Origin of the sequence: Pseudoxanthomonas japonensis, from assembly GCF_010093445.1 — a bacterium.
GTDB lineage: Bacteria > Pseudomonadota > Gammaproteobacteria > Xanthomonadales > Xanthomonadaceae > Pseudoxanthomonas_A > Pseudoxanthomonas_A japonensis.
Genome location: NZ_PDWW01000001.1, coordinates 285,621 through 341,501 on the forward strand (window position 1 = coordinate 285,621; position 55,881 = coordinate 341,501).

General features: G+C 68.9%; 52 protein-coding genes (2 of these 52 running past the window's edge). 25 read left to right on the forward strand and 27 right to left on the reverse strand.

What is annotated here, in order from left to right:
- Positions 1–770, forward strand: partial view of an amidohydrolase gene (locus tag CSC78_RS01245; RefSeq protein ID WP_162336086.1) — the 3' portion only. 538 nt of this gene lie to the left of the window's left edge; 770 of the gene's 1,308 nt are visible here — the last part of the coding sequence; the start codon falls outside the window, past its left edge; the stop codon is at positions 768–770.
- A 154-nt stretch (positions 771–924) separates the two neighbouring features.
- Here the strand turns inward: CSC78_RS01245 and CSC78_RS01250 are convergent, their stop codons facing one another.
- Positions 925–1,710 carry a TSUP family transporter gene (locus CSC78_RS01250; protein WP_162336087.1) on the reverse strand — a complete coding sequence of 262 codons (786 nt, stop codon included), beginning with the start codon at positions 1,708–1,710 and terminating at the stop codon, positions 925–927.
- Between the two features lie 338 nt (positions 1,711–2,048).
- Between CSC78_RS01250 and CSC78_RS01255 the strand changes: the two genes are divergently transcribed.
- Together CSC78_RS01255 and CSC78_RS01260 are read left to right on the forward strand one after the other, a co-directional pair.
- The gene (locus CSC78_RS01255; RefSeq protein WP_162336088.1) at positions 2,049–3,377 is read left to right on the forward strand and encodes a M20 family metallopeptidase; all 1,329 of its coding nucleotides are present in this window, start codon (positions 2,049–2,051) and stop codon (positions 3,375–3,377) included.
- A 138-nt stretch (positions 3,378–3,515) separates the two neighbouring features.
- The gene (locus tag CSC78_RS01260) at positions 3,516–6,398 is read left to right on the forward strand and encodes a serine/threonine-protein kinase (RefSeq protein WP_162336089.1); all 2,883 of its coding nucleotides are present in this window, start codon (positions 3,516–3,518) and stop codon (positions 6,396–6,398) included.
- Positions 6,399–6,409: 11 nt separating this feature from the next.
- Here CSC78_RS01260 and CSC78_RS01265 read toward each other — a convergent pair whose 3' ends face one another.
- Both CSC78_RS01265 and folE read right to left on the reverse strand, forming a co-directional pair.
- The gene (locus tag CSC78_RS01265) at positions 6,410–6,793 is read right to left on the reverse strand and encodes a YchJ family protein (RefSeq protein WP_162336090.1); all 384 of its coding nucleotides are present in this window, start codon (positions 6,791–6,793) and stop codon (positions 6,410–6,412) included.
- A gap of 103 nt (positions 6,794–6,896) precedes the next feature.
- On the reverse strand, positions 6,897–7,502 hold the full coding sequence (folE, locus tag CSC78_RS01270; RefSeq protein ID WP_162336091.1) for a GTP cyclohydrolase I FolE: 606 nt from the start codon (positions 7,500–7,502) through the stop codon (positions 6,897–6,899).
- A gap of 222 nt (positions 7,503–7,724) precedes the next feature.
- Between folE and dcp the strand changes: the two genes are divergently transcribed.
- From dcp to CSC78_RS01285, 3 genes are read left to right on the forward strand one after another with little or no spacing between them, the layout of a single operon-like run.
- Positions 7,725–9,872, forward strand: coding sequence for a peptidyl-dipeptidase Dcp (gene dcp, locus CSC78_RS01275; protein ID WP_162336092.1), 2,148 nt, complete (start codon positions 7,725–7,727; stop codon positions 9,870–9,872).
- Positions 9,873–9,892: 20 nt separating this feature from the next.
- The gene (locus CSC78_RS01280; protein WP_162336093.1) at positions 9,893–10,444 is read left to right on the forward strand and encodes a hypothetical protein; all 552 of its coding nucleotides are present in this window, start codon (positions 9,893–9,895) and stop codon (positions 10,442–10,444) included.
- 60 nt (positions 10,445–10,504) lie between these two features.
- Entirely contained in the window at positions 10,505–11,704 is a 1,200-nt protein-coding gene (locus CSC78_RS01285; protein ID WP_162336094.1) for a glycosyltransferase, read from the forward strand.
- A 15-nt stretch (positions 11,705–11,719) separates the two neighbouring features.
- Here CSC78_RS01285 and CSC78_RS01290 read toward each other — a convergent pair whose 3' ends face one another.
- The gene (locus CSC78_RS01290) at positions 11,720–12,262 is read right to left on the reverse strand and encodes a YdeI/OmpD-associated family protein (protein ID WP_238391124.1); all 543 of its coding nucleotides are present in this window, start codon (positions 12,260–12,262) and stop codon (positions 11,720–11,722) included.
- A gap of 138 nt (positions 12,263–12,400) precedes the next feature.
- Here CSC78_RS01290 and CSC78_RS01295 point away from each other — a divergent pair, with 138 nt between their 5' ends.
- Positions 12,401–12,829, forward strand: coding sequence for a hypothetical protein (locus CSC78_RS01295; RefSeq protein ID WP_162336096.1), 429 nt, complete (start codon positions 12,401–12,403; stop codon positions 12,827–12,829).
- A gap of 4 nt (positions 12,830–12,833) precedes the next feature.
- Here the strand turns inward: CSC78_RS01295 and CSC78_RS01300 are convergent, their stop codons facing one another.
- Positions 12,834–13,175 (reverse strand): cupin domain-containing protein, encoded by a 342-nt coding sequence (locus CSC78_RS01300; RefSeq protein ID WP_162336097.1) that lies wholly within the window; start codon positions 13,173–13,175, stop codon positions 12,834–12,836.
- Between the two features lie 169 nt (positions 13,176–13,344).
- Positions 13,345–13,851, reverse strand: a complete 507-nt coding sequence (locus tag CSC78_RS01305) for a M48 metallopeptidase family protein (RefSeq protein WP_162336098.1) — start codon at positions 13,849–13,851, stop codon at positions 13,345–13,347.
- Between the two features lie 67 nt (positions 13,852–13,918).
- On the opposite strand from CSC78_RS01305, the gene CSC78_RS01310 reads away from it, so the two are divergent.
- The 3 genes from CSC78_RS01310 to CSC78_RS01320 all read left to right on the forward strand — a co-directional run bounded on the left by CSC78_RS01310 (position 13,919) and on the right by CSC78_RS01320 (position 16,376).
- Entirely contained in the window at positions 13,919–14,467 is a 549-nt protein-coding gene (locus tag CSC78_RS01310; RefSeq protein ID WP_162336099.1) for a DUF2058 domain-containing protein, read from the forward strand.
- A 68-nt stretch (positions 14,468–14,535) separates the two neighbouring features.
- On the forward strand, positions 14,536–15,234 hold the full coding sequence (locus CSC78_RS01315) for a class I SAM-dependent methyltransferase (RefSeq protein ID WP_162336100.1): 699 nt from the start codon (positions 14,536–14,538) through the stop codon (positions 15,232–15,234).
- A 38-nt stretch (positions 15,235–15,272) separates the two neighbouring features.
- On the forward strand, positions 15,273–16,376 hold the full coding sequence (locus CSC78_RS01320) for an alpha/beta fold hydrolase (protein WP_162336101.1): 1,104 nt from the start codon (positions 15,273–15,275) through the stop codon (positions 16,374–16,376).
- 67 nt (positions 16,377–16,443) lie between these two features.
- Here the strand turns inward: CSC78_RS01320 and CSC78_RS01325 are convergent, their stop codons facing one another.
- From CSC78_RS01325 to recC, 9 genes are all read right to left on the reverse strand, one after another.
- On the reverse strand, positions 16,444–17,229 hold the full coding sequence (locus CSC78_RS01325) for an alpha/beta fold hydrolase (RefSeq protein ID WP_162336102.1): 786 nt from the start codon (positions 17,227–17,229) through the stop codon (positions 16,444–16,446).
- A 363-nt stretch (positions 17,230–17,592) separates the two neighbouring features.
- Positions 17,593–17,961 carry a GFA family protein gene (locus CSC78_RS01330; protein ID WP_162336103.1) on the reverse strand — a complete coding sequence of 123 codons (369 nt, stop codon included), beginning with the start codon at positions 17,959–17,961 and terminating at the stop codon, positions 17,593–17,595.
- A gap of 61 nt (positions 17,962–18,022) precedes the next feature.
- Entirely contained in the window at positions 18,023–18,226 is a 204-nt protein-coding gene (locus CSC78_RS01335) for a polyprenyl synthetase (protein WP_238391125.1), read from the reverse strand.
- Positions 18,227–18,374: 148 nt separating this feature from the next.
- Positions 18,375–19,619: an EAL domain-containing protein gene (locus tag CSC78_RS01340; protein ID WP_202924089.1), complete on the reverse strand. Its 1,245-nt coding sequence runs from the start codon at positions 19,617–19,619 to the stop codon at positions 18,375–18,377.
- A gap of 962 nt (positions 19,620–20,581) precedes the next feature.
- Positions 20,582–20,926 (reverse strand): hypothetical protein, encoded by a 345-nt coding sequence (locus CSC78_RS01345; protein ID WP_162336105.1) that lies wholly within the window; start codon positions 20,924–20,926, stop codon positions 20,582–20,584.
- An 8-nt stretch (positions 20,927–20,934) separates the two neighbouring features.
- On the reverse strand, positions 20,935–21,210 hold the full coding sequence (locus tag CSC78_RS01350; protein WP_162336106.1) for a hypothetical protein: 276 nt from the start codon (positions 21,208–21,210) through the stop codon (positions 20,935–20,937).
- Between the two features lie 163 nt (positions 21,211–21,373).
- Complete coding sequence (recD, locus tag CSC78_RS01355; RefSeq protein ID WP_162336107.1) at positions 21,374–23,257, reverse strand: exodeoxyribonuclease V subunit alpha; 1,884 nt, start codon at positions 23,255–23,257, stop codon at positions 21,374–21,376.
- Positions 23,254–26,889 (reverse strand): UvrD-helicase domain-containing protein, encoded by a 3,636-nt coding sequence (locus CSC78_RS01360; RefSeq protein WP_162336108.1) that lies wholly within the window; start codon positions 26,887–26,889, stop codon positions 23,254–23,256. The genes recD and CSC78_RS01360 overlap by 4 nt, the downstream gene beginning before the upstream one ends.
- Complete coding sequence (gene recC / locus CSC78_RS01365) at positions 26,886–30,470, reverse strand: exodeoxyribonuclease V subunit gamma (protein WP_162336109.1); 3,585 nt, start codon at positions 30,468–30,470, stop codon at positions 26,886–26,888. The genes CSC78_RS01360 and recC overlap by 4 nt, the downstream gene beginning before the upstream one ends.
- Positions 30,471–30,758: 288 nt before the next feature.
- Between recC and CSC78_RS01370 the strand changes: the two genes are divergently transcribed.
- The 6 genes from CSC78_RS01370 to CSC78_RS01395 all read left to right on the forward strand — a co-directional run bounded on the left by CSC78_RS01370 (position 30,759) and on the right by CSC78_RS01395 (position 35,008).
- Positions 30,759–31,547 (forward strand): ATP-binding cassette domain-containing protein, encoded by a 789-nt coding sequence (locus CSC78_RS01370; RefSeq protein WP_162336110.1) that lies wholly within the window; start codon positions 30,759–30,761, stop codon positions 31,545–31,547.
- 169 nt (positions 31,548–31,716) lie between these two features.
- Positions 31,717–32,469, forward strand: coding sequence for an MlaE family lipid ABC transporter permease subunit (locus CSC78_RS01375; protein ID WP_162336111.1), 753 nt, complete (start codon positions 31,717–31,719; stop codon positions 32,467–32,469).
- Between the two features lie 4 nt (positions 32,470–32,473).
- Positions 32,474–33,016 carry an outer membrane lipid asymmetry maintenance protein MlaD gene (gene mlaD / locus CSC78_RS01380; protein WP_162336112.1) on the forward strand — a complete coding sequence of 181 codons (543 nt, stop codon included), beginning with the start codon at positions 32,474–32,476 and terminating at the stop codon, positions 33,014–33,016.
- On the forward strand, positions 33,013–33,684 hold the full coding sequence (locus CSC78_RS01385; RefSeq protein WP_162336113.1) for an MlaC/ttg2D family ABC transporter substrate-binding protein: 672 nt from the start codon (positions 33,013–33,015) through the stop codon (positions 33,682–33,684). Before mlaD ends, CSC78_RS01385 begins: the two co-directional genes overlap by 4 nt.
- Positions 33,668–33,970: an STAS domain-containing protein gene (locus CSC78_RS01390; RefSeq protein ID WP_162336114.1), complete on the forward strand. Its 303-nt coding sequence runs from the start codon at positions 33,668–33,670 to the stop codon at positions 33,968–33,970. The genes CSC78_RS01385 and CSC78_RS01390 overlap by 17 nt, the downstream gene beginning before the upstream one ends.
- 30 nt (positions 33,971–34,000) lie before the next feature.
- Positions 34,001–35,008, forward strand: a complete 1,008-nt coding sequence (locus tag CSC78_RS01395; RefSeq protein ID WP_162336115.1) for an MlaA family lipoprotein — start codon at positions 34,001–34,003, stop codon at positions 35,006–35,008.
- A gap of 106 nt (positions 35,009–35,114) precedes the next feature.
- On the opposite strand, the gene CSC78_RS01400 is transcribed toward CSC78_RS01395, so the two are convergent.
- On the reverse strand, positions 35,115–35,477 hold the full coding sequence (locus tag CSC78_RS01400) for a hypothetical protein (protein WP_162336116.1): 363 nt from the start codon (positions 35,475–35,477) through the stop codon (positions 35,115–35,117).
- 140 nt (positions 35,478–35,617) lie between these two features.
- Positions 35,618–37,177 (reverse strand): DNA recombination protein RmuC, encoded by a 1,560-nt coding sequence (gene rmuC / locus CSC78_RS01405; RefSeq protein WP_162336117.1) that lies wholly within the window; start codon positions 37,175–37,177, stop codon positions 35,618–35,620.
- Between the two features lie 262 nt (positions 37,178–37,439).
- Here rmuC and CSC78_RS01410 point away from each other — a divergent pair, with 262 nt between their 5' ends.
- Positions 37,440–38,876 (forward strand): amino acid permease, encoded by a 1,437-nt coding sequence (locus tag CSC78_RS01410; RefSeq protein ID WP_162336118.1) that lies wholly within the window; start codon positions 37,440–37,442, stop codon positions 38,874–38,876.
- Between the two features lie 171 nt (positions 38,877–39,047).
- Positions 39,048–40,265: an enoyl-ACP reductase FabV gene (fabV, locus tag CSC78_RS01415; protein WP_162336119.1), complete on the forward strand. Its 1,218-nt coding sequence runs from the start codon at positions 39,048–39,050 to the stop codon at positions 40,263–40,265.
- A gap of 137 nt (positions 40,266–40,402) precedes the next feature.
- Here the strand turns inward: fabV and CSC78_RS01420 are convergent, their stop codons facing one another.
- Together CSC78_RS01420 and CSC78_RS01425 are read right to left on the reverse strand one after the other, a co-directional pair.
- Positions 40,403–41,071: a 3-keto-disaccharide hydrolase gene (locus CSC78_RS01420; RefSeq protein ID WP_162336120.1), complete on the reverse strand. Its 669-nt coding sequence runs from the start codon at positions 41,069–41,071 to the stop codon at positions 40,403–40,405.
- A 2-nt stretch (positions 41,072–41,073) separates the two neighbouring features.
- Positions 41,074–42,243 carry a class I SAM-dependent rRNA methyltransferase gene (locus CSC78_RS01425; protein ID WP_162336121.1) on the reverse strand — a complete coding sequence of 390 codons (1,170 nt, stop codon included), beginning with the start codon at positions 42,241–42,243 and terminating at the stop codon, positions 41,074–41,076.
- Positions 42,244–42,486: 243 nt separating this feature from the next.
- Here CSC78_RS01425 and CSC78_RS01430 point away from each other — a divergent pair, with 243 nt between their 5' ends.
- The 3 genes from CSC78_RS01430 (at position 42,487) to CSC78_RS01440 (ending at position 45,503) form a co-directional block, all read left to right on the forward strand.
- Complete coding sequence (locus CSC78_RS01430; RefSeq protein WP_162336122.1) at positions 42,487–43,446, forward strand: TerC family protein; 960 nt, start codon at positions 42,487–42,489, stop codon at positions 43,444–43,446.
- A gap of 90 nt (positions 43,447–43,536) precedes the next feature.
- Positions 43,537–44,340 (forward strand): rhomboid family intramembrane serine protease, encoded by an 804-nt coding sequence (locus CSC78_RS01435; protein WP_162336123.1) that lies wholly within the window; start codon positions 43,537–43,539, stop codon positions 44,338–44,340.
- A gap of 47 nt (positions 44,341–44,387) precedes the next feature.
- Entirely contained in the window at positions 44,388–45,503 is a 1,116-nt protein-coding gene (locus CSC78_RS01440; RefSeq protein ID WP_162336124.1) for a glycoside hydrolase family 18 protein, read from the forward strand.
- 118 nt (positions 45,504–45,621) lie between these two features.
- Here CSC78_RS01440 and CSC78_RS01445 read toward each other — a convergent pair whose 3' ends face one another.
- The 5 genes from CSC78_RS01445 to bufA2 form a co-directional block, all read right to left on the reverse strand.
- Positions 45,622–47,928, reverse strand: coding sequence for a TonB-dependent receptor (locus CSC78_RS01445; protein WP_162336125.1), 2,307 nt, complete (start codon positions 47,926–47,928; stop codon positions 45,622–45,624).
- 218 nt (positions 47,929–48,146) lie between these two features.
- Entirely contained in the window at positions 48,147–48,608 is a 462-nt protein-coding gene (locus CSC78_RS01450) for a DoxX family protein (RefSeq protein WP_162336126.1), read from the reverse strand.
- A 17-nt stretch (positions 48,609–48,625) separates the two neighbouring features.
- Positions 48,626–49,396 carry an HvfC/BufC family peptide modification chaperone gene (locus CSC78_RS01455; protein ID WP_162336127.1) on the reverse strand — a complete coding sequence of 257 codons (771 nt, stop codon included), beginning with the start codon at positions 49,394–49,396 and terminating at the stop codon, positions 48,626–48,628.
- A complete protein-coding gene (gene bufB / locus CSC78_RS01460) occupies positions 49,393–50,244 on the reverse strand; it encodes an MNIO family bufferin maturase (RefSeq protein WP_162336128.1) in 852 nt (283 codons plus the stop codon). Before bufB ends, CSC78_RS01455 begins: the two co-directional genes overlap by 4 nt.
- A gap of 22 nt (positions 50,245–50,266) precedes the next feature.
- Positions 50,267–50,569 (reverse strand): BufA2 family periplasmic bufferin-type metallophore, encoded by a 303-nt coding sequence (gene bufA2 / locus CSC78_RS01465; protein WP_162336129.1) that lies wholly within the window; start codon positions 50,567–50,569, stop codon positions 50,267–50,269.
- Between the two features lie 171 nt (positions 50,570–50,740).
- Here bufA2 and CSC78_RS01470 point away from each other — a divergent pair, with 171 nt between their 5' ends.
- Both CSC78_RS01470 and CSC78_RS01475 read left to right on the forward strand, forming a co-directional pair.
- Complete coding sequence (locus CSC78_RS01470) at positions 50,741–51,697, forward strand: AraC family transcriptional regulator (RefSeq protein WP_162336130.1); 957 nt, start codon at positions 50,741–50,743, stop codon at positions 51,695–51,697.
- Positions 51,698–51,768: 71 nt separating this feature from the next.
- Entirely contained in the window at positions 51,769–52,803 is a 1,035-nt protein-coding gene (locus CSC78_RS01475) for a patatin-like phospholipase family protein (RefSeq protein ID WP_162336131.1), read from the forward strand.
- A 75-nt stretch (positions 52,804–52,878) separates the two neighbouring features.
- Here the strand turns inward: CSC78_RS01475 and CSC78_RS01480 are convergent, their stop codons facing one another.
- From CSC78_RS01480 to CSC78_RS01490, 3 genes are all read right to left on the reverse strand, one after another.
- The gene (locus tag CSC78_RS01480) at positions 52,879–53,490 is read right to left on the reverse strand and encodes an HD domain-containing protein (RefSeq protein WP_162336132.1); all 612 of its coding nucleotides are present in this window, start codon (positions 53,488–53,490) and stop codon (positions 52,879–52,881) included.
- Positions 53,491–53,609: 119 nt separating this feature from the next.
- Positions 53,610–53,912 (reverse strand): putative quinol monooxygenase, encoded by a 303-nt coding sequence (locus CSC78_RS01485; protein ID WP_162336133.1) that lies wholly within the window; start codon positions 53,910–53,912, stop codon positions 53,610–53,612.
- Between the two features lie 62 nt (positions 53,913–53,974).
- Positions 53,975–54,454, reverse strand: a complete 480-nt coding sequence (locus tag CSC78_RS01490; RefSeq protein WP_162336134.1) for an Lrp/AsnC family transcriptional regulator — start codon at positions 54,452–54,454, stop codon at positions 53,975–53,977.
- A gap of 128 nt (positions 54,455–54,582) precedes the next feature.
- On the opposite strand from CSC78_RS01490, the gene phhA reads away from it, so the two are divergent.
- Together phhA and azu are read left to right on the forward strand one after the other, a co-directional pair.
- On the forward strand, positions 54,583–55,467 hold the full coding sequence (gene phhA / locus CSC78_RS01495) for a phenylalanine 4-monooxygenase (RefSeq protein ID WP_162336135.1): 885 nt from the start codon (positions 54,583–54,585) through the stop codon (positions 55,465–55,467).
- 155 nt (positions 55,468–55,622) lie between these two features.
- A protein-coding gene (azu, locus tag CSC78_RS01500) for an azurin (protein WP_162336136.1) crosses the window boundary here: on the forward strand, positions 55,623–55,881 show its 5' portion. It continues 194 nt past the right edge of the window; the window shows 259 of its 453 coding nt (coding positions 1–259); it begins with the start codon at positions 55,623–55,625; the stop codon falls past the right edge of the window.

The window sequence follows — 55,881 nt, forward strand, 5'->3', positions numbered from 1 at the left end:
TCGGCGCGGCGTTGATGCTGAAGGACGGCATCTTCAAGGACTTCACGCCCGACGCCGTGTTCGGCCTGCACGTGTGGGCCGGCCTGCCGGTCGGCAGCGTCGGCTATCGCAGCGGTCCGCTGATGGCGGCGGCGGACGAGTGGTCGCTGGTGGTGAAAGGCAAGCAGACGCACGGCTCGCGGCCGTGGGACGGCGTGGACCCGATCACCCTGGGCGCGCAGATCCTGCTGGGTACGCAGAGCATGATCGCGCGCCAAGTCAACATCGCCACCAGTCCGGTGGTGCTGACGGCCGGCCAGTTCCAGGCCGGCGTGCGCTTCAACATCATTCCGGACGAAGCGACGTTGGTCGGCACGCTGCGCACCTTCGACCCGACCGTGCGCGAAGACGTGATCGCGCGTTTCCGCCGCATCGCCGACGACTACGCGCACGCCAGCGGCGGCAGCGCCGAGTTGAAGGTCGCCAACAACGCACCGGCCACCATCAACCAGCCTGCGCTCACCCAGCGCGTGCGGCCATCACTGGAGAGGGCCGTCGGCGCGGCGAACGTGGTGGAGATGCCGCTGGTGACGGTGGCGGAGGATTTCTCGCAGTTCGCCAACACCGTGCCGGGGTTCTACTTCTTCGTCGGCTCGACGTCGAAGGGCATCGACCCGGCCACCGCGCCGATCAACCACTCGCCGCAATTCCTGCTCGACGAACAGGCGCTGCAGACCGGCAGCCGGGCGATGCTGCAGGTGGCGTGGGATTATCTGTCCGCGACGCCTTGATGTTCCCCTCTCCCCGCCTGCGGGGAGAGGGTGCCGAAGGCGGGTGAGGGGCGACGAAGCCGTGAAGCAAAACGCGCGCACGTTGTCGCCGAAGATCGCGCTTGCCCCTCATCCGGCCTCCGGCCACCTTCTCCCCGCCTCGCGGGGAGAAGGATTAGAACCCCAGCCAGAGCCGCAACGGATGCTGCGGATCCGCCAGCAACCGGATCGCCAGCGCGATCGACACCGTCACCAGCAGCGGCTTGATGATGCGGGCGCCCTGCTTCATCGCGAAGCGCGAGCCGAGCTGCGCGCCGAGGAACTGGCCGGCGCCCATCAGCAGGCCGACCTTCCACAGCACCGCACCGTGCGCGAGGAACACCGCGAACGCGCCGAGGTTGGAGCCGAAGTTGAGGAACTTGGTGTGCGCGGTCGCCTTGAGGATGCCGAAGCCCGCCAGCGCCACGAAGCCCAGCATCAGGAACGAACCTGTGCCCGGGCCGAACACGCCGTCGTAGAAGCCGATCGCCGGCACGAAGGTCAGTGCGAACACCTGCGGGCGCATGCGCTGGTGGCGGTCGACGTGGCCGATGTCCGGCTTCAGGCCGAAGTACACCGCGATGCCGACCAGCAGGAACGGCAGCGCCCACTTCAACCACGCCACCGGAATCACCGTCGCCAGCAGTGCGCCACCGACCGCGCCCAGTGCGGCGGTCAGCACCATCGGCAACTGGCCCTTGAGATCCACGTGTCCGTGCCGCGCATACGCCCAGCTCGCCGACCCGGAACCGAACAGCGACTGCAGCTTGTTGGTGCCCAGCACATGCAGCGGCGGAATGCCCGCCAGCAGCATCGCCGGAATGGTGACCATGCCGCCGCCGCCCGCGATGGCATCGATGAAACCCGCCAGCATGGCGGCGAGGAACAACAGCAGGAGCACCTGCAGGGCGAGGTCGGGCATGGGGGTCCAGGGTGGTGGTGATGCATGTCCGTCAGTCGAGCGACGGGCGCGACGCGCGGTCATTCTAGGCGAGGCCGGATCCCGGAACGTCGTTCGTGGTGAGCCCGTCGAACCACACTGTTTGCGATGGCAACGACGCAACCGAACGGCATGCTTTTCCGCGAAAGGCGTGGTTCGACGGGCTCACCACGAACGGTATCTCCGACTGCTTTTCCCGGCCGCGTTGTCGCCCCGTGCTCTGTCACGAGAGGAGGACAGGCACGCGGAGGCTCAGCCTGGCGACGCGGTCGCGTGACATTGCGGTTAGCATCGCCCTATCCCGTCCGGAGTCCGACTCGATGCGCCACGCACGCCTGTTCGCCGTTTCCCTGCTGGCCACCGCACTGGCGGCCGCGCTGCCCGCCGCTGCCCAGGACGCCGCCACGCAACGCCCCGAGGTCGCCGCTGCCGGCCAGGCCGTGCAGCAGCAGGTGATCGACTGGCGCCGGCATTTCCACCAGTACCCGGAACTGTCCAACCGCGAGGCGGAGACATCGAAGCGCGTGGCCGAAGAACTGCGCAAGCTGGGCCTGCAACCGCGCACCGGCATCGCGCACCACGGCGTCACCGCGGTGATCAAGGGCGGCAAGCCCGGCCCGCGCATCGCGCTGCGCGCCGATATGGACGCGTTGCCGGTGACCGAACGCAACCGCCTGCCGTTCGCGTCGAAGGCGACGTCGACCTACCGCGGCGAAACCGTCGGCGTCATGCACGCCTGCGGCCATGACGCGCATACCGGCATCCTGCTGGGCGTGGCGAAGTCGCTGGTGGCGATGAAGGACCAGCTGCCCGGCGAAGTGCTGCTGGTGTTCCAGCCCGCCGAGGAAGGCGCGCCGGCCGGCGAGGAAGGGGGCGCGGAGCTCATGCTGAAGGAGGGCGTCTTCAAGGACTTCAAGCCGGAGGCGGTGTTCGGCCTTCATGTGTTCTCGTCGATCCCGGTCGGCCAGATCGGCGTGCGCCAGGGACCGCTGATGGCGGCGTCGGACAGCTTCACGCTGAAGGTCGTCGGTCGGCAGACGCACGGCTCGCGGCCGTGGGGCGGCATCGATCCCATCGTGGCGATGGCCGACATCATCGGCACCACCCAGACCATCGTCAGCCGCCGCACCGACATCTCGAAACTGCCGGCGGTGGTCAGCTTCGGCGCGATCAAGGGCGGCATCCGCTACAACATCATTCCCGACGACGTGGAAGTGGTCGGCACCATCCGCACCTTCGACGACGGCATGCGGCAGAAGATCTTCGCCGACCTGAAGAACGTCGCCACGCACGTGGCCGCCGCGCATGGCGCGAAGGTCGAGGCCAGCGTGCCCGACAACGACGGCAACCCGGTCACCGTCAACAATCCTGAGTTGACCGCGCGCATGCTGCCCAGCCTGCAGGCGGTGGTCGGCGCGGACAACGTCATCACGCCGCCACTGCAGATGGGCGCGGAGGACTTCTCGTTCTACGCGCGCGAGGTACCGTCGATGTTCTTCTTCGTCGGTAGCACGGCCAAGGGCATCGATCCGGTCACCGCGCCCAGCAACCACTCGCCGGAGTTCATGCTGGACGAAGCGTCGCTCGATGTCGGCCTGCGTGCGCTGCTGCAGGTGACGCTGGATTACCTGCACGCGCCCCGGGACTGAGCGCGCCGACATTGCCGGCCGCCGGGCGCGGGGCCACAATCCGTCGCGCATGCCTTGCCCCGACCGCCCGCCGTCCGCCGCCGAGTACGCCACCGTCGCGTGCGCGGCGGACGCGCATGCAGGTGATGGACGCACGCCATGAGCCAGCGCTTCGCCCGCGCGCTGGCGCTGTTCGACGATTGCGTGGCGCTGCCTGCGGCGGCGCGTTCCGCCTTCCTCGCCGACTTGGCCGACCGGGATCCGGAAACCCATCGCGCCCTGACGACCTTGCTCGATTCGGACGGCACGCTGCAGGACGCCGGCGAGCACGACCCGCTGCCGTTCGCCTCGCTCGACGCCCTGCATCGGGACACCCTCACGGCCGGCGGGCAGGAAGCCGCGCCCCACGGGTCGGCCGAAGCCGACGCCCGGGTCGGCAGCCGGTTGGGGCCATGGCGGATCGAGCGCGCGCTGGAATCCGGCGGCATGGGCACGGTGTACGAAGCCTGGCGCGACGACGGGCAGTACCAGCAGCGCGTCGCACTGAAGTGCATGCGCGGCGAACTGACCTCGCCACGCCTGATCGAGAGTTTCCGCCGCGAGCGGGAAGCGCTGGCGGCCCTGGACCATCCGGGGATCGCCACGCTGTTCGATGGCGGCATCGAAGCCGGCGGGTATCCGTGGTTCGCGATGCGCTACGTGCAGGGCGCGCAGATGGACGCCTGGTGCGACGCGCGCACCGCCAGCCTGCGCACGCGTGTCGCGTTGCTCGTGCAGGTGTGCGACGCGCTGGTCTACGCCCACCAGCGGCAGGTACTGCACCAGGACATCAAGCCGTCCAACCTGATGGTGACCGACGAGGGCCAGGTGCAGGTGCTCGATTTCGGCCTGACCGCCTCGCTGGCCGCCTCCGACGCCGTGCCGCGCCTGGCGGCTTCGGATGGCTACACCGCGCCCGAGGCGCTGTCGGGCGCGCTTCCGGCCGTGACCATGGATGTCTGGTCGATGGGCGTGCTGATGTACCGGCTGCTGGCCGGGGCGCTGCCGCACGCGTCGACGCGCCTGCTCTCGACCGTCCTGTCGCAGGACAAGGACCAGGCGCCCCGGATGTCGCAGCTGGCGGAACAGGGCGCAGCGGCGCAGGCGCAGTGCCGCGGATTCGGCACGCCCCGCGCGCTCGCCCGGGCGCTGTCGGGCGACCTGGACGCCATCGCGGCGCGCTGCATCGCACGCACGCCGGGACAGCGCTATGCCTCGATCGACGCGCTGCGCGACGACCTGCAGGCGTGGCTGGAGCGGCGCCCGGTCGAGGCCCGTGGCGGTGGCGCGGCCTACCGGGGCCTGCGCCTGCTGGCCCGGCATCGGCTGGCCGCTCTGCTGACGGCGCTGACGCTGTGCGTCGCGGCCGTCAGCCTGGGCATGCTGGTCCGGCAGGAGCGCAGTGCGGCCCACGAGACCGCGTCCAATCTCGCGCTGTCGCAGGTATTCGAACGGATGCTGGGCAACGCCACCCTGTCCGGACTGGGCGACACCCCGATGTCGTCGGGCGCCCTGCTCGAGGACACGGAACGCCAGGTCCGCGCGCTTCCGCTGCAGGACCACCCGGTGGTCCTCGCGCGCGGCCTGTCGATGCTGGCCCGCAACTACAGCGTGGTGGGCGACTACGACCGCGCCACGCGACTGGCCGCAGAAGCCGCCCGCCTGCAGGGCGACGATCCGTCCGGCCTCGCCACCGCGCAGGCGACCCTCGCCGCCCTGCTCAACCTGCGGGGCAGACCGCGCGACGCACAGGCCGCCGCGCAGGAGGGACTGCGCGAAATGGCCGGTGCGGACATCCTGCCGCCACGCCTGCAACTGCTGACCGAACTGGCGCGCAGCCGCTGGGACCTGGGCGAACACGATCTCGCACGGCACACGCTGGACCAGGCACTGGCGCTCGCCGGGGATGGCCATCTGCCGTCCGCGCAGGCGGAACTGCTGACGCTGCGCGGCTACTGGAACACCCGCCTGGTCCGCTTCGCGCAGGCGGACGACGACCTGCGCCGCGCCATTGCACTCGCCGCCCCGGCCTACCCCCTGGTCGCCAACGAGGCCCGCCGTCTCCTGGCGCAGAACCTGCTGGTGCAGGAGCGCATCGACGAAGGCCGCCGGATCGCGGAAGCACTGCTGGCCGACTATCGGCTGCGATTGGGGGATTCGCATCCGCTGGTGGGCCGCGCATGGCGCGTATTGGCCAACCTGCAGTGCACGGGCGGGCAGCTGGAGGCCTGTGCGGTGTCCATCGACCAGGCCGAACGGATCGTCCGGCTGCATTTCGGCGAACAACACCCGGAGTTCGCCGATGTCCTGCGCGTGCGATCGCTGCTGGGCGTATTCGGACAGTCCGGTCAGGCTGGCGTCATCCCGGCTCTGCGGCGTGCGGAAGCGCTGCTGCTCGCGGCCTACCCGCCGCAACACGAGACGATAGTGCGCATCCGCCTGATGCTGGCCCGGCGCCTGCTGTCTGCCAATCCAAAGGAAAGAAACGAATCCATCGCCCTGATGCGGACGGTGATGGCCGACCACGCGAAAGGTCGGCTGAGTCCCCAGCCGATCCACCGGATCACGCTGGCGGAGGGACTGCTGAAGCGCGCCGGCGCCGGCGACCTGCAGGAGGCACGTGCGCTCGTCGAACAGAACGAGGCCGCCCTGCGCGCCTACCCGCCTGCCTACAGCATGGTGTTCTACAACCGCTACCTGCTCGCCTACCTGACCGACCGGGGCGGCGATCCGGCACTGGCCGATACGCTGCTCGCGCGCCTGGCGACCGATATCGGAGAGAACCCGGCGACGACCAACAACCGTTTCGTCCTGCGCGACACCCTGATGTTGCGGGCGATGATCGCGCTGCGTCGCGGCGACGCGCCTGCGGCGCGAACCCTGCTGGCCGACGCCGTGACGCGCGCGGAGGCCATGTTCGGACCGGACCACCAGGCCTCACGCAGGGCGCGCGCGCAACTCGATGCGCTGGACAACACGGGAACCTTCGAGTTGCTGCGCTGACACGCTCCGCGTCAGCGATGGTCGCCGTCGAGGTAGTACCAGCGCCCGTCCAGGCGCAGGAACCGGCTCCGTTCCTGCATGCGCACCGCCCGGCCGCCACCGACGCGGTAGCGCGCGACGAACTCGACCTCGGCGGTATCCGGCCCGATGACGTGGTGCGCCTTCACCGTCAGGCCCAGCCAGGTGGTTTTCGGTTCGCCCGGCGCGTCGAGGCCGAGTTCGCCCGGCCGCGTGTCCGCATGCCAGGTGGCGCGCAGGTAGCCCGCATCGCCGAGCACGTAGGCGCTGTAGCGCGAGCGCATCAGGGTTTCGGCGTCCGGCGCGGGTTCACCACCGTGGTAGCGGCTGCAGCAGGCGGCGTAGTCGCGGCCGGTGCCGCAGGGGCACAGGGTCATGCTTGGGCACCTCCTGTGGGAGCGACGCAAGTCGCGATCGGCCTCCGCGGTGGTTCATCGCGACTCACGTCGCTCCCACACCGGTCAGCAGGCAGTCCCGCACTCAACGCCTGCCGTGACCCGTCTCGATGAAGCGCAGGAACTCGGCGCGCGTGCGCGCGTCCTCGCGGAAGGTGCCCAGCATCTTGCTGGTCACCATGCTGACGCCGCGCTTGTGCACGCCGCGCGTGGTCATGCATTCGTGCGCGCCGTCGACGACGACGGCCACACCGCGCGGCTGCAGCACGTCCTGGATGCACTGCGCGATCTGCGCGGTCATCTTCTCCTGCACCTGGAAGCGGCGGGCGTACACGTCGACCACGCGCGCCAGCTTGCTGATGCCCACCACCTTGCCGTCGGGCAGGTAGCCCACGTGCGCGCGGCCGATGATCGGTGCCATGTGGTGCTCGCAGTGGCTTTCGAACTCGATGTCGCGCAGCACGATCATCTCGTCGTAGCCGGCGACTTCCTCGAACGTGCGCGCCAGGTACTCGCGCGGATCCATCTGGTAGCCGCTGAACCAATCGCGGTAGGCCTTGGCAACGCGCTTCGGCGTATCCAGCAGGCCTTCGCGCGAGGGATCCTCGCCCGCCCATTCGAGCAGCACGCGCACGGCGTCCTCGGCCTGCGCCTGGCTGACCTTGCCGGATTTGTCGTCGGACTGGCTCATCGCGTGGATTCCTGCGGGGGGCGTGGAGGATAACGCATCTGTCTTGCCGACCCTCTACGGAGCTGGCGACCCGGCGGATGCGGATCGGCCACCTTGCCCGATGCGGCGTCCCGCCGTCCGGCACTCGCCAAGCCGCGCGCACGGGCGCACCCTATGCGCCGGTCCACCACCGTGACGGGCGATCCCGTCATCTCCCCGTAGTACCTGTCCCGGAGTTCCTCCATGCTGCGTACGCTGTTGCTCTCCTCCGCCATCGCCGTCGCCCTGTCCGCCTGCGGCGACCGCCCTGCTGCCGAATCCGCCATGCCCGCCACCGCCGCCACGCCCGCCGAAAGCGCGAATCCCCTGCTCACCGCCAGCGCGCTGCCGTTCCAGGCGCCGCCGTTCGACAGGATCAAGGATGCCGACTACCAGCCGGCCATCGAGGAAGGCATGCGCCAGCACCTCGCCGAGGTGCGCACCATCGCCGACAACGCCGAGCCGGCCACGTTCGCCAACACGTTCGAAGCGCTGGAGCGCAGCGGCACGTTGCTGACCCGCGCGACCACGGTGTTCTTCGCCATGACCGGCGCCAACACCAATCCCGCGCTGCAGGCCGCCGAAGAAGCGCTGGCGCCGAAGCTGGCCGAGCACAGCGACAGCATCCACCTGGATCCGAAACTGTTCGCCCGCGTGAAGGCGGTCTACGACCAGCGCGACACGCTCGGCCTGACGCCCGAGCAGAAGACCGTGGTCGAACACACCTACGACGGCTTCGTGCGCGCAGGCGCGCAGCTCTCCGACACCGACAAGGCCGAGCTCCGCACGCTCAACAGCGAGGAGTCCTCGCTGACCACCGCGTTCGGCAACAAGCTGCTCGCCGCCGGCAATGCCGGTGGCGTGTTCGTCACCGACAAGGCGAAGCTCGACGGCATGGACGAGGGCGCGATCGCCGCTGCGGCCGATGCCGCCAAGGCCGCGGGCAAGGACGGCCAGTGGCTGCTGAGCCTGCAGAACACCACCCAGCAGCCGCCGCTCGGCTCGCTGAAGGATCGCGCGCTGCGCGAGCAGCTGATGGCCGCGTCGCTGGGACGCGCCGAGAAGGGCGACGCCAACGACACCCGCGCGACCATCCAGCGCCTGGCCGAACTGCGCGCGCGCAAGGCGCAGCTGCTGGGCTTCCCGAACTATGCCGCCTACAGCATCGCCGACCAGATGGCCGGCACGCCCGAGGTCGCACTGAAGCTGCTCACCGACACCGTGCCCGCCGCCACCGCGCGTGCACGCGCCGAGCTGGCGAAGATCCAGGGCGTGGTCGATGCGCAGAAGGGCGGCTTCACCGCCGGCGCGGCCGACTGGGACTTCTACGCCGAACAGGTGCGCAAGGCCGAGTTCGATCTGGACGAGTCGCAGATCAAGCCCTACTTCGAACTGGACCGCGTGCTGAAGGACGGCGTGTTCTTCGCCGCGCACGAGCTGTACGGCATCACCGCCAAGGAGCGCAAGGACATCCCGGTCTACCACCCGGACGTGCGCGTGTTCGACATCATGGACGCCGACGGCAAGCAGCTGGCGCTGTTCTACCTGGATCCGTTCAAGCGCGAGAGCAAGCAGGGCGGCGCGTGGATGGGCAACTTCGTCGAGCAGAACGGCCTGACCGGCGACATCCCGGTGGTCTACAACGTGGAGAACTTCACCAAGCCCGCCGCCGGCCAGCCCGCGCTGCTGAGCTTCGACGACGTCACCACGCTGTTCCACGAGTTCGGTCATGCGCTGCACGGCTTCTTCTCGAAGACGCAGTACCCCAGCGTGGCCGGCACCAACACGCCGCGCGACTTCGTCGAGTTCCCGTCGCAGTTCAACGAGCACTGGGCGCTGGACCCGAAGGTGTTCGCCAACTACGCCAAGCACCACCAGACCGGCGAGGCCATGCCGCAGGCGCTGGTCGACAAGATCGTCAAGGCGCGCACCTTCAACCAGGGCTATGCGACCACCGAGTACCTGTCGGCCGCCCTGCTGGACCTGGCATGGCACACCCTGCCGGCCGGCAGCGGCAAGCAGGACGTGGACGCCTTCGAGAAGCAGGCGCTGGCCAAGTACAAGGTCGACCTGGCGGCCGTGCCGCCGCGCTACCGCACCAGCTACTTCAGCCACATCTGGGGCGGTGGCTACGCGGCGGGTTACTACGCCTACTTCGGCGCGGAAGTGCTGGACCATGACGCGTTCCAGTGGTTCCGCGAGCACGGCGGCCTGACCCGCGAGAACGGCCAGATTTTCCGCGACAAAGTGCTGTCGATCGGCCACTCGCGCGACCTCGCCACCGCCTACCGCGAATTCCGCGGCAAGGATCCCAGCGTCGAGCCGCTGCTGGAGCATCGCGGCCTGAAGTAAGCACGCGCTGCTTCGGCGACATGAAGAAGGCCCGCTTGCGCGGGCCTTCTTCTTGCCTGCATGCCTGTGCGCGGATGAAGCCCGACGATTTGTCCTACATGGGTGTACGCACTAGAGTCGGCGGCATGCATCGACACCACGATCATCCGGGAGCACAGGCGATGACGGACACCTCCGTCGGCAGGCAGGATACCGAGCGCCGTCGCATTCGGCTGCACCTGCTGGGCTTCCTGCTGTTCGCCCCCCTTCTGGCCTGTGCAGGCCCCGAGCTGACACCGGGCTATTCGCGGGACGCGGTGCAGCCTGTTGTCGTGCAGGCGGGCACTGCCGGCGAAGCGCGGATCCGCTTCGTATCGCCACCGGAAACCCTCTACTACGCGGCCGGCGTGTCCTACCGTGTGACGAGTGATGCGCTGCAGGTCGTCATCGACCGCTGCCCCATCCACGGCGACTGCACAACGATGGCGAAAGGAACGCTGCTCGACGACGGGCGCACGACGGAGGTCAGCGTGCCGATCGATGGCAGGCGTCTTGTCATGCTGCATACCGACGGCGAGCAACCACTCCCGTAACCTCGTCTTGCCCTCCCTCGTGGCAGCATCGTGCACGTCGCAGGCACGCAGGCTCCCCGCATGAAGTTGCTGATCATCACCTGCGGCACCGAGGGCGATACGCGTCCGCTGGCCGCACTCGGCCATGCGCTGATGCAGTCCGGACATGAGGTCGAACTGCTCGGCGACGCGAACACGCTTGGCATCGCGCAGGTGCTCGGCGTACCGGCACGCGCACTGGCTGGCGACATCCGCGCGACGATCGCCGTCGAAGGCGCCATGCGCGAGATCACCCGCAATCTCGCGCGCCTCGCCATCGCCCATAGCAGCGATTGGCTGCAGCAGGCCATCGACGCCGGCCGCGGGTGCGACGCGATCATCGTCTCGGGACTGGCGGTCTTCGCCGGGCTGTCGGCGGCCGAGGCACTGCGCGTGCCGGCGATCGGCGCGATGCTGATTCCGATATCGCCCACGTCCGCGTTCGCCTCGCCGTTCCTGCCGTTCACGCCGCCGCGCCTGTTCAATCGCGCCAGCCACACGCTGTTCGGGCAGCTCAGCTGGCGGCTGTTCCGCAACGCGACGAACCGGGCACGCGCGCAGGCAGGATTGCCGCCACGGCGTGCGCTGTGGGCCGATCATCCGATGCTCTACGGCGTGTCGCCCACCCTGGTGCCGCGTCCCGACGATTGGCCGGACAACGCGCATGTCTGCGGCCAATGGGTACCGCCGCTGGCGGCCACGTTCACGCCGCCGGACGATCTGCTCGCGTTTCTCGATGCCGGCGAGCCGCCGGTCTATGTCGGCTTCGGCAGCATGGCCGGCTTCGACAATGCACGCCTCGTGGACGCCGTGGCCGGTGCGCTCGGCACGCGGCGCGCGTTGTTCAATGCAGGCTGGACCGGCATCGACACGACCATGTTGCCTGGGAATTTCCATGCGATCGGCCACGTGCCGCACGACTGGCTGCTGCCGCGCTGCGCACTGGCGATCCACCATGGAGGCTCCGGTACCACGCACTCCGCCTGCCGTGCCGGCATCCCCTCGGTCATCGTGCCGTTCGCAGGCGACCAGTTCTTCTGGAACGCGCGGCTGCGCGATGCCGGGGTGATGGCGCATGCGCTGAAGGGCGCGTCGATCACGGCCAGCAACCTCCGCGAAGCGGTCACCTTCGCCGGCAGCCAGGGCGCGCGCTGCCGGGCCGCGGACTTGGGTCACCGTATGCAGCGTGAAGACGGCTGCGCTGCAGCCGTCGCCCAGGTGGAGCGCTACGCCCGCCGATGACGGTGGCGTGCCGCCTCAGTCCGCCGCGACCGGCGCACCCATGTTGCCCTTGCTGTACATGCCCGAGCGGTCGAAGCAGCAGGCGCGGCGCTTGCCGGACGCCAGCATGTCGCAGGCGGTGGCGATGCGCTTCACGCGCGTCTCGGCTTTCTTGCCGGACGTCATCCAGTGGATCCAGTCGCGGCGCGCGACCGGCGTCAGCGTCGTCCACACCGCTTTCGCCTCCGGGGCCGCGGCGAGCGCCTTGCGGATATCGGGCGGCACCGCAGGTTCGGGTTCTTCCTCCACCGGTGCAACGACCAGTTCAACGGTGTCGCCCGTGGCAACGCCGGCCGCCTCGCGCAGCGTCTTCTCGACCTTCAGCCAGTGGCTGCCTTCGCCATCGGGTTCCAGCGTGGCCTGGAACGGTTGGCCCGCGAACGTGCCCTCGACCGTCGTCATGCTGCGCGCCGGCAGCTTCGCGCTGGCCGCTTTCGGCAACACCAGGAACGTCCACGTCGCGCCTTTCGGCTCGGCGGGACGTTTCAGTGGGGCGGTAAAGCAGATGGATGCGCTCATGCGCCGATGGTAGCGCGGGCACGGTCCACAGGGTGTTGCCGGTTCCGGCTTGTGAACACGGTGCATCCACGCCCGTCACGCGATGTTTCCCCTGGCCTGCCTAGAACGGACATGTCCCCGCGAGCCGAGGAGCCGGCCATGTCCCACATCCAGCACAATGACGAGGTGCTGCCCCAGGCGGTCGACGCGGTCGCGGTCGACCCCGCGCTGCTGAATTTCGGCATCGATGTTTTCCAGGCGGTGATGAACGGCGCGATGCCGATCGCCGAATACGACGGCGACAATCTCGCCTGCACCGGCATGAACGCGATCGCGCGACAGATCGGCGGGCATGGCCTGACGCTGGAGGAAGAAGCGTCGCTCGTGCTGCGCGTCGTCGCGTTCGGCGACCTGGTCAGCCAGGCCGAGGGCGACAGCCGCACTGCCGCCCATGTCGGCGTCTCCACCGACGGCTACCGGATAACGCCCGCCTTCCTGCACGCAGCCGCCAGCGCCGACATCGTGCGTCGCGTCGACGGCAGTTTCGGCTACGACCTCGACAGCGTGGCGGGGCGCCTGGTGCACTGAGGCATCAGGGTCTGCCCGCGGGGCGCTCGTCGCCATCGGCGGTGTAGGCCGGCGGCGCGTAGAAGTTCACCGTCTTCAACGGCGTTCGACCGGTAGCGCGGATCTCGTGACGCTCGCCGCGCTCGATCAGCAGCAGGCTGCCGGCGCGCAACGCACGGCGCGTGCCCTCGACGATGGCCACACCGGTGCCCTCGGCCACGTACAGCCACTGGTCTGCCCCGCGATGGCGGTTGTCCGGTCCGCCTTCCTTGCCACCTGGCGCGATGACCATCTGCGCCGCCTGCACGCCATTGGCTTCGAAGAGAGGCAGGAAGCCGATACCCATGCGGAGATGTCGGGATTTCATAGCGCCGTCGATCGGCCAGGGAGGCTTGCAGCATCGACGGCGGCGCGTGCACGGGCCGTCAATGCATCGATCACCCACGCCCGGCCACGGTGGCCCGAGTCGCCCAGGGAATCCGGGGTGGTCTGCCATGGACGGTGTCCGAGCCCCGGGTGCGCTTCGCTTGCCCGGGCTACGACGGGTGTCGCGGCTCCATCTCCACCTGCGTCAGATACAACCGCAGGTCGAACTCCAGCTGGTGGTAGTCCGGTTCCATGTGCGTGCACAGCTGGTAGAAGGCCTTGTTGTGGTCGGCTTCCTTCAGGTGCGCGAGTTCGTGCACGGCGATCATCCTGAGGAAGTCGGCCGGCGCGTCGCGGAACACGGTGGCGATGCGGATTTCGCGGCTGGCCTTGAGCCGGCCGCCATGCGCGCGGGAGATCGCCGTGTGCGTGCCCAGCGCGTGCTTCATCACCTGCAGCGTGCTGTCGTAGACCACCTTGCCCAGCGGCACCGAGCGACGCAGGTACCGCTCCTTCAGCCCCTGCACGTAGTCGTACAGTTGGCCGTCGCTGCGTACCGCGTGCGGCTCGGCGTACTTCTTCGCCAGCATCGGCCGCAGCCCGTCCTGCGCGATCAGCGCGCGCACCTGCGCCTGCAGGTGGTCGGGATAACCGGCGAGGTACTTCAGCGGCTCCATCCGGGTGGGCGATGACCGTGGGGCGGGCGGGTATGATGCCGCGAAATCACCACGAAGCACGTACGCCATGGCGAAGGGAAATCCACTGCAGGAGCAGCTGCTGAAGGCCGGTCTGGTCAAGAAGTCGAAACTGGCCGAAGTCGCGCGCGAACAGAACAAGGCCCGCCACGGCAAGGGCCCGGCCGCACCGAACGACATCCAGCGCGACGCCGAACGCGCCCGCACCGAGAAGGCCGAGCGCGACCGCGCCCTGGAAGCCGAGCGCAAGGCGCAGGCCCGCAGCGCGGAACTGCGCGCGCAGGCGCTCCAGATCGTCGCCGACCGCAAGATCCCGCGCAGTGGCGAGCTGGAGTACCGCTTCACCGCCGACGGCGCCATTCGCACCGTGCTGGTCAACGACGACCTGAAGAAGAAGCTGGCTGCGGGCGCGCTGGTCATCGCCCGCATCGACGACCGTTACGAGCTTTTGCCACGCGTGGCGGCCGACAAGGTGCGTGAACGCGACCCCGGCATGATCGTGCTCGATCACGGCCAGCCGGCGGACGCGGCGGCCTCCACCTCGGAGGACGACGACTACTACGCGCAGTTCAAGGTCCCCGACGACCTGATGTGGTGATGGCGGGCCTGCAAGGCCGGGCTTGACGGCTCCTGTAGGGTGGAAGGAAAGCCCCTGCGGAGACCGCCATGCAGCAGCACGAACTCGACGCCCTCTTCGACCAGCAGGCCGCCGGCTACGATGCCCGCTGGGTGCGCATGGCGCCGATCCGCGAAAGCCTGCTGTTCCTGATGGAGACCGTGTTCGCGGCGCTTCCGGAGGACGCGCACCTGCTATGCGTCGGCGCCGGCACAGGTGCGGAGATCGGACACCTGGCGCGACGCTTCCCGCGTTGGACCTTCCTTGCGCTGGACCCCTCCACGCAGATGATCGCCGCCTGCCGCGAACGCGCCGAGCGCGAAGGCTTTGCCGACCGCTGCGACTTCCATGCCGACGTGGTCGACACCCTGCCGGATGAAGCCGCATTCGACGGCGCCACCTGCCTGCTGGTCTCGCAGTTCCTGCTCGATCCCGCCATGCGCACCGCGTTCTTCGCATCGATCGCACGCCGCCTGCACCCCGGCGGCACGCTCGCGTGGGCCGACCTCGCCTGGGACACCGACGCCGCCGACTATCCGGCGATGCTGAAGCTGTGGATGGAAACCATGTCCGGCGCCGGCCTCGACGAGGCGGCACTCGAACAGATCCGCGCCAACTACGCGCGGGACGTCGCCATCCTGCCTCCGGACCGCGTCGCCGCGCTGGCGGAAGCCGGCGGCTTCCTGCCGCCACTGCGCTTTCACCAGGCCGGCATGATCCATGGGTGGTGCGCACGCACATCGCGGTAGTCTTGTCCGACCGCTGCCGCACCGCTTATGGAGATCCCATGCGCCTGACCTGCCTGTCGCTCGCGTTGTCGCTGCTGGTGTCGCCCGTCTTCGCGCAGGATGCGTCGACTGCGGTGTCGCCGCCGGTGGAAGACACCGGCACGCTGGCCGGCGCGCCCTATCGCATCGACATCCCGGCCGACTGGAACGGCGAACTCGTCGTGCTGGCGCACGGCTTCGAACCGCTCGGCGTACCCCGCGAAACACCGTGGCCGGCCGATCCCGCCACGTCGATGTTCACCTCCGGTGGCTACGCGGTGGCGCAGAGCGGCTACGCGACGCAGGGCTGGGCGGTGCGCGACGCCATCGCCGACAGCGAACGCCTGCGCGCGCATTTCGTGCAGCGGCATGGACAGCCGAAGAAGACGTGGATGGTCGGCATGTCGATGGGCGGCGGCATCGCCATCGCCAGCCTCGAACAGCAGGCCACGCACTACGACGGCGCGCTGTCGCTGTGCGGCGCCAACCTGCCGGGCGAGGTATTGGCCAACGAACTGTTTACCTCCCTGGTGGCGTTCGATGCGCTGTTCCCAGCGCGCGACGGCGAGGCTTTGCCCCGTCTCTCCGATCCCGTGGCGCCGGTCCTCGACCAGGGCGCGGTGATGGACCGCATCGACGCCGCCCTGCCGCGCGATCCTGCGGCGGCGCAGCGGCTCGCCGCCAAGCTGGAAGTGCCGGTCGACGCGCTTGCGGGCACGATCAGCCTGCACTACCTGGTCATCCGCGACCTGATGGCACGCGGCGGCGGCATGCCGGTGGACAACCGGCTGGTGCGCTACACCGGGTTCGGCGACGACGAAGCGTTCAACCGTCGCGTGCCGCGCTATGTCGGCGATGTGGCGGCGATGGACTATGTGGCCGCGGCGCCGGCGCTTTCAGGTCGGCCGCAGAAGCCGCTGGTGCTGCAGTACAACGCCGACGACCCAACCATCAATCCGCGCTTCCGCCCGCTGTATGCGCAGAAGGCACAGGGTGCCGACGTCCGCCCATTGACGCTGCCGGACGTGCCCGGCGGCCATTGCCGGTTCTCGGAAGCGCAGGTTCGCGAGGCGTTCCGTGTGCTGACTCAGTGGGTGGAGACGGGGACGCGACCGGGCGGCTGATCGCAGCCTTCCCGCGCAGGTGAGTATTCGCACACCGGTCAGGCACGCCGACCGGTGTGCTGCCAACTTACTTCGCGTACTGAGTTGCTTCCCTGGCCGCACGATCGATCGTGTCGGCGACCACCTTGGGCTGCGTCATGAAGACGGCGTGGCTGGCGGAGACCCTGGTGATGCGGGCTTCGATGCGCTCGGCCATGTGGATCAGCATCGCCTGGTCGAAGGCCTTGTCCTCGGTCGCGATCACCGCCCAGCTGGGCTTGCTGCGCCACGCTGCGTTCGTCAGCACGGTGCCGAAGGCCGACATGTTGATCGGCACCTGCGAGTCGCGCAGGAACGCGGCGTCTGCATCCGTCGTATCGTGTGCGAAGCCGGCCTTGAATTTCGCCGGGCTGATGAAGCCAAAACCATCGGCGCTGGTCTCGATGACGAACTCGGGCGTCGGCGCGAATCCGGTGTACTGCTGTGCCGTGGTTTCACCGGCATCCGGTGCCAGTGCCGACACATAGACCAGGCCGGCCACCTTGTCGTGCACGCCGGCCTCGGTGATGACCGTGCCGCCCCAGGAGTGTCCGACCAGGATGGCGGGACCGTCCTGGCGGTCGAGCACGCGCCTGGTTGCGGCCACATCGTCGGCGAGCGAGGTCAGCGGGTTCTGCACGATCGACACGCGATAGCCGCGCGCGGTCAGGTCGTCGTACACGGGGCGCCAACCGGACCCGTCGGCAAAGGCGCCATGCACCAGCACGACGTTCTTCACCTGGCCGCTGTCGCGGGCAGCGTCGGTGGCATGGGCGGCGGGGGACAGGCTGGCGGCCAGGGCGGCGGCGAGCAGGGCGGGGATGAGCTTGAACATGGTCGTTTCCTCGGGCGGTGGCGGTGGGTGCGGCGTCTTGGCCGGCAGGGCTACTTTGCCGCGGTTACCCGAACGATTGGTTGCGTCAAGTCCTGAAAAATTGATTCATCGTCCGTCGCCTGCCGGAACCTTCCTGGGCCTGCGTCAGCAGGCGGGCAGGTGCGGCGCGGGTCCGGGACGCACGGCCGACACAGCCGTTCGACGGAGCCGTTCGAGCGCTGGCGATGGTGGTATCGCCGGGCCCCGGTTTTCAGGAGGCCGCTCGGCGCTTGTCTGCCGTCGGAGGGTCTTGGTGCGAGAAGCGTGATGCTCTCCGGGAGGTCGAGTCGGAGGGCTGACGCTTCCTCGGGACGATCATGTCCGTCAGGAGGCGACGAGCGTCTGCGCCGCGCCGTTGCTGGCGCCGATCTCACCGATCATGGCGAGGTCGATCCCTTCGATGCAGGCGAGGTTGTAGCCGTACTCGGTGGGCACGCTGCGGCGCTGGTGGTGGGTGTAGATGCCGCACACGCTGCAGAACCAGTGTTTCGCGATCTTCGTGTTCCACTGGTAAAGGCTCAGCTTGTCTTCGCCGCGTGTGATGCGCAGGCGATCCAGGGTGACGCCGGCCATGATCGCGCCGCGACGACTGCACATGGAGCAGTTGCAGCGGCGGATGTTCTGGTGGCCATCGATGAGGTCGACCTCGAACTCGACGGCCTTGCAGTGGCAGGTGCCCTTTACCGTGTGCATGGAATGCTCCCGGGAGTCCCGGCGACAGGATGCGCGCGCGGCGCCTGCCCCATGGACTTGCCTATTTCTTCAGGCCCGCCACGACTTCGCGCACGCTGAGGCCCAGTTCGAGCTGGAGGCGGACGTACTCGCGCTCCTTGCGCGACAGGGCACGGCCCATCTCGATGCGCACGTCCTCGGCTTCCAGGATGCGCAGGATCCGCGGCATCGCCGAGCCGATGGCGTCCGGGCCGTAGCCCGCCTCGCGGAGGACGGAACTCAACATGGCTTCAATATCCATCGACGCACCGGGATCTCTCAAGGCGCTGCATTGTGCACCAGCAGGAAGGGGGCAGGGGTGCACCGGTTTGCACGGCCTTCATTCGTTCCCCGATGCGCAGGACGCGAACGCCCGGTGCCGCGTGGTGCGGCGGTCACGCGGCCGGCTCTCTCCATCGCGGGGCGGCTGGAGAATCTGATCTCGCCCGCGTCGCCCGGCGCGACGAACCGGCGAGAGCCACGGGCAATCGCTGGGTCGCCAGCCACGCATCCAGCTCCTGGCGCGGCATCGGCCGTGCGAACAGGTAGCCCTGGAAGTGGTCGCAGCCGAGTCGGATCAGCAGGTCGCGCTGGTCGATGGTTTCGACACCTTCGGTCAGCGCACTCATGCCCATGACATGCGAGATCTCGATGATCTTGCCGAGCAGCTGCTGGGCGCTTTCCTGCCGCGTCGCCTCGGCCAGGAACTGCCGGTCGATCTTCAGCTTGCGGACCGGCAGCGTTCGCAACGTCGCCAACGAGGAGTAGCCCGTTCCAAAGTCGTCGAGCGCCCAGGAAACGCCCGTGGACTCAAGCTGTTCCATCCGCTCGACCACTGCCGCGGTATCGGCGGACAACGCGGATTCGGTCAGCTCGAACTCCAGCAGTACCGGGTCGATGCCGGCGGCACGGATGATGGCGGACACCGACGATACCAGCGCCTCGTCCTGCAACTGCACGGGGCTGATGTTCACGGCCAGGCGAAGTGCCCGCGTCCGGGGGTCCGTCGACCAGTGCGCAAGCGTCTCGCAGGCCTGGCGCAGGACCTCCATTCCGATTTCGCGGATCAGCGTGCTTTCCTCCGCCAGGTGGATGAAGGCGTCGGGCGACAACAGTCTGCCGGAAGGGTGCCGCCAGCGGACCAGTGCCTCCGCACCGCTCACGATGCCGCTGCCGCGTACCTGCGGCTGGTAATGCACCTCGATTTCGCCGTTGCGGACGGCCCGTCCCAGTTCGCGCTCCATCCTCAGCCGCCTTCCGCTGTCGATGCGGTAGATGGCGAAGATCGCGGCCAGCAGCAACATCGAAATCGTCGTATTCGCCCTGGCTCCCCATGCGCGCACCTCGACCGGCGGCGAGATGCCGGGTGCGAGCGAGTCCAGTGCGCCCACCGCGAAGGCGGCGAAAGCACCCAGGCACACCAGAGGGAAGACCAGCGTCCCGTAGCGCTCGCGCCGCTCGAAGGTGAACGCAGCCCCGGCAGCGAGCGGCAGCAGGAACAGGTGGGCCGAACGAGGAACCCAGGCGATGGGTGCGTCGATCAGCGCGATGGCGCAGATGACCGCGAGAATCCCGTGCGCAACAAGAAGGATCGATGCGCCGTCGCTGCGCTTGCTGCGGTGGACGGCGAGCACGCCCACGCCCGTCAAGCCCACGAAGACCCACGACAGTTCGTGGCGTCCGAAGTAGAGATAGCAGAGTGTCCACGCCAGCCCAAGGCTGATGCATGCGACGCCCGCCAGCGTCAGGATGGCCGCCACTTTGCCTCTTCGCGATTCGCCTTGCGCGCTCATCCTGAGCGCATGCGAGTGCGCCAGCGCCTCGTCTCCTGATCTTCTCGGCATTCGTCGAAGCACCTCATGTCACGACCGCTGCCGCGCCATCCGCGCAGCCTGGAGGTGCGCCGACGTGCTACGCGTTGGGAGGGAGCGGAAAGAGCGCTCGGCAGCGCCGTTGAGGAAAGGGTAACAAAGGATCGGACCGCACCCGTAATGTCATTTTTCTGACGCGGCCGTCGTCAATTTATCGTCGAGTTGCAGGCGATGCGGAACGCCGTGATCCGCATGTGCGCGTTGCGTGCGAGAACAGCACAGGTCGTAAGCGACGCGCGATGGCGTGATGGCCGGCTGTGCTGCACACAGTCAGTCCAACCGTCCACAGCGGCCCGTCGATGGCATCGACGCATGTGTTGCCACCACGTTGCGGACCGTTGCGCATTCATGGGTGCGGACCACCACGCGATCTGCTGCAGGAGCGGATGCTGCCAAGCACGGTTGGGCGTCAGAGCGCATCAGCCGCACTTGCGTGCCGGCGTTGACGCCTTGGCATGCACGGAGTCCTTGCGACGCGCATCGAACGAAGGCCCAAGCGTTCACCGGCGTGGTAACGGAAGCGCAATGCGCAGGAACAGGATCAGCACGATGCGACAACCCTGGTCGAAGGATCCAGGCCGGCAGAACGACCGGAAGGGTCAGCAGGTACTGCTGCGCAAGTGCAACCGCAAGCGGGACCAGGCGCATTGATCCGTTCGCGAAGCGATGACGGAGAGCCCTGCAAGGGGCTCTCTTCGTTTGCAGCGTCTACTGTGTGCGGCGCGCAGGGCTCAGCGCCAGCTCGCCTTGCGCGAAGGCGGCGGTGGCGCGGGCGTAGGGTCGATCGTCGGCACCAGCAGCGACAGGCGCGCCTTGGCGTAGTCGCCGCTGCCTTCCACATCCAGCTTGCCGGCGCTGTTGGGATTGATCAGCGCCGTGTCGAGGAATACCTCCTCGCCGACCGCCACGCGGTGGCGCGCGCTGCACACCTTCGACGGCACCTGCAACACGCTGATGCCATCGCGCTGCCATTTGGTCTCCGGCGCCAGCCGCCGGACGATGGAGCCGTCCACCCACACATCCACCGAATCCGATTGCACCGACCGGCACTTGCCGATTCCGACATCAAAGGTCATGCACCCTCCTACAGGGCGGTATGCGTCAACGTGAAATGGAAACCGCGTGCTTCCAGCAACGCACGCATGCGCTTCTCTGCCGGTACGCGATGGAATTGCCGACCCGCCCACAGCCCGAAACACGGGCGCTCGCTCGCCTGGTGCCCGTGCGCCGATGGCCGTCGCGATACCGCGATGTCGGGCGACTCGCAGGCCGTCGCCCACATCGACCGCAGGTCGCCCGGACCGATGGACTGCTGCAACCCGAGATGGAGAATGAAGACCTGGACCTGCGAATTCGCCACCTACACCTCCTCGGCACGACACGGCGTCGCGTGGATGAAGCCGAGAGGAAGGGGATCGACCGGCGAAAGCGGCGGAAAAAGCTGCCCGTCAGCCAGGACAGGTATACGCCCTTGTGCCCCCGACCGCAAACGCATGGATCGGCATCACGTTATGCGCACGGCGTCACTGCGTGAAGGCAGGTTGCCGCAACCGCCACCCCAGCCCCGACCAGCGGCTCGCATGCCGCGACAGCGCGTCGCGGATCACCGGGTCGCTGCCGGCGACATGCAGCTCGCGTCGGGCGCGGGTGATGCCGGTGTAGACCAGTTCGCGCGACAACACGCGGTTGACGCGGGCGGGCAGCAGCAGCCAGACCGTGTCGAACTCCGAGCCCTGCGCCTTGTGCACCGTCATCGCGAAGGCCGACTCGTGCGCGGGCAGCGCGGCGGGATGGAAGGCGCGCGGTTGCGCGGGATCTTCACCAGGGAACCATGCGACCAGCGCACCGTCGTCGTCGCGCAGGCAGAGGCCGATGTCGCCGTTGAACAGGCGGTGGCGGTAGCTGTTCTCGGTGACGATCAGCATCTGGCCGTGGAAGTGGCCGGGTCCGCCGCGTGGCGTGCCGGCACCGTTGTCCACCAGCAGGCGCTCGATGCGCGCGTTGAGGGTACGCGCACCCTGCGGGCCCTCGCGCACGGCGGTGAGCAGGCGCAGGCGCGTGGATTGCGCGAGCGCATCGGCCGGCGTGGCCGCATGCGTCAGCGATCGCCAATGCGCGAGCAATGCGTCGCGGCGCGCGTCGAGCGGATCGGCGAGGCCCTCGTGGAAGTGCACGTTCGACAGCGTGCCGCCGCGCAGCAGGTCGAGCGCGGTATCGGCATCGCCGTCGCGCACCGCGGCGGCGAGCGGCGCGAGTTGCAGCGCTTCGCTCTGGCGCCAGCCGCGCTGGAGGTGCACGCGGACGCCGGGGAATGTGGGGAGAGACGGCGCTGGATCCCCGCGCTCGCGGGGATGGCGGCCGGCGGGTTCGCCGAGCAGCGGATGCAGCGCGGCCGCGTCGTCGTGCGCGAGCGTGTCGCCATCGCCGGCAGCACCGAGGATCGCGGCCAGCACGTCGCCGGCTTCGACCGACGGCAGCTGGTCGGGATCGCCCAACAGCACCAGGCGCGTGCCGTCGGCGACGGCGTCGACCAGCTTGGCCATCAGCGGCAGATCGATCATCGAGGCTTCGTCGACCACCACCACGTCGAACGGCAACGGATTGTCGCGGTTGTGGCGGAAGCGCGGCGAGTCGGGAATCGTGCCGAGCAGGCGATGCAGCGTGGTGCCGGTGGCGGGCAATGCGGCGAGCAGGTCGGCGTCGATGCCGGCAGCGGCCAGCGCCTGCACGGCATGGCGCACGCTTTCCGCCATGCGTTCGGCGGCACGGCCGGTGGGTGCCGCCAGTGCGATGCGCGGCATGCCACGACCGGCGTGACGCGCCTGCGCTGCCAGCAACACCAGCAGGCGCGCGGTGGTGGTGGTCTTGCCGGTGCCGGGGCCACCGGTGACCAGCAGCAGTGCATGGCGCAACGCGAGCGCGGCAGCCCGTGCCTGGTGGCCATCGTGCGCCGCCGGCGGGAACAGCGTGGCGAACAGCGGTGCGAACGGCTCGATGCCGGCATCCGTCACCGTGCCCGTCGCGATGCGCTGCAGGCCGAGCGCCAGCGTGCGTTCGTATTCGCGGTAGCGGCGCAGGTAGAGCAGGTCGCCTTCCAGCACCAGTGGCGCATGCGGATCGGCGACGGCGTCGGCATCGCCCGGCGTGGCGACCCAGCGCGACGCAGCGAGCTGCGCGCGCCAGCCGCCTTCGTCGGGCCAGGCCGCCTCCAGGCTCGTATCGAGCAGCGCCTGCGGCGATGCCAGCGACACGCCGGCATGGCCTTTGGCGACCGCCAGCGAGGCCAGCGCGGCGGCGGCGAGCACCGCGTCCGGCGTGTCGCGATCCAGCCGGCGGAGGCTCTGCGCGAGGGCATGGTCCAGCGTGCGCAGGTGGCCACCGCGATACAGCGCGTCGAGCAGGCTCATGCGGCGGCCTCCGTCGCGTGGCCGGCGAACAGCGCGTCGAGCGCATGCACCAGGTCCGGAGCGAAGCGCTGCGCATGCACGCCGGGCGAGGGCTTCTGCGCGAGATCCAGGCCGCGGCAGAACAGGTAGCGGATGCCGCCGAAGTCGCGTGCGTAGTCGTACGCATCGCCGAGCCGGAAGCGCAGCCAGCGGTGCAGGGCGAGCGTGTAGATCAGCGCCTGCAGGTCGTACTCGCTGTGCGCCATCGCCTGCTGCATGGCGACGGCGTCGTAGCCGGGCAGCTGGTTGGACTTGTAGTCGAGCACGTACCAGCGGCCCTCGTGCACGTAGGTGAGGTCGATCAGGCCGGTCATCAGCCCTTCCAGCCGCTGGCGCGCGCCGAACGCCGTGCGATGGCGCAGCAGGCCGTGGCGGTGCAGCAGCGTCAGCAGCGCCGGCACGCCAGTGGTCTGCATGGCGAAGTGGAATTCGATTTCCGCGCGGCGCTGGTCGGCCGGCACATCGGCCAGGCGCACGCCCTCGGGCAGCACGGTGCCGAGCGTGTGCCCGACCAGCGGCACCAGCACGTCCAGCCCGTCGGCGACCTCGGCCTCCGCGTAGCCGCCTTCGCGCAGGGCATCGGCGATGACGAGATCCTGCCCGTCGGGTGCGGCGTCGCCGGGCCGCCAGTCGCGCCATGCGGCGAAGTCGGCGTGTTCCAGCGCACCGTGCATCACCACGCCGAAACGGCTGCCGGCGAAGCGCGGATCGATGACGGCAGGCACCGCAGCATCGCGCGGCGCCTCGTCGATGTCCGACGCCGGGGCTTCGTCCTCGCCGCCGGGATCGGCCTGCGTGGCCGCGGCCAGCGGATCGGCGCCGCCGTCGGCATGCGCGAGCTGGGTGAAGCTATAGACCCACCAGTCCGGCGCGATGCGGCGCATGGCGCTGCGCGCGGGCGCGACGGCGGCCTCGCGTTCGGGCGGCAGGCGCGGCGGCGGCGCTTCAGCCGGGCCTTCGACGATGCGCACGTCGGCATGTGTGCCGAGCAGGGCGAGGTCGGCGATCAGCGGTGCGAGCCGGCTCTTGCCGAGATCGGCGACATCCCCGGCGGCGATCCACAGCGCATGTTCGGCGCGGGTCAGGCCGACATAAAGCAGACGCGCGTCTTCGGCGATGGCTTCGCGGCGCGCGGCATCGCCGGCGGCCTTCCAGGCGGAATCGTCCTTGTCGAGCTTCCACTGCAGCACGCGCTGCGTGCCGTCATGGACCACGCGGTGGCGACCGCTGTCGGGACGCGAGGTGCCCAGGCCCGCGAACGGCAGGTAGACCAGCGGATATTCCAGTCCCTTGCTCTTGTGCAGGGTGACGATCTGCACGCGCAGCGCGTCGGATTCCAGCCGCAGCAGCTGTGTTTCATCGTTCGCATCGGCCTCGGCCATGCGGGCCTGCAGCCAGTCCAGCAGGCCGTGCAGGCCCAGCGTCTGCGCCGCGGCTTCCTGCAACTGCTCGCCGAGCTGCAGGTAGTTGGTCAGGCGGCGCTCGCCATCAAGCAGGCCCAGCAGCCGCTCGGCCTGCACGGCGCACAGTTCGGACACCAGTGCGAACGGCCCGCCGCGCTGCCAGCGCTCGCGCCAGTGCAGCAGGCGCGACTGGTGCCGGCGTTGCGCCTCGCCATCCTCGTCCAGTGCGGCAAGCGCGGTCGCGTCTTCGCCCAGCAGCACGGTGGCGAGCGCGGCGCGCAACCGACCGTTGTCGGCGGGGTGCAGCAACGCCAGCAGCAGCGTGCGCAGTTCGCCCGCTTCGGTGCTGGCGAACAGGCTCTGCTTGCCGGCGGCCACGGCTGGCACGCCGGCACGCGCGAGGGCCTGTTGCACGCGGGTGGCTTCCTTGTGGTTGCGCACCAGCACGGCGATGTCGCCGGGTCGGACAGGACGTCCGTCGATCCGTGCACGACCTGCACGGGCGTCGCCGAGCACGCGATGGATGTCGGCCACGCAGGCGGCGGTCGCCGCCTCGCGCGAGCCGTCGGCGTCGAGCGCGCCGCCTGCCTCGTTGCGCAGCAGGCGCAGGGTCAGCGCGGGGGCGGCACCGTCATCCTGGCGATAGTCGTCATCGCCGCGCTTGCCACCAGGTTCGACCGGTTCGAAGCGGATGTCGGGATGCGCGAACGCTTCCTGCCCGGTCGCGGACGCACCTTCGTACAGCGCGCGCACCGCGCGCAGCACCGACGGCCGCGAGCGGAAGTTGTGCGCCAGCCGCGGCGCCTCGTCGGCCACGCCGCGCGCGAGCAGATAGGTCGCGACATCGCCGCCGCGGAAGCCATAGATGGCCTGCTTGGGATCGCCGATCAGGAACAACGCGGGCGTTTCGCCCAGCGCGCGCACCTCATCGGAATCGCCGAACACGCGCGCGAAGATCCGCCACTGGCGCTCGTCGGTGTCCTGGAACTCGTCCACCAGCGCGACGCGGTACTGCGCGCGAAGCGCGGCGACCAGCGCCTGCCGGCGCGGACCGTCGAGTGCGATGGCGACACGTTCGATCAGGTCGTCGTAGGTCTGCACGCGGCGCGTGCGCTTGAGGTCGTCGAGCCGGCGCCGGGCGTCGTCGCGCAGGCGGTGCAGCAGGCCGACACGCAGGCGGAGCTGCAGCTGCTGCCAGGCGTCGTCGGCCTCGCACCAGTCGCGCCACGCATCGAACAGCGGCGAGACAGGCACGCGGGCATCGTTTGTGTCCTTGCAGAAGCCGCGCAATGCGTCCGGCAACAGCTTCTGCACATGCGTCTTGTCGGTGCGCGGCCACTCGGCCAGCGCGGCGCCCGCCTGCAGTTCCTCGAACGCCTTGTCGAAGCTGGGCCGGCGCGCGCGGCGGCCATCGAAGACCTTGTGGTCGAACGCGGCGGCGATGGCGGCCTGCGCATCAGCCAGGTGCAGGCCGATCGCATCCACCAGATGCGCGGCACGACCGGCACGGGTCGCCTGCACGGCGACCTGGCGTTCGCCGTCGTCGCCGGACGGTACGGGCGGCAACAGCGGCAACGGGCCGCACAGCGCGGGCAGGTCGTCGGCAAGCGCATCCGGACCGCCCCACAGGCCGGCCAGCGCATCGACCGTTGCGGGATCGGCGGCATACGTGCGCCACAGGTCGGCCGCGAGCTCCGCATGCAATGCCCGCGTATTGCCGAGCAACTCGCCGGCGTCGAATCCCTGCCCGGTCTCAAGCGCGTGTTCGCGCAGCACGCGCGCGCAGAAGCCGTGGATGGTGAAGATGGCGGCGAGGTCGGTTTCCTCGGCGGCGGTGCGCAGGCGGCGCGCGAGCTGCGCCGGTGTTTCCCCACCAGCGCCGAGGTGCCGATCGATGACGAAGCGCGTCAGCGCCACCTCGTGCCGCTCCTCGTCGCGCGGCCGCGTGCCGACCAGGTCGGCCGCCAGCGCCAGGCGTTCGCGGATGCGCTTGCGCAGTTCCTGCGTGGCGGCCTCGGTGTAAGTCACCGCGAGCACTTCGCCCATGCGCAGCCGCTGCTCGACGATCAGGCGCGTGAACAGCGTGGCCAGCGTATACGTCTTGCCGGTGCCGGCGCTCGCCTCGATCAGCTGCACGCCATCGAGTGCGCGCGTCAGGTAGGGCTCGCCAGCGGGATCGAAGGTGCTCATGCGGCGTCCTCGGCGGATGCGCCATGCAGTGCGCCGTAGACACGCAGGCTGGTGTCGATGAAGTCCGCCATGCCTTCGTCGCTGGCGAGCGGGTCGCGACCGCGGAACGCGAGCTGGATCGCCTCACCCGTGCTTTCGCCCCAGTGGTGGTCGCCGGGATACCATGCCTTGCGCGCCGCGGCCTCGCGCAGTCCGGGCTCGGCGGTGTGGATGGCCCAACCGGTCGCCGGCGCGAACGGCAGCGGCATGCGCAGGCCGGCGCGTCGCAGCGCCAGCAACGTGCGCAACGCGTCCTGCGCCTCGTCGAGCGGACGTGCGGAGGTGACGTAGGCACGGATGCCCTCGTCGCCGTCGTGGATCTGCACCAGCGGGATCGACAGCCCGGCCGCATTGAGCAGAAGCGCGTCCAGTCCATGACGGATGACCGCCGCACCGTTGAGCGCGCCGATCTGCACGCGCGCCAGGCCATGCGGATAGACATCGGCGATGCGGCCATGCACGCGGATGCCGTCGATCACGGTCTCGACACGCGGCGCACCGAGATCGTCCGTCGCGACCAGGCCACGCCATTCCACCTGCGCGCGCCACTGCGGCTGCAGGCGCGAGTATTGCTCGGCTTCGTGCACCAGCAGCAGCAGGCGACGCAGCTCCGCATCCGGTCCTGGTGCGCTCCCGTTGCCGCGTTGCCAAGGGAACAATCGCTGCTCCGCCAGTCGCGCACGCAATGCGTCGACGTCGATGGCCTCGCCCGCCAGTACTGCGGCGAGCACCGCCTGGCCATCGGGCTCGGTGAGCGCCTCATGCTGGCGATGGCGGCGGTCGTGGCTGATCCAGTCGGCGAACGCCTGCGCGTACGGCTCGACCTCGGCGAACACCTGTTCGGCCGCGTGTTCGCCCAGCGGCCCGCTCGGCACCTGGCCGCGCGCGCGCAGCCGGGAATAGAGAGCGGTCGGTGTGCGTGCCTCCTGCGGGCGGGCGGTGTCGAGCAGCCAGTCGAACACGTCGCGCCGCAGCCGGGCGCGTTCACGGCCGCGCGCAGGTGCGACCAGCGGCTCGATGTCCTCGGCGATATCGATCGGGTCGGGCAGGCGCAGGCCGAGGCGGTGCGCGAGGAAGGCGCCGGCCGGATCGAGCAGGAAGCGCCGCAGCGTGTCGAGCGGCAGGTCGTGTTCGTCTTCCGCTGCAGGCAACAGCGCATCCGCCCAGGGCGACAGCGCGGCGCGCGTGGCATCCACGCGGTCGGCCGCCGGACGCCAGGCGGCGCGGTAGCTGAAGCGGCGCGGTTCATCGGCACTGCCGAATGCGGCCGGCGCGAACGGCTGCAAGGTATGGCGGACAACGAGGCGTTGCTTCGCGTCCGCATCGGCGTGGTAACGCGCCGCGACATCGAGCAGCTCGCTGACCAGCACCGACGGCTCGCGCACGCTGCCGTCGCGCGGATCGGCACCCAGGTAGCTGACATAGAGCACGTCCTGCGCGGCGGCGAACAGCTGCAGGAACAGGAAACGGTCATCCTCGCGCGTGGAGCGGTCGCCGGGCTTGCGCCGGCCGGCGTGCAGCTCGGCGGTGAGCTTGTTGAGGCCGGCGGCGGGATCGCGGCGGGGGAAGTCGCCGTCGTTCATGCCGAGCAGGCAGATGGCGCGGAACGGCAGCAGCCGCATCGGCACCATCCGGCCCACGCTGATGCCGCCAGTCAGCAGCGGCGCGCGCGTGTCGGCCTGCGACAGCTGGTCGGCGAAGTGCGCGCGCACGACCTCGGCCGGCACCGGGCCGTCGTAACCGGCGGCGTCCGCATCGCGGGCGAACCGGTCGATCAGCGTGCGCAGGCGATCCAGCGTGCGTTGCGCGCGCGGCGCGGCAGGCTGTTCCGGCAGCAGCACGGCCAGCAGGTGCAGCAGGCGTTCGCGCCACTGCGCCGGCGTGGCCGCTTCGCCCAGCACGCGGCGCTGGCGCGCGAGCTCGCGCAACAGCCGCACCAGCGTGTCGAGCGCATCCAGCGCACCGCCTTCCAGGTCCGGCCAGGGCGCGACGCCGGCAATCATCCCGTCCGCGCCGCTGGCATGGCCCAGCAGCAGGCGATCGAGCGCGAACTGCCAGGTGTAGGCGTCGTCGGCCGGCGCATCGGACGCGGCACGGTGGCTGGCATCCAGGCCCCAGCGTGCGCCGGCCTCGCGCAGCCAGCCATGCAGGCGGTCGATGGCATCGGTGTCGAGGCCCGCCGCTTCGGCCACCGGTGCGCTGGCGAGCAGGTCCAGCACCTCGTCCAGGCCGAAGCGCGACAGCGGCAGGTCGAGCAGGCGCAGGAATACCTCGGCCAGCGGCTCGCTCGCCAGCGGGCTGGTGTCGGCCAGCGCCCACGGCAATGCATCGTCGTGGCCGCTGCCGCCGAACACGGCATCGAGATACGGCACGTAGGGATCGATGTCGGGCGCGAGCACGGCGATCTCGCGCGGCTGCAGCGGCGGATCGAAGCGCGGGTCTTCCAGCAGCGCGCGCAGCTGGTCGTGCAGCACCTGCAGTTCGCGCAGGCGCGTGTGGCAGGCATGCACCTGCAGGCTTGGATCGTCGAGGTCGGGCGCCTGGCGCGGCGGCGGCGATTCAGGCGCGCGGCGGTGGAAGAGGTCCGACTGCAGCCGGCGCAACAGCGTATCCGGACCGTCAGCGGCGAGCGGATCGGCGTAGACATCGATCTCGGCGCGCGGATGCACCACTTCGTAGTCGCCGAGCAACGCCATGAAGTCGCGACCGGCCGCGCCCCAGGCCTGCAGCAGCGGATTCTCCTGCACGTCGTCGGCGAACAGCTCGGCCTGGCCTTCGCGGCGGCGCTCGCGCAGCGTCTGCAGGTCGCCCCAGTAGCCCTGCGCGGGCGTCGGCAGATAGAAGTGCAGCGTGCCGACGCGCGCCTGCGTGGCCAGCACGCGCAGCACGTCGGGCGAGATGTTGAGCGTGGCGAAGACCATCAGCCGCGTCGGCAGGCCCTGCGGCAGCGGGCCGTCGTCGCGGCCGAAGCGCGCGAGGTAGGCGTCGATGCGGCGTGCGCGGTAGTCGCGGCCGGCGGCGACGGCGCGCCACAGCCGTGCCTGTGGATCGTCGCGGTCGGCGCCGGCTTCCCAGCGCAGCAGCCAGTCGCGGCGCCACGCCTGGTACTTCTCGTACACGCCGGCCAGCTCGCCGGCCAGCCGCCACGGCTTCAACGGATCGCCATCGGCCAGCCACCCGTCGAGCGTGGCCAACGCGGGATCGCGGCGCAGCGACGGGTCGTCGAGCGCTGCGTACAGGCGCCACTGCAGCGAGGCGGCATCGAGATCGTCGTCGCCGGCGGGCCCGAGGTTGGCATCCAGCGCGCGCGCGACGAATTCGCCGGGGGTGAGGAATTCCAGGTTCGCGGCGATGCCGTACTTCGTCGCCAGCGTGGCCTGCAGCCAGCGGCGCATGGCGACCTGCGGGATCAGCACGATGTCCGGCGCCAGCAGCGCCTGCCCCGGCGCCGGCCGGCGCAGTTCGTCCGCCAGCAGCGCGGCCAGCAACTCGAGCGCGTTGGACGGATACAGGCGGAAGTCGGGCAGCGGGGCGGCAGGCATCGCGCCATCTTGCCGCAGCCCTGTCGCGAATGCCGAGACATCGCCGTCGACGCTCGCGCTTAAGACGTTCTTAAAGTGGGTCGAGCAGCATGCATACGTCGAACGTGGCGCCACGGAAGCGCGGCAACGTGCGGATCTGCGCACGTCCATGCGCGACACCTCGGTCCGATGCCACAATAATCAAACTGCGCGGTACGGTTTATGTTCAGCCGCTGGCCGCGAAGCTACGCCGTTGTTTTTCCGTTAACCCGCCGCCCTCCTCCGCAGATCCGCTCGCCGACGACGCCCATGACGCCTGCCGACGCCCCTGCCGTGCACCTGTCCGGACTCCGCCTTGATCGCGGCGGCCGCACGATCCTGCGCGGCATCGACCTGACCGTGCCCCGCGGCAGCATCGCCGCCGTGCTGGGTCCGTCCGGCAGCGGCAAGTCGACCATGCTCGCCGCGCTGACCGGCGAGCTGCCGCCGGCGGCGGGCACGGTAGAGGTGTTCGGCCAGCCCGTGCCCCACCGCAGCCGCGCGCTGCTGGACATGCGCAAGGGCATCGGCGTGCTGCTGCAGGGCAACGGCCTGCTGACCGATCTGACGGTGGCCGAGAACGTGGCACTGCCGCTGCGCACGCATACGACGCTGCCGGACGCGCTGATCCGCCGGCTGGTCGAATTCAAGTTGAACGCGGTCGGCCTGCGCGCCGCCGCCGATGCCTATCCGCGCGAGCTGTCCGGCGGCATGGCCCGCCGCGTCGCGCGGGCCCGCGCGCGGGCGCGGGCCCCGCCGCTGATGATCTACGACGAGCCGCTGACCGGGCTGGACCCGATCGCCTCGGGCGTGATCATGAGCCTGATCCAGCGCCTCAACGACACGCTCGGACTGACCAGCATCATCGTCACCCACCACGTGCACGAGACGCTGCCGATCGCCGACCAGGCGGTGGTGATCGCCAACGGCGGACTGGTGTTCTCCGGCACGCCGTCCGAACTGGAGGGCTCCGCGGATCCGCTGGTCAAGCAGTTCCTGCGCGGCGAGCCGGATGGCCCGATCGCGTTCGATGCGGTGAAGCGCGGGGGGGCCGCCTGATGCTGCCCTTCGCAACGCGGGTTACCTCGCTCATCATCCCGGCGAACGCCGGGATCCATCCTGATTCTTCTGGTGAGGCCCGGCGCAACCGCAACGGCCACATGGATCCCGGCATTCGCCGGGATGACGGACGAAGCGCAATCGCTGACGTTTACGGGGAAGCCGCCTGATGGCCTTCGTTTCCGCCACCCGTTCGCTGGGCCGTGCCGGGCTGTTCTCGCTGTCGGTGTTCCGCGCCTCGGCACCGACCCGCGACTTCTTCGCCGAACTGACCCGCGAGATCTACAAGATCGGCGGGCGCTCGCTGCCGATCATCGCCGTGGGCGGCGCGTTCGTGGGCCTGGTGCTGACGCTGCAGGGCTACCGCACGCTGACCACGTTCGGCGCCAGCGATGCGCTGTCCACGCTGCTGGGCCTGTCGCTGTACCGCGAACTGGGTCCTGTGCTGACCGCGCTGCTGTTCATCGGCCGCGCCGGCAGCTCCATCGCCGCCGAACTGGGCCTGATGCGCGCCACCGACCAGATCAAGGCGCTGGAACTGATGGCCATCGACCCGGTCGCGAAGGCCGTGGCGCCGCGCTTCTGGGCGGCGGTGCTGACGGTGCCGCTGCTGACCGGTTTCTTCTGTTCGCTGGCGATCAGCGCCAGCTACTTCGAGGCCGTGCACGTGCTTGGCCTCGACAACGGCACGTTCTGGTCGGCGCTGCAGAACAGCGTGGATTTCTGGGACGACTTCGGCGTGGCGCTGCTGAAGTCGGCCGTGTTCGGCGGTACCGCCGCCTTGGTGGCGGCCTACGTGGGCTTCCACGCCGAGCCGACCATCGAGGGCACCTCGGTCGCCACCACCCGCGCGGTGGTGAACGCCTCGCTGCTGGTGCTGATGTTCAATTTCGTCATGTCTGCATTGCTGTTCAGGAGCTGACCCCATGTCCGTCCGTGGACCCCGCCTCGAATTCGCCGTCGGTGCCTTCCTGCTGCTGGCCCTGGCCTCGCTGCTGGTGCTGGCGCTGGCTTCCACCAACAAGCGCTTCGGCGTGGGCGGCGGCAGCTACGAGCTGACCGCGCGCTTCTCCAACCTCGGCCAGCTGCGCAAGCAGGCGCCGGTGAAGATCGGCGGCGTGGTGATCGGGCAGGTGTCCGACATCCGGCTGGATCCGGTGAAGTTCGACTCGCTGGTCACCCTGTCCATCGACAGCCAGTACAAGGACCTGCCGGCAGACACCGCCGCCGGCATCTTCACCAGCGGTCTGCTCGGCGAGAACTATGTCGGGCTGTCGCCGGGCGGCGACCCCGAGGTGCTGAAGCCGGGCGAAGAGATCGCCTTCACCCAGCCGGCGGTGGACCTGCTGCAGCTGGCCGGCAAGTACATGTTCAGCGGCGGCGCCAACAATGCCGACGCAGGCTCCGGGGAGACCCCGGCCAGCGGCGAGACCGCCGCTCCCCCCGTTAAGGAAGAACCTACGCCATGAAGACGCTCAAGCCCTCCCTCCTTTCCGTCGTGCTGTCGGCGGCGCTGCTGGCATCCGCGCCGGTCGTCGTGTTCGCACAGGCGGCCGCACCGGCCGCCGCTGCCAAGCAGAACACCGCCAGCCAGGTCGTGCTGGCCAGCAGCACGCGCATCCTGACCACGCTCGACCAGCGTCGTGCCGAGTTCAAGTCGAACCCGGCCGCACTGCGCCAGTTCGTCACCACCGAGTTCAACACGCTGTTCGACGGCGACTACGCCGCCCGCCTGGTGCTGGGCGTGCACGGTCGTGGTGCGTCCGATGCCGACGTGAAGCTGTTCGGCCAGGCCCTGACCGAGCGCCTGCTGTCCGCCTATGGCGCGCGCCTGGCGGACTTCAACGCACGCCTGAAGGTGCGGGTGAAGTCCGAAACCCCGCTGCCCGGTGGCCGCGGCGTGAAGGTCGACACCGAGTTCGTGCAGGCCGACCAGACGGTCACCCCGATCACCTTCTATGCGCGCAACGTGGGCGGCCAGTGGAAGGTGTTCGACGTGCTGCCGGAAGGCGTGTCCTTCGTGCAGACGTTCAAGACCCAGTTCGACACGCCGCTGCGGCAGAAGTCCATCGCCCAGGTGGCGGCGGACCTGAAGTCCGGCAAGCTGCAGGTCAACGGCAGTGCCGGCGGCAACTGACGCCAGCCTCCGTCGGGAGGGCGACGCGCTCGTGTTCACGGGCGCGCTCGACCGTGCGGCGGCCGCCACATTGTGGCCGCAGGCTTCGACACAGCTGGCGGGTGCGCAACGCATTGTCCTGACCAACGTCACTACCGTCGACAGTGCTGGGCTGGCACTGTTGGCGGAGTTGGCCGCGCGCCTGCGCGCCGCCGGCACCGCTCCCGGCTTCGAAGGACAGCCCCCGGGTCTCGCCGACCTGCAGGCCGCCTACCGTTTGACGCCGGAACTGGATTTCCCGGCGTAACCCCACCCCCGTCGTTTCCCAGGAATCAGGATGAATCTGTTCCGCCTCAGCACCGTGGTCCTGCTGGCCGCCCTGGCGACCGCATGCGCATCGGCGCCCAAGCCGTCGGCGGATGCGCCGGCCGAGGCCGTCGTGATCGACAGCACCGCCACCGCCGCGGCGCCGTTGCCGCCCGAACCCCCGATCGACCCGGCAAGCATCGATGCCCCCGCTTCGGCCACGGACGTCGCCACCGCGTCGGAAGGCGAGGACGATTTCGCCGCAATCTACGGCCAGGGCGCCTACGATCCGGTCGCCGATCCCAATCTGCCTCCGCCGGCACAGTCGCCCGTCGCCTACGACCCGTGGGAGAAGTTCAACCGCAAGGTGCATGCGTTCAACAACGCGGTCGACCGCGCGGTCGCACGGCCGCTGGCGCGGGCCTATGTCGCCGCCGTACCGCGTCCCGTACGACTGGGCGTCGGCAACTTCTTCGACAACCTGCGCCAGCCGCTGACGATGGTGAACCAGCTGCTGCAGGGACGTCCGCGCGATGCCACGCAGACGTTCGGGCGCTTCCTGCTGAACTCGACGGTGGGCATCGGCGGCATCTTCGATCCCGCCAGCGACCTGAAGATGAAGCGCCGCAGCGAGGACTTCGGACAGACGCTGGGCACCTGGGGCTGGCGGCGTTCGCGCTACGTGGAACTGCCGTTCTTCGGCCCGCGTACGGTACGCGACGTGCTCGGCCTGGCCGGCGACATGCCGCTCAGTCCGACCCGCTACGTCGAAGACGACAAGACGCGCATCTTCCTGCAGGGCCTGAACCTGGTCGACACGCGCGCGCAACTGCTGTCGCTCGACAGCCTGCGCGAGGGCGCGGTGGACGACTACGCGCTGGTCCGCGATTCGTGGCTGCAGCGCCGCAACTACCAGATCGAAAGCCACCGCAGCACGAAGCCGTCCACCGAAGACGAGCTGCCTGAGTACCTGCAGGACGAGAACACCCCGACCGTGCCGGCCGACGCCATGCCGATGCCGGAGATCAACGGGGGCTGATCCCGTCCGATCGTCGCGGTACGGAAAAGCCGGCGCATGCGCCGGCTTTTTCTTTGTGCCTCCAGGAGGCGATGTGGCCCGCCGCGACGCGGCGCCCTGGAAGGGATCAGTCGACGCAGATCGTGCCCTGGGCCACGCCGCCGTCGATGCGCTGGCGGCAGCCGAAGTTCTGGCTGACGTCGCGCTGGCACGTCCCCGTGGCCTTCGCGCCCGGCGCCCGTTCCGTGTCGCCGCTGGCCAGGCACTGGCCGGTGCAGTCGGCCTTGCTGCTGCAGGTCTTGCCGGCGTCGGCGTAGGCCACCACGCACTGCTCGCGCTGCAGACGGCCCAGCGGCTGCATCTGGCCACCGGAGGCAGCGCACTGCGCCGCGTCGGTCGTTGCATCGGCTGCAGGAGGGGCTGTCGCGGGCGCGGTGGTGGTGCAGCCGGCGAGCACCAGCCATGCGGACAGGGTCAGGGCGAAGCGCATCAGGAGAATTCCTGCAGATGAAGGAGGTAGGACGATGGCAGGCGACGCTGCGGGCCTGACGCCCATTGTTCAAGAGTGGTCAGAGGAAGGGTTTGCAAGGATGTCGTGAATGGGGTTATCGCTGTCCGAGTGCGTGGTCGTTACTCGCTGCTGCGATCTTCGGTGATCTGCTGGAGCGTTTCCGGCTGCAGCTCCGGCGGCAAAGCGCGCTTCGCTTTGCTTCCGAGTTCAGCCAGACGCCTCGCGCGATTGAACGCGGACTGGGGCGAGTCGGTAAGACGGTTCCGGGCTCGATTGAATGCTTGGCTTGCATCGTCAAGGCGCTTTCCCACCGTGTCGAACTCGGAAAGGAACGCCGAAAGCGCGTCCAGCACACGTCCTCCGGCATCGCTGATCTCCAGCGCCTGCTTCTGTACTTTGTCGCGGGTCCAAAGGCGTTCGGTCACGCGCAGCAGTGCCATCAGCGTATTGGGGGAGGCGAAGACGACGCGACGATCGAAAGCATAGCCCTGCAGATCGGGATCGGCGCCCAGCGCGGCGGACAATGCCCCCTCGATAGGCACGAAGGCGATGGTGATGTCCAGGGCATCGTCGCCGATCGCCTTCGGATAGTTCTTGTCGCCGAGATCCTTGACGTGCTGGCGAAGTCCGATCGCATGACGCCGCAGTGCATCGTGCTGTTCGTCGGGCGTTGCGGCGTTCATCGCTTCCTGCCAGGCGATCAGGTTGACCTTGCTGTCCACCACAATCCTGCGCTGGTCGGGGAAGTTGACCACCACGTCCGGCCGCAGCCTGGCTCCCTCGTCGTCGACGGCATGTTGCTGCCGCTCGTAATGCGCGCCCTCTTCCAGGCCCGAACCCCGCAGCACGCTGTCCAGCATCAACTCGCCCCAGTCACCGCGGACGCGTGCGTTGCCCTTGAGCGCGTTGGTCAGGGCAGCCGCCTGTACGGCCATGTCCTGGTTGAGCGTCTTCAGCTCGCCTACCGCACCCAGCAAGCTGGCGCGCTCACGCGACTCTTCGCCGTAAACCGCATCCACGCGTTGCCGGAATTCGCCGAGCTTGTCGGAAAACGGCTTCAGAAGACCTTCGATATCCACCTTCGACTGCAAGGTGGCCTGGCGTACATTCTTCTCGAACTGCAGTCCGCGCTCTTCGAAGACCTTGCCGGCAAGTTCGGCGAATGCGCCAGACAATTTCTGCTGGGCGCTGTCCAGATAGGCACGCAACTCCTGGTGGGCCCGCTGCGAGTGCTGGAGGTCTGCCGCCACTTGGGCATGCTCACCGTAAAGGCGCTGATACTTCGTTCGTTCTGCTTCAAGCTGACCCTCGAGGGCCGTCAGTCGCCGCTGTGCCTCCAGCAGATCTTCGGCCCGTTCGGCCAGCCGGGTCTCGCGTTCACCCGCCAACGTCGACTCACGCTCGATCCGTTGCCTGGCGCTCGCGAGATCCTGCGCCTGCGCTGCCAGGCGCGATCGCTCCGCTTCCAACTCCGACTGCAAGGCTTCCAGTCGACCTCGCTGTTGCGCAGTCTCAAGTGCGGCGGCCTGGGAGCGACCTCGCTCGATCTCCAAATCCCGCGCTAACGCTTCAGCGTCGGCATCGGTACGCCCTCGAGACCGCAGCACCAGCACCGCCAGCAGGACGACGGCGACGGCCACGAGGACGAGCAGCAGGATGAGCAGGGTCTGGGAATCCATGCGGACAGTGTAGCCGCTGCCGTCTCACCGCCTGAGGCGGAGGGAAGCGAAGGCACAGTGCGAATCGGCAGCACCCCATCCCGTCGGCCCCCAGTGTCCGCGCAAGAACGATGTCGTCTGGTGCGCCGCCGATTGCCAGCGCCGGCCCGCGCCGCTTAGGCTGCGGGCGGCCGCGGGCGCCACGCCGCGGATCATCCCCCCGACCCACCTGCGCTGGCTTGCCGCCCGCGCGCTGTTCCATTGACGCATTCGAGGAGTTCCCATGACCTGGCTACGGCGCAAATCCATCGACCGGATCACCGAGCACGAAGAAGGCCGGCGACTGGTCCCCACGCTGAGCTGGCCGCACCTGGTGGCACTGGGCATCGGCGCGATCGTCGGCACCGGCATCTACACGCTGATCGGCGTCGGCGCGGAGAAGGCCGGCCCCGCGGTGCTGATCTCGTTCGTCGTCGCCGGCGTGGTCTGTGCCTGCGCGGCGCTGGCCTATGCCGAACTGTCGACGATGATGCCGGCCGCCGGCAGCGCCTACACCTACAGCTACGGTGTGCTGGGCGAGTCCATCGCCTGGATCGTCGGCTGGAGCCTGATCCTCGAGTACTCGCTGGTGGTCAGCACGGTGGCGGTCGGCTGGTCCGGCTATTTCGTCGGCTTCCTCGAATGGGTGCAGCTGACCTTCGGCTGGAACGTCACCCTGCCCGCGGCGCTGTCGGCCGGTCCGCATGCCGGCGGCGTCATCAACCTGCCGGCCATCGTCATCACCTTCCTGGTCGCCGGCATGCTGATCGCGGGCACCCGCGAAAGCGCCACGCTCAACGCGATCCTGGTGGTGTTCAAGCTGATCGCGCTGGCGGTGTTCATCGCCGTCGCGCTGCCCGCGTTCAATGCGGACAACCTGCAGCCGTTCATGCCGTACGGCTTTCCCAAGTCGATCGGGCCCGATGGCGTCGAGCGCGGCGTGATGGCGGCGGCGGCGATCATATTCTTCGCGTTCTACGGCTTCGATGCGATCTCGACCGCGGCCGAGGAAACCAAGAATCCTGGCCGCGACCTGTCGATCGGCATCATCGGCTCCATGGTCGGCTGCACGCTGATCTACCTGGTGGTCGCGGTGGCCGCCGTCGGCGCGCTGAGCTACACCGTGTTCGGCCAGAGCGCCGAGCCGCTGGCGCTGATCATGCGCGAACTCGGCCACGGCACCGCCGCGCTGGTGATCGGCATCGTGGCCATCGTCGCGCTGCCGACGGTGCTGCTGGCGTTCTTCTACGGCCAGAGCCGCATCTTCTTCGTGATGTCGCGCGACGGCCTGCTGCCGCGCAGCCTGTCGAAGGTCAACGCGCGCACCGGCACGCCGGTGGCGATCACCGTGTTCACCGCGGTGCTGGTGGCGGCGCTGGCCGGCGTCGCGCGGCTGGACGAAATCGCCGCACTCGCCAATGCCGGCACGCTGGCCGCGTTCGTCGCCGTCGGCGTCTGCCTGCTGGTGCTGCGCACGCGCGAGCCGAACCGTCCGCGCGTGTTCCGCACGCCGATGGCGTGGCTGGTCGGCCCGGTCGCGATCCTCGGCTGCCTGTACCTGTTCTGGAGCCTGCCGCACCGCACGCAGCTGTGGTTCCTCATCTGGAACGTGGTCGGCATCGTCGTCTATCTGGCTTACAGCCGCCGCAACAGCATGCTGGCGAAGGGCGGCGACGCCTGATCGCATCATCCGGCGTGGTGACGAAGAAGCGGGCTTCTGCCCGCTTTTTCTTTGTCCTCGCATTGAGGTGCTGCGCGCGCCATACGCATGCGTGTGCAGGCCCGGCGCTTCATTCCCGGCGCCTGCGGCACTAAGATGCCGCGCAGGCACACCATCCCCCGGGTTACGACGTTGATCATCCATCCCAAAGTCCGCGGCTTCATCTGCACCACCACCCATCCGCTCGGCTGCGAGCTCAACGTACGCGACCAGATCGCCGCGACGCGCGCGCAGGGCGTGCGCAACGACGGGCCGAAGAAGGTGCTGGTGATCGGTGCATCCAGCGGCTACGGCCTGGCGGCGCGCATCAGCGCGGCCTTCGGCTTCGGCGCGGACACGCTGGGCGTGTTCTTCGAGAAACCGGGCAGCGAGAAGAAGGCCGGCACTGCCGGCTGGTACAACTCGGCCGCGTTCGACAAGGCCGCGAAGGAAGCCGGCCTGTACAGCCGCTCGATCAACGGCGACGCGTTCTCCGACGAGGCGCGCGCCAAGGTCATCGAACTGATCAAGGAAGAAATGGGTGGCCAGGTCGATCTGGTGATCTATTCGCTGGCCTCGCCGGTGCGCAAGCTGCCGTCGACCGGTGAAGTGAAACGCTCCGCGCTGAAGCCGATCGGCGCGCCGTACACCTCGACCGCGGTCGACACCAACAAGGACGTCATCACCCACGCGACCATCGAGCCGGCCACCGAGCAGGAAATCGAAGACACGGTCACCGTGATGGGCGGCCAGGACTGGGAACTGTGGATCGACGCGCTGGCCACCGCCGGCGTGCTGGCGGACGGCGCGCGCACGGTCGCCTTCAGCTACATCGGCACCGACATCACCTGGCCGATCTACTGGCACGGTGCGCTCGGCCGCGCCAAGGTCGATCTGGACCAGACCGCGCAGCGCCTGGACAAGCGCCTGAAGAAGACCGGCGGCACCGCGAATGTCGCCGTGCTGAAGTCGGTGGTGACGCAGGCCAGCTCCGCGATCCCGGTGATGCCGCTGTACATCAGCATCGTCTTCAAGGTGATGAAGGAACTGGGCCTGCACGAAGGCACCATCGAGCAGCTCGACCGCCTGTTCCGCGACCGCATGTATCGCGCCGACGGCGCGCCGGCCGAGACCGACGACGAGAACCGCCTGCGCCTGGACGACTGGGAACTGAAGCCCGAGGTGCAGGAGCAGGCCAAGGCGCTGTGGCCGCAGGTCACCAGCGAGAACCTGTTCGAGCTGACCGACTACGCCAACTACAAGCACGAGTTCCTGAAGCTGTTCGGCTTCGAACGCAGCGACGTCGACTACGACGCCGACGTGAACCCGGACGTGCAGTTCGACTGCATCGAGCTGTCGCCAGAGGGTTAAGTCCTCGCGCGGCGAGAAAAAGGCGGGCCAAGGCCCGCCTTTTTTATTGGCTACCCATGTGCTGTGGGAGCGACGTAAGTCGCGATGAGCCTGTGCAGCGATCTGCCATCGCGACTTGCGTCGCTCCCACAACACCCCTACGGGCAATCCGGTCCCAGCGCGCGGATACGCATGCCCCGGATGTGCACCGCATTGCCGTGGTCCTGCAGCGCGAGATGGCCGCGGCGCGCCTTCGCGAACTCCGCCTGTCCGGCGAACTTGCTGGACGCTACGCGGCGCTGCCAGTCGGCGCTGTCCACGTCGTAGGCGGCGACGCGCACGCCGTTGAGCCAGTGCTCCACGCGCGGACCGCAGGCGACGATGCGCGCGTGGTTGTACTGGTCGATGGGGCGCAGCACGTCGCGCTCAGGCACGATCAGGTCGTACACCGCACCGGCGCGATGGCTGGGCACGATGCGGTCTTCCGCTTCACGGTCGTCGAGCAACTGGTACTCCACCGCACGCGCCCAGACCGGCGATGCATCGACGGCGCGGTAGAACAGCCCGCTGTTGCCGCCCGGCGGCAGCCGCCACTCCAGTTCCAGTTCGAAATCGCCATACGTACCGACGCTGAGGATGTCGCCGCCACCGGCTTCTGTCAGCGCGATTTCGCCGTCGTGGACCTGCCAGCGCGGATCCAGCGTGGCGCCGCCGACACTGCGCCATTGCGGCGCATCGGTGAGCGATTGCCAGGGCGATGCCGGCGTGGACGCGCAGCCGGCGACGAGTGGGGCCAGCAGGATCGGCACGATCCGCAGGCCGCGCATGCTCAGTCCACCACGCGGCAGAACACCGCCTTCAGGTAGCGCGATTCCTGCACGTGCGCCATGAAGGGGTGGTCGGGGCCGGCGCCGGCGACCTTGAGGATCTGGATGGTGCGACCGGAGAAGTAGGCGGCACGGCGCAGCATGTCGAGGAACTGCTCCTCGCTGACCAGCCCGGTACACGAGAACGTGGCGAATAGACCACCGGGCTTCACCACGCCCAGCGCCAGCTTGTTCATGTCGAGGTACTTCTTCAACGCGGCGATCACCTGCTCGCGGTCGCGCGTCATCTTGGCGGGGTCGAGGATCACCACGTCGTACTGCTCGCCGCGGTTCGCCGCGTCGCGCAGGTAGGGGAAGATGTCGGCCTGCACGAACTTGGGACGCGCGTTGTTGAGCTTGGCGTTGCCCTTGGCGATCTGGATGACGTCCTGGTCGATGTCGACGCCGATGACCTCGGACGCGCCGCGCGCCGCCGCGTACACGGCGAAGCCGCCGGTGTTGCAGCAGAGGTCGAGCACGGTCTTGCCTTCGACCTGGCGGCTCAGCCACTCGCGGTTCTCGCGCTGGTCGGCGAAGAAGCCGGTCTTGTGCGCGCCTGCGGGGTCGGCGCGAAACTTCACGCCGTACTCGGTGATGACGGCGGCTTCGGTCGTTGTGTTGCCGTGGAACTCGAAGCTCTCCTGCTTCTGCACGTGCTCGTCGGCGAAGCTGTGGAAGCGGCAGCCGGGGAACTGCTCGCGCAGCGCCTCGTAGATCCATTCGCGGTGGCGGAACATGCCGGCGGCGAAGAACTCGACCACGATCAGGTCGCCGTAGCGGTCCACGACCAGGCCGGACAGGCCGTCGCCTTCGGCATGCACCACGCGCCAGGCGTCGCTGATCGCATCCAGCTTCAGCACGTCGCGGCGCAGCGAGACGGCCGCCGCGATCTTGCGTGAGAACCAGCCGGCGTCGACCGGGACGTCGGGATGCGTTTCCAGGATGCGCACGGCGATGCGCGAATGGCCGTTGTAGAAGCCGCGGCCGATCCACTCGCCATCCACGCCGACCACCTCGACGACGGTGCCGGGCTTGGGCTTGGCGGCCGGCTTCTCGACCAGCTTCTGGAAGATCCACGGGTGGCTGGAACGCCAGGCGTTCTTCAGGCGTACGGTCGGGTTGGGCGTATTCATGAACGGCATTTTACCCGCCCGGTTGACCCGGCCGGCCACCGTCCGGACAATTCGCCGCAGAAGGGGAGTAGCTCCCAAACGTGCCGGCCGTCATTTCGAGCAGCAATGCTCCGGTCCCACGGCAGCCCACCGGGCTGTGAGCGAGACCTTCGCCGCGATGGCGAAGGCATACCCCGGATCCCCGTTTCCCGGTTCCGAGATGTCCGCGCCCGCGGCCGTCCTCCACTTTTTTCGGGAATCTCGATGGAAACGATTGGCAACCCCTGGTTGTGGGCCGGCTTCGGCGGCCTGGTGGTGATCGCGCTGCTGGTGGACCTGGTGCTGATGCGCCACGGCGGGCCGCACAAGGTCACGTTCAAGGAAGCGGCGTGGTGGAGCCTGGGCTGGGTGGCCCTGGCCATGGTCTTCAACGGCGCGCTGTGGTGGTACGTCAACGAGACGGCCGGCCTGGTCGAGGCCAACCGCGTGGGCCTGGAGTTCCTGACCGGCTATCTGGTCGAGAAGGCGCTGGCGGTCGACAACATCTTCGTGTTCCTGATGGTGATGACCTACTTCGCCGTGCCGGAGGAACAGCGCCAGCGCGTGCTGGTGATCGGCATCCTGGGCGCGATCGTCCTGCGCAGCATCCTGATCTTCGCCGGCGCGGCGCTGTTGCAGCACTTCCACTGGCTGCTCTATCTCTTCGGCGCGTTCCTGCTGCTGACCGGCATCAAGATGTGGTTCGCCGCCGGCAAGGAGCCGGATCTGGAAAAGAATCCGGCGCTGCGCTGGATGCGCGGGCACCTGAAGCTCACCGATGGTTACCGCGGCGACAAGCTGAGCGTCCGCGAGAACGGTACGCGCTGGTTCACCCCGCTGTTCGTGGTGCTGGTGCTGATCGGCGTGACCGACGTGATCTTCGCGGTGGACAGCATCCCGGCGATCTTCGCGATCACCTCGGACCCGTTCATCGTGCTGACCTCGAACGTGTTCGCGGTGCTGGGCCTGCGCGCGATGTTCTTCCTGCTGGCCGGCATGGCCGACCGCTTCCACCTGCTGCCGTACGGCCTGGCGGTGGTGCTGGGCTTCATCGGCATCAAGATGCTGCTGATCGACGTGTACAAGATTCCGGTGCCGTGGGCGCTGGGCACGGTGGCGGCGATCCTGGCGGTGACGGTGGCGCTGAGCCTGGCGCGGCCGCAGAAGACCGAACCGGCGGCCTGACGTGGCAACGGCAGACCATCCCGCCCGCGGGATGGTCTGTCCATCGGAGCCCGGCCTTGCAATCGCCGGGCGCGCCGCCAGAACTGGACCATGGACCTGCATCCCGACGATCCGGCGTTCGACCCGGAATCCCAGCAGCGCTACGACCGCAAGCGCCTGCTGCGCGCGCTCAACCTGAGCCTGGCGTTCGTGTTGCTGCTCGCCATCGTGTATTCGGCGCAGAACAGCTTCGACGTGCGCGCCTTCACCATCTCGCCGCTGTCGGCCGAAGGCCTGGTCGGCATTCTGACCGCACCGCTGCTGCACGGTTCGCTGGAGCACATCGCCGCGAATGCGTCGGCGCTGTTGATCCTCGGCACCCTGGCCGGCGCGGTTTACCCGCGCGCGACGTTGTGGGCGATTCCGCTGGTGTGGCTGGGTTCCGGACTGGGGCCGTGGCTGCTGGCCGATCCTGGCACGCATACGCTCGGCGCCAGCGGACTGACGCACGGCCTGATGTTCATGATCTTCATGCTGGGCCTGCTGCGCCGCGACCGTGCGGCGATCGCGGCCGGCATGATCGCGTTCCTGTTCTACGGCGGCATGGTGCTGACCATCCTGCCGCGCGAAGCCGGCGTGTCGTGGCAGGCGCACCTGGGTGGCGCGGTCGCGGGATTGATCGCCGCCCTCCTGTTCCGTCGCCTCGATCCCGAACTGCCACGCAAGAAGTACAGCTGGGAGATCGAGGAAGAGGAAGCCGCCGCGCGTGGCGACGACGAGCTCGAACTGCCTGCGCCGCGCGAAGTCCCGCTGTTGTGGGTGCGGCCGGAGCAACCGGAAGAGGAGCAGCGCGGCGTGGTGCTGCACTTCACCCGTCGCCCGCCGGAAGAAGGTCCGCCACGCAAGACGGAGTGAGCGCGCGGCTATAGTGGCGGCCCCGCCCGCGTGGCGACGACCGTGGAGTGTCCGTGCACCGCTTCGCCACCTGCCTGCTGTCGCTGTTCGCGCTGCTGCCTTTCCTCGGCCATGCCGGGACGCCGGCGCATCGCCCCATCGTGATCGGCTACGTGATGGATGGCGCGACCCTGCCACCCATCGACGCGCGCAAGCTGGACGCGATCAACTTCGCCTTCGCGCACGTCGATGACGCCCACGGCATCGTCCTGCGCGGCGACACGGCGACGGCCGCACTCGCCGGCCTCAATGCGCTGAAGTCCGAGCATCCGGACTTGAAGCTGCTGCTGTCGATCGGTGGCTGGGGATCGGGCCACTTCTCCGAAGCGGCGGCCAACGATGCTGCGCGTGCGACGTTCGCAGAGAGCGCGGCGCGGTTGGTGACGCAGCACCGGCTGGACGGCATCGACATCGACTGGGAGTACCCCACCCTGCCCGGCCCCGGCATCAGCCACAGCCCGGCCGACCGCGACAACTTCACCCGCATGCTGCAGGCCGTGCGCGATCGCCTCGACACGCTCGGCAAGGCCGATGGACGCCACTACCTGCTGACGATCGCGGCCGCGGATGGCGAGGCGGCGCGCGGACTCGACCTGCCGCGCATCGTGCCGCTGCTGGACTGGATCAACCTGATGACCTACGACTTCTTCGGCAGCCTCACGCCAACCACGGGTCATCATGCGGCGCTGGGAAAATCCGCATCGGCACCGGCGGATGCGCGCACGACGGTGGCCGCCGTGGACGAATTCCTCGCCGCGAGCGTGCCGCCGGCGAAGCTGAACGTCGGCGCCGCGTTCTACGGGCGCAAGTTCGTGCGCGTGCAGCGCGCGAACCAGGGCCTGCACCAGGCCTATGGCGAACACGCGGCCTTCCTGTCGTGGCGCGTGCTGCAGACGGATTACATCGGCCGCAACGGCTACGTGCGGCATTGGGATGCAGACGCGCAGGCGGCATGGCTGTGGAACGAGGCCGAGGCGAGTTTCGTCACCTACGAGGATCCACAGGCGTTGCGCGCGAAGGCAGCCTACGTGCGCGAGCGTGGCCTGGGCGGCGTGATGTACTGGGAACACCGGCAGGACGATGGCACCCTGCTCGACGCAGTGCGCGAAGGGCTATACCCGTAGCGTGCGCCATGCGCACGACCGCGATGCTGTCTGGGGACCATGAAGTCGTGCGCATGGCGCACGCTACAAACAACACGGGCGCCTTGGGGCGCCCGTGTCGATCACGCATCCGTGCGGATCAGAACTTCGCGCTGAACTCCACGCCGACCGTGCGCGGCTCGTTGATGAAGCCGGTCAGGTTGTTGAAGTCGATACCGCCCACGATGCGGCGCTGGTCGGTGATGTTGCGGCCGAACAGGGCGACCTCGTAGTCGCCGTAACCCCAGCCGTAACCGATGCGCAGGCCACCTTCCAGCGATGACTTGCCGGTGAATTCGATGGAGTCGTACAGGAAGAAGTTCACCTCGCTGCGGTACGCCCAATCGGTATACACATACAGTTCGCTGCCTTCGCCCATGCCGATGCTGTAGCGCGCGGTGAGGTTGTGCACCCACTTTGGTGCCTGCGGCAAACGGTTTCCGCCGATGTAGTAACGGCCCGTCGGATCGCCGTCCTCGTCCAGCACCTCTTCGTCGGTGACGGTGCAGGCGGCGCAGACGGCGACGTTGAGGTCGTCGTCCTTGATCTCGGTGTCGTTGTAGCTGCTGCCCAGCGTGACCAGCAGGTTGTCCAGCACGTAAGCCTGGAAATCCAGCTCGAAGCCCTTGCCGACCGACTTGTCGGCATTGACCAGGATGTTGGCATTGGCCGCACCACCCACCGCCGTCAGCTGCTGATCCTTAACGCGGTAGTAGAAGACGCCCGCGCTCATGCGCGCACGCTTGTCCCAGAAGTCGGCCTTCACGCCCGTCTCGAACGAGGTGACGGTTTCCGGACCGGCGACGGACTTGCCGTTGAACGCACCTGCCGCCTGGATGCTGCTGCCGCGGAAGCCGGTGGCTGCGCGTGCGTACAGATTGACGTCGTCGTTGACGGCATAGGTCGCCGACAGGTCCCAGTTGAATTTCTTGTCTTCCGGCGATGCGGACAGGTCGCCATCCGGTTCCTGCGCCGCCAGCTGCGCCAGCGTGCATTTGCCGGCCAGCACGCAGGCGGCGAAACCGGTGTTCCAGTAATCCTCGACCGTCAGCTTCTTCTCGTCGACGGTGTAACGCAGGCCGGCGCGCAGCTCCAGCTTGTCGGTCGCCTGCCACGTCGCTGCGCCGAACACGGCCCATGCATCGTTGGTCTGGCGGATGCGCTGATAGCCGTCCTGCGCGCTGTTGTTGAGCGAGTCGTAGCTGAAGCTTTCGACACGGTAGTCCTCCTTGAAGTAGAAGAGACCCGCCTGCCAGTTCCACGGTCCGGCGTACTCGGACTCGATGCGGAATTCCTGCGTCCACTGCGAATGATCGGGAATGCCGTCGGCGGTTTCGGACGCGAACGGGATCACGCCGGGGCCGGAATCCGGCAGGAACACCGCGCCATAGCCGCCATCGATATCGCCGCGGTTGATCGTCTCGACGCTTTCGTAGCCGGTGATCGAGTACAGCTTGTAGTCGCCGACCTCCCAGTTGAGTCGCGCACTGGCGCCCTGCGATTCAAGCTCGGAATAGTTCAGGCCGTCCTGCGACACCTTGTCCTTGTCGAAGCCGGGGACGAAGTTGTTGGTGCCGGGATCGATGATGTTGGCGCGGAACAGGCGGGCGGTGCCATTGAGCTTGCGCGCGTGCGCATTGAGCAGCGCTTCGAAGCCATCGCCTTCGTACAGGAACTGCACGCGGCCCGCGGATTCGTCATAGCCCTCGAAACCATCGTTCGGACCGGGATAGGTGTTGGTCACCCAATCGTCGCGGCGCTGGTACAGCACCGAGGCACGCGCCGACCAGTTCGGACTCAGCGCACCGCCGACTGCACCCTCGACGTTCCACATGTTGTCGCTGCCCACGCCGACCTTGCCGTAGCCGCTGGTTTCCTGCGACGGTTTGGCCGATTCGAACTTCACCACGCCGGCCGGCGTGTTGCGGCCGAACAGCGAACCCTGCGGACCGCGCAGCACTTCGACCTGCTCCAGGTCGAACAGCGGGAAGCCCTTCAGGATCGGGTTTTCCTGCACCACGTCGTCGTACACCAGCGAGACCGGTTGCGAGGTGTTGAGGCGGAAGTCGGTGTTGCCGTAGCCGCGGATGTAGAAGCGCGGGAAGGCGCGGCCGAACGACGACTCGACGTTGAGGCTGGGGACACGACCCGACAGGAAGCGGATGTCCGTGCCGCCGGAGGTCAGCACGCCCAGCTGCTCACCGTTGATCGTGCTGATGGAGACCGGCACGTCCTGGATGTTCTCGACTTTGCGCTGCGCGGTGACCCGCACGGTGTCGAGCGTGGCGGCTTCCTTGTCTGCCGGCGTGGTGGCGTCCTGAGCGAAGGCGGTGCCGAACGGCAGCAGGGCGGCGATGGCAAAGGCGAGGCGATGCGGCCGGACGGCGGCCGGGCGGACTGGGGACATGGTGGTGGCTTTCCGAGTGGGTGGGGTTCGGGGCGCCTGGCGGCGCTAGCACGCGAATGTTGCATTACAGCAACAAGGCGGGCAATGGCCGGAAGTCCCGCTTCGGCCACCCTGCCGAGGCTTCCCGACCTGCGGCAGGCCGTGCCATGGCCGGCGCCCGCCCTCGGTCGTCGTCGCGCGCCGCCGCCCCGGCTGCACGTTGTCCGGCGGGACCACCGCTAGGCCAGCGCAGGCGTCCCCGCCTTCACCCGGCGTGCGATCAGGTGGTCCAGGCTGGCCCGGCCCGGTCCGGCCACCAGCAGCCACACGAACACCGCCACGTACAGCACTTCGTCCAGCTCGACGAACTCGTCCAGCGTGGATACGCCCGGCAGGACGACCACCGCCAGCGCCACCAGCATGTTGAAGATCATCGGCAGCATGGTCAGGCGGGTCGCCAGGCCCAGCATCATCAGCACGCCTCCGATGAATTCGGTACCTGCGCACACTGCGGCGCTGAGGGCCGGCCAGGGGATGCCCCACTCGATGAAGCGCTCGGTGAAGAACGCCAGGTTGTGCAGCTTGGCCCAGCCTGTTTCCAGCCAGAAGTAGCCGAACACCAGCCGCAGCAGCAGCGGGCCGATCCACGCGTGGTCATCGAGGAACGTCAGCATGCGGGCTAAAAGGGGGGTCGTTTGCATGGAAAGTCTCCAGAGGGTCAGGGGATCCGCAGGCCTGTCAGCAGGCCGTCGGTCAGCCACCGCTTGAGCAGCCCGGCCGCACGCAGCGCGGGCGTCGGGCCCGGCAGGCGCGTGCACCAGTCGGCGAAGGGCACGCCACGGGCGACGGCGGCCAGCGCCGCGGCTTCGTCGCGCGGCAGGCGGCGCCAATGCACGTCGAAGGCGTGCCGCCACAACAGCCAGGTCGCGAGGGGCTGGCGACGCAACGCGGGCAGCACGGCCCCACCGGCATGTACCTCGAGCAGCGCGGCCGCATTGCTGCGCAGGTGCACGCGTCGCACGGCCGGATGAACGGAAAAACGCAACGCCGGCCAGGCATCGGCGGGCAGCGTGGCCATCGCGCCGATGTCGGCGGTGTCCGCCTCGGCGGCGTCGAACACCTCCCCCTGCGCCCATTCCAGCCGCGCCAGGTCGGCCAGCGCGGGGGCTTCCGGCGTGCGGGTCGCCAGCCAGCGCGCGAAGCCGGTGCCGACGTGCCGCACGGACGGATACCGCGAGGGATGCGCGTGCAGATACGCCTCCGCCAGGGCATCGAAGCGGTCCTGCCCCAGCGACGCGCGCAGGACGGGGTAGTCGTGGCGCAGAACGTCCACCAGACGCCACCGGTAACCGTCGGCGTAGAGGTCCAGGCGTATCGCGCGTTCGCCGTCGCACGCGGCGACGATGTCGGGCGCGGTACCGGCATGGCGATGCAGCAGCCAGGCCGCGAACGCACGCTGGGTGCCCGCAAGCGGCATCGTGGCCGTCATGCCGCGCGCTCCATCGGGACCGCCAGTGTCTCGGTCGCGAGCCGGCGGGCGATGTCCAGTTCCGCCAGCAGATCGGCCAACGGGGGAATGTGATCGTCGCGCTCGATCATCGCCGGCACCTCGCCGAACCGCCGCACCGCCTCGGCATACAGCGACCACACGCCGTCCGGCACCGGCGCGTCGTGCGTGTCGATCAGCAGGCCGCTGCCCCGCGCATCCTCGCTGTGCCCGGCGAGATGGATCTGCCGTACCGCGCCGCGTGGCAGGCGATCCAGGAACGCGACCGCATCGAAGCCATGGTTGTGGGCGTTGACGAAGACGTTGTTGACGTCGAGCAGCAGCCCGCAACCGCTTTCGGTGGCGATGGCGGACAGGAACTGCGCCTCGTCCAGCGTGTCGTCGGCGAAGCGCAGGTAGCTGGACACGTTCTCCAGCACCAGCGGCAGGCCCAGCGCGTCCTGCACCTGGCGCACGCGCCGGGCGACGTGGCGCACCGTGTCCTCGTTCTGCGGGAGCGGAAGCAGGTCGTGGAACTGGACGCCGGCATGGCGCGTCCAGCACAGGTGGTCGGATACGATCCGCGGCCGCACGCGCCGGGCCAGCCGGCCCAGCGCGCGCAGGTAGTCGCGGTCCAGCGGATCGCTGCCACCGATGTTGAGCGACACCCCGTGCAGGGCCACCGGCCAGCGCTCGGCCATCCGGTCGAGCATCCACAGCGGCCGGCCGCCTTCGACCAGGTAGTTCTCGCTGAGGATCTCCAGCCAGTCCACGCGGGCCTCGCCGGCCAGCAGCGCGTCGTAGTGCTGCGGGCGCAGGCCCAGGCCGAAGCCGTGCAGGGCGGTGGTCATGACGGCGTATCCGCGGCGACGGTCAGCTGTTGGCCTTCTTCGGCTCGGCAGCCTTTTTCGACGGCCTGGGCGCCTCGAATTTGCCACCGGCGGTCTTGCAGGCCTCGGCGGTGGACTCGGTGAAGCCATGGCCCTTGCACGCGTTCTGGCCCTTGCACGCATTCGACGCGCTCTTGCAGGCGCCCTGGCCCTTGCAGGCGTTGGTGCCGACGCAATGGCCGACCTTGGCGGAACCGCTTTCGGCGGCCTGCGCCATCGGTGCGCCGAGGAACAGGGCGGCGGCCGCGACCGCAATGGAAAGGCCGGAGAGCTTCAGGGTGTTCATGGGAAATCCTCGTTGGGTTGGGAAGGACGTCCCGGCGGCGATCGCGGAACGCCCTGCCATTCCAGCCGCATCCCGGAAGCACGACCATTCCCGCGCGTTCCCGCGATATGTCCCATCGTCCGGTCGCCCCGCGGTCCGGACGTGCGCGCATGAACCGCCGGACGCGCGGTCATGGCCCGCGCGGTGGGCGTGGCCTACGATGCCGGCATGGAAACGCCTCCACTCTCCGCGCTCGCCCTGATCGAGGACGATGACCGCGATGCCGTGCTGGAAACCGTGCTGGGCGCCTACCGCATGCGGGTGGAGATCACGGCCGACGTGCGTTACTGCGGCACCTGGTACGACAGCGAACCGGCCACGCACCACGGCCAGTTCCATCTGGTCACGCAGGGATGTTGCTGGATCAGCGGGGAGGCGCTGGAGACGCCGGTGCTGCTGGAACGCGGCGACCTGATCGTGTTCCCGGCGGGCATACGCCACATCCTGTCGTCGTCGCCGGACCCGCACCTGCCCGACGCACCCGATGCGGGCGACACCAGCATGCTGTGCGGCGAACTGGAGTTCATCACCGGCTCGCACAACCCGATCTTCGCCGCGCTGCCCCGCTGGTTCGTGGTCCGCGCGCAGGACAGCAGCGCCGGCTTCCGCCAGCTGGCCCAGATGCTGGCCGACACCAGCCGCGAACGCCGCTGGGGCCGCCAGCTGGTGCAGAACAAGCTGGCGGACTCGCTGTTCACGATGGCGGTCTGCGAGTACGTGCGCCAGGCGGAACAGCCACGCGGCCTGCTGGCCGCGCTGACCGATGTGCGCCTGTCGCGCGCGCTGTCCGCCATCCACGCGCGCCCCGGCCAGGACTGGACCATCCAGTCGATGGCGCAGGAGGCCGGCATGTCCCGTACCGCGTTCGCCGAACTCTTCACCACGACCGTCGGCACGCCGCCGATCCAGTACCTGGCGCACTGGCGCGCGACCGAGGCCAGGCGGCTGCTCAAGAACCGGCGCTTTTCCGTGGCGGCCATCGCCGACATGCTGGGCTACAGCAGCGAGGCGGCATTCCGCCGCTTCTTCAAGCGCGTCGAAGGGGTGGGCCCCGGCAGCGCCCGCCGCCGGCCGGGCGGTACGTCGTAGCGGCGCCCCGCGTTGGCCGGGGTTGCGGCAAGGGGCGCTATCCTGCGCGCCGGTTCCCCAGCCTCCTGCCCATGCGCCCTGCCCTTCGCCTGCTCCCTGCCCTGCTGCTCGGTCCGCTGCTGCTCGCCGCCTGCGGCAGCGACAACGTCAAGCCGACGCCTCCGCCCGTGCCGGTCGCCACCGTGCCGCCGGCGCCAAAGCTCAAGGTCGGCATCGCGCTCGGCGGCGGCGCGGCGAAAGGCTTCGCGCACATCGGCGTGATCAAGATGCTGGAAGCCAACGGTATCGAGCCGGTGGTGGTCTCCGGCACCAGCGCCGGCAGCGTGGTCGGCGCGCTGTACGCCAGTGGCATGGATCCGTTCCAGATGCAGAAGCAGGCGTTCTCGCTGGATGAAGCCAGCATCCGCGACGTGCGCCTGTTTTCCGGCGGCCTGGTGCAGGGCCAGAAGCTGCAGGACTACGTCAACGACCTGGTCGGCAAGCGCACCATCCAGCAGTTGAAGAAGCCGTTCGCCGCCGTGTCCACGCAGCTGGAGAACGGCGAGCGCACGGTGTTCGTGCGCGGCAACACCGGCCAGGCCGTGCGCGCGTCCAGCAGCATCCCCGGCGTGTTCGAACCGGTGGTGATCGGCAAGGCCAGCTACGTGGACGGCGGCGTGGTCAGTCCGGTTCCGGTGGACGCGGCACGCCAGCTGGGCGCGGACTTCGTCATCGCGGTGGACATCTCCACCAAGGCGCCCGGCACCAAGCCCGGCAGCATGCTGGGCATCGTCAACCAGTCCATCGGCATCATGGGCCAGCGCCTGGGCGAACAGGAGCTGGCGCGCGCCGACATCGTCATCCGCCCGAAGGTCAACGACATCGGCCCGGCCGATTTCGAGCAGAAGAACAACGCCATCCTCGAAGGCGAACGCGCCGCGCTGGCGGCGATGCCGCAGATCAAGGCCAAGCTCGCCGAGCTGCAGCGCACGCGTACCGCCGCGCACGCGGCCAAGCACGCGCCGCCGAAGCCCGACCCGCGCTGCCTGGAAGAACCCTCGCGGCTGGGCAAGCTGTTCGGCCGCGACGTCAAGTGCGATGCCAGCGGCCAGCCGGTGAAGCCGTAGAGCGGAGCTTGCTCCGCTGTCTTTCGCCTCAATGCCCGTGCAACGAATGCCGTGCGGCGCCGGGCAAGCCCGGGTCTACTCCGTCACCCGCCGCAGGTTATCCCGCGCCCGCGCCTCCAGCGCGGCGTGGAAATGCGGCGTGCTGTAGATCGCCGGACGATCCATGAAGCCGAGCAGGATCTCCTTCCGTTTACGACGGAACAGGAACCCTGGCACGTAGCCGTATTCACGACGGATCTGCTGTTCGTACTCGTCGAAGCGCGTGCGCTCCGCCCCGAGGATCGACAGATCGATGTCGACCAGCAACTGCGCATCCCTGCCCTGCGGCACTGCCGTGTGGCGTGTCGCCATCACCAGATCATGCACGTGCTGCGCGGATCCACGCGGGACACCGGCTAGATGCAGCGCATCGCGCGCCCAGTCCGCGCTGCGCTGTTCGTTGTCATGGCCCTTGACGTCGTAGATGGCGTCGTGGAACCACAGCGCCATCTCGACGGCGTGTGGATGTTCGGACAACGCCTGCGCTTCATCAAAGGCTGCGAGGCATTCGTCGAGGTGCTGCAGCGTGTGATAGTGGCGCTGCGGTTCGGCGTAGGCCGCCTTCAACTGTGCGAACAGCGCACCGCCCTCGCCCGCCGCGCCGATGCCGGTCCATGCGCGTTGCCAGGAGTGGGAGAACAGGTCCATGCGGCAGTCTAGATCGAACGCGTCGGTTCGAGGGGATCGTGGGAGCGACGTCAGTCGCGATGATGTGCCGCGTGTCCGTCATCGCGACTGACGTCGCTCCCACACCGATGTCCGTGCGATCACCGCGGCGACGGCAACCCATGCCCGCCCACCGGCACCGTCTCGACATGGCTGTCGAAGCCGGCGATCAGCGAGCGCGCCTTGGCGATGGCCTGCTGCACGGCCGGCAGCGACAGCGAGGCCTTGTGGCTGCCCGCATCGGTCCAGACTTCGGTGATCCAGATCGCGTCCGCGTCGGCGGGATCCTGTGCGATGACGTAACTCAGGCAACCGGGCATGGCGTCGGTGCCGTCGAGCAGGATCGCAAGCAGCGCATCGCGCTGGCCCGGCGTGGCGCGCATCTTGCCGATCAGTCCGTACATGGCAGTTACTCCGAAAGGGGCGAGCGCGTTGTAGCACGCGACGCGGACAGGCGATGTCCCCGTCAGGCCTTCGGCAATGGCAGGCCCGCATCGGTCTTCACCGCACGCAGCACGAAGCTGGAGTTCACGTCGGCCACGCCGCTGGCGTTGAGCAGGTTGTCGAGCAGGAAGCGCGAGAAGTGCTCGAGATCCTGCACGACCACGTGCAGCAGGTAGTCCATGTCGCCGGTCAACGCGTAGCAGGCCACCACTTCGTCCCAGGCGCGCACGCCATCACCGAACAGCTGGACGCTGGCCGGGTCGTGCTTTTCCAGCTGCACGCGGACGAAGGCCTGCAGGCCCATACCGATCGCCTTGGGGTCGACGCGGGCCGCGTAGCCGGCAATCACCCCGGTCGCCTCCAGCCGCTGGATGCGGCGCAGGCAGGCCGAGGGCGACAGGTTCACCTGGGCGGCGATGTCGGCGTTGGTGGCACGGCCGTCGCGCTGCAGCAGGGCCAGCAGGCGCAGGTCGGTGCGGTCGAGGGCGGGCGATCCGGTCATTCGGTGCACAGGATAGCCTGTTCATGCACGATCATTGCGCCATCGGTCGGCACAGGCGCAATTTTGCAAGCCTGTTGCGCGGGTCTGCGGCTAGCATCGTTCCTTCACCAGTCCGTCCGGGAAACACCATGAACGAGCCGCGCCGCGTCGAGCACCAGCAGACCGACAAGGGCTACGTGCCGGTCTATACGACCGCCCTGGTGGACCAGCCCGCCGACTACCCGGCCGACGACCACGCCACCTGGGGCACGCTGTACGAGCGCCAGCGCGCCCTGCTGGTCGGCCGCGCCTGCGACGAGTTCCTGCAAGCGCAGGACGCCATGGGCATGAGTCCGGACCGCATTCCCCGCTTCGACGAGCTCAACGAGGTGCTGCGCGCGACCACCGGCTGGACGCTGGTCGGCGTGGAAGGCCTGCTGCCGGAGCTGGAGTTCTTCGACCATCTGGCCAATCGCCGCTTCCCGGTGACCTGGTGGATCCGCCGCCCGGACCAGATCGACTACATCGCCGAACCCGACCTGTTCCACGACCTGTTCGGCCACGTGCCGCTGCTGATGAACCCCGTGTTCGCCGACTACATGGAGGCGTACGGCAAGGGCGGCGTGAAGGCGCACGGCATCGGCACCGACGCGCTGCAGCACCTGACCCGCCTGTACTGGTACACGGTGGAGTTCGGCCTGATCGACACGCCCGACGGCCTGCGCATCTACGGCGCCGGCATTGTGTCGTCGAAGGGCGAGTCGCTGTACTCGCTGGAATCGGACGCGCCCAACCGCATCGGCTTCGACCTGGAGCGGATCATGCGCACGCGCTACCGCATCGACACGTTCCAGAAGACCTATTTCGTCATCGACAGCTTCGAGCAGCTGATGAACGCGACCGCGCCGGACTTCACGCCGATCTATGCGCGGCTGGAAAAGCAGGGCGCGATCCCCGCCGGCGATGTGCGCGATGGCGACGAGGTCTACACCCGCGGCACCGGCGAAGGCTGGGCCGAGGGCGGCGACGTCTGACGAGCAACCGTAGAGCGGAGCTTGCTCCGCTGCCTTGGATCGTGAAATGGCGCCTGTTCGACGCCTTTCGGTATCCACGATCATGGCGGTCGCCCGGAGAGCAGCCGAGCAAGCTCGGCTCTACAATCCGCGTTCCCTTCATCGCGCATGCTCCGATGCCCAGACTGCTGTCGCTGCTCGCCCTGCTGGCACTCCCGCTGCTCTCCTCTCCGGCCTTCGCCCGCAACTGCGCGGTGTCGATCGAGGCGACGGACATGATGACCTTCAACCTGAAGACCATCCGCGTGCCCGCCGACTGCGCGCAGCTGCGGGTGGTGCTGAAGCATGTCGGCCGCATGCCGGCGCAGGCGATGGGGCACAACTGGGTGCTGACGGAAACGCGTCACCACCGCGAGGTCGGTCTGGCCGGCGGGC

What these genes read in the sequence shown, in the direction of transcription:
- CSC78_RS01250 (WP_162336087.1), bottom strand. Translation starts at nt 1,710, where the DNA reads ATGCCCGACCTCGCCCTGCAGGTGCTCCTGCTGTTGTTCCTCGCCGCC.
- CSC78_RS01255 (WP_162336088.1), top strand. Translation starts at nt 2,049, where the DNA reads ATGCGCCACGCACGCCTGTTCGCCGTTTCCCTGCTGGCCACCGCACTG.
- CSC78_RS01260 (WP_162336089.1), top strand. Translation starts at nt 3,516, where the DNA reads ATGAGCCAGCGCTTCGCCCGCGCGCTGGCGCTGTTCGACGATTGCGTG.
- CSC78_RS01265 (WP_162336090.1), bottom strand. Translation starts at nt 6,793, where the DNA reads ATGACCCTGTGCCCCTGCGGCACCGGCCGCGACTACGCCGCCTGCTGC.
- folE (WP_162336091.1), bottom strand. Translation starts at nt 7,502, where the DNA reads ATGAGCCAGTCCGACGACAAATCCGGCAAGGTCAGCCAGGCGCAGGCC.
- dcp (WP_162336092.1), top strand. Translation starts at nt 7,725, where the DNA reads ATGCTGCGTACGCTGTTGCTCTCCTCCGCCATCGCCGTCGCCCTGTCC.
- CSC78_RS01280 (WP_162336093.1), top strand. Translation starts at nt 9,893, where the DNA reads ATGAAGAAGGCCCGCTTGCGCGGGCCTTCTTCTTGCCTGCATGCCTGT.
- CSC78_RS01285 (WP_162336094.1), top strand. Translation starts at nt 10,505, where the DNA reads ATGAAGTTGCTGATCATCACCTGCGGCACCGAGGGCGATACGCGTCCG.
- CSC78_RS01290 (WP_238391124.1), bottom strand. Translation starts at nt 12,262, where the DNA reads ATGAGCGCATCCATCTGCTTTACCGCCCCACTGAAACGTCCCGCCGAG.
- CSC78_RS01295 (WP_162336096.1), top strand. Translation starts at nt 12,401, where the DNA reads ATGTCCCACATCCAGCACAATGACGAGGTGCTGCCCCAGGCGGTCGAC.
- CSC78_RS01300 (WP_162336097.1), bottom strand. Translation starts at nt 13,175, where the DNA reads ATGAAATCCCGACATCTCCGCATGGGTATCGGCTTCCTGCCTCTCTTC.
- CSC78_RS01305 (WP_162336098.1), bottom strand. Translation starts at nt 13,851, where the DNA reads ATGGAGCCGCTGAAGTACCTCGCCGGTTATCCCGACCACCTGCAGGCG.
- CSC78_RS01310 (WP_162336099.1), top strand. Translation starts at nt 13,919, where the DNA reads ATGGCGAAGGGAAATCCACTGCAGGAGCAGCTGCTGAAGGCCGGTCTG.
- CSC78_RS01315 (WP_162336100.1), top strand. Translation starts at nt 14,536, where the DNA reads ATGCAGCAGCACGAACTCGACGCCCTCTTCGACCAGCAGGCCGCCGGC.
- CSC78_RS01320 (WP_162336101.1), top strand. Translation starts at nt 15,273, where the DNA reads ATGCGCCTGACCTGCCTGTCGCTCGCGTTGTCGCTGCTGGTGTCGCCC.
- CSC78_RS01325 (WP_162336102.1), bottom strand. Translation starts at nt 17,229, where the DNA reads ATGTTCAAGCTCATCCCCGCCCTGCTCGCCGCCGCCCTGGCCGCCAGC.
- CSC78_RS01330 (WP_162336103.1), bottom strand. Translation starts at nt 17,961, where the DNA reads ATGCACACGGTAAAGGGCACCTGCCACTGCAAGGCCGTCGAGTTCGAG.
- CSC78_RS01335 (WP_238391125.1), bottom strand. Translation starts at nt 18,226, where the DNA reads ATGTTGAGTTCCGTCCTCCGCGAGGCGGGCTACGGCCCGGACGCCATC.
- CSC78_RS01345 (WP_162336105.1), bottom strand. Translation starts at nt 20,926, where the DNA reads ATGACCTTTGATGTCGGAATCGGCAAGTGCCGGTCGGTGCAATCGGAT.
- recD (WP_162336107.1), bottom strand. Translation starts at nt 23,257, where the DNA reads ATGAGCCTGCTCGACGCGCTGTATCGCGGTGGCCACCTGCGCACGCTG.
- CSC78_RS01360 (WP_162336108.1), bottom strand. Translation starts at nt 26,889, where the DNA reads ATGAGCACCTTCGATCCCGCTGGCGAGCCCTACCTGACGCGCGCACTC.
- recC (WP_162336109.1), bottom strand. Translation starts at nt 30,470, where the DNA reads ATGCCTGCCGCCCCGCTGCCCGACTTCCGCCTGTATCCGTCCAACGCG.
- CSC78_RS01370 (WP_162336110.1), top strand. Translation starts at nt 30,759, where the DNA reads ATGACGCCTGCCGACGCCCCTGCCGTGCACCTGTCCGGACTCCGCCTT.
- CSC78_RS01375 (WP_162336111.1), top strand. Translation starts at nt 31,717, where the DNA reads ATGGCCTTCGTTTCCGCCACCCGTTCGCTGGGCCGTGCCGGGCTGTTC.
- mlaD (WP_162336112.1), top strand. Translation starts at nt 32,474, where the DNA reads ATGTCCGTCCGTGGACCCCGCCTCGAATTCGCCGTCGGTGCCTTCCTG.
- CSC78_RS01385 (WP_162336113.1), top strand. Translation starts at nt 33,013, where the DNA reads ATGAAGACGCTCAAGCCCTCCCTCCTTTCCGTCGTGCTGTCGGCGGCG.
- CSC78_RS01395 (WP_162336115.1), top strand. Translation starts at nt 34,001, where the DNA reads ATGAATCTGTTCCGCCTCAGCACCGTGGTCCTGCTGGCCGCCCTGGCG.
- CSC78_RS01400 (WP_162336116.1), bottom strand. Translation starts at nt 35,477, where the DNA reads ATGCGCTTCGCCCTGACCCTGTCCGCATGGCTGGTGCTCGCCGGCTGC.
- rmuC (WP_162336117.1), bottom strand. Translation starts at nt 37,177, where the DNA reads ATGGATTCCCAGACCCTGCTCATCCTGCTGCTCGTCCTCGTGGCCGTC.
- CSC78_RS01410 (WP_162336118.1), top strand. Translation starts at nt 37,440, where the DNA reads ATGACCTGGCTACGGCGCAAATCCATCGACCGGATCACCGAGCACGAA.
- CSC78_RS01420 (WP_162336120.1), bottom strand. Translation starts at nt 41,071, where the DNA reads ATGCGCGGCCTGCGGATCGTGCCGATCCTGCTGGCCCCACTCGTCGCC.
- CSC78_RS01425 (WP_162336121.1), bottom strand. Translation starts at nt 42,243, where the DNA reads ATGAATACGCCCAACCCGACCGTACGCCTGAAGAACGCCTGGCGTTCC.
- CSC78_RS01430 (WP_162336122.1), top strand. Translation starts at nt 42,487, where the DNA reads ATGGAAACGATTGGCAACCCCTGGTTGTGGGCCGGCTTCGGCGGCCTG.
- CSC78_RS01435 (WP_162336123.1), top strand. Translation starts at nt 43,537, where the DNA reads ATGGACCTGCATCCCGACGATCCGGCGTTCGACCCGGAATCCCAGCAG.
- CSC78_RS01445 (WP_162336125.1), bottom strand. Translation starts at nt 47,928, where the DNA reads ATGTCCCCAGTCCGCCCGGCCGCCGTCCGGCCGCATCGCCTCGCCTTT.
- CSC78_RS01450 (WP_162336126.1), bottom strand. Translation starts at nt 48,608, where the DNA reads ATGCAAACGACCCCCCTTTTAGCCCGCATGCTGACGTTCCTCGATGAC.
- CSC78_RS01455 (WP_162336127.1), bottom strand. Translation starts at nt 49,396, where the DNA reads ATGACGGCCACGATGCCGCTTGCGGGCACCCAGCGTGCGTTCGCGGCC.
- bufB (WP_162336128.1), bottom strand. Translation starts at nt 50,244, where the DNA reads ATGACCACCGCCCTGCACGGCTTCGGCCTGGGCCTGCGCCCGCAGCAC.
- bufA2 (WP_162336129.1), bottom strand. Translation starts at nt 50,569, where the DNA reads ATGAACACCCTGAAGCTCTCCGGCCTTTCCATTGCGGTCGCGGCCGCC.
- CSC78_RS01470 (WP_162336130.1), top strand. Translation starts at nt 50,741, where the DNA reads ATGGCCCGCGCGGTGGGCGTGGCCTACGATGCCGGCATGGAAACGCCT.
- CSC78_RS01475 (WP_162336131.1), top strand. Translation starts at nt 51,769, where the DNA reads ATGCGCCCTGCCCTTCGCCTGCTCCCTGCCCTGCTGCTCGGTCCGCTG.
- CSC78_RS01480 (WP_162336132.1), bottom strand. Translation starts at nt 53,490, where the DNA reads ATGGACCTGTTCTCCCACTCCTGGCAACGCGCATGGACCGGCATCGGC.
- CSC78_RS01485 (WP_162336133.1), bottom strand. Translation starts at nt 53,912, where the DNA reads ATGTACGGACTGATCGGCAAGATGCGCGCCACGCCGGGCCAGCGCGAT.
- CSC78_RS01490 (WP_162336134.1), bottom strand. Translation starts at nt 54,454, where the DNA reads ATGACCGGATCGCCCGCCCTCGACCGCACCGACCTGCGCCTGCTGGCC.
- phhA (WP_162336135.1), top strand. Translation starts at nt 54,583, where the DNA reads ATGAACGAGCCGCGCCGCGTCGAGCACCAGCAGACCGACAAGGGCTAC.